This is a genomic window from Nostoc sp. 'Lobaria pulmonaria (5183) cyanobiont', from assembly GCF_002949795.1.
In the GTDB taxonomy this organism is placed as follows: Bacteria; Cyanobacteriota; Cyanobacteriia; order Cyanobacteriales; family Nostocaceae; genus Nostoc.
Genome location: NZ_CP026692.1, coordinates 519044 through 576714, shown reverse-complemented (window position 1 = coordinate 576714; position 57671 = coordinate 519044). Strand labels below are relative to the sequence as shown.

Annotated in this window: 48 protein-coding genes, 1 tRNA gene, 1 pseudogene and 1 other annotated feature (2 of these 51 running past the window's edge); of the genes and pseudogenes, 23 read left to right on the top strand and 27 right to left on the bottom strand. The window is 41.9% G+C overall.

All coding sequences use genetic code 11. The features are described from left to right. Both NLP_RS02400 and NLP_RS02395 read left to right on the top strand, forming a co-directional pair. Positions 1-161 carry the 3' portion of an ABC transporter permease gene (locus NLP_RS02400; RefSeq protein WP_104904992.1) on the top strand. The gene continues 472 nt to the left of window position 1, outside the view, so only the last 161 of its 633 coding nucleotides appear in the window; the start codon falls outside the window, past its left edge; its stop codon occupies positions 159-161. Further along, a complete protein-coding gene (locus tag NLP_RS02395; RefSeq protein WP_104904991.1) occupies positions 161-1063 on the top strand; it encodes a glycine betaine ABC transporter substrate-binding protein in 903 nt (300 codons plus the stop codon). Before NLP_RS02400 ends, NLP_RS02395 begins: the two co-directional genes overlap by 1 nt. A gap of 294 nt (positions 1064-1357) precedes the next feature. Here the strand turns inward: NLP_RS02395 and NLP_RS02390 are convergent, their stop codons facing one another. Next, positions 1358-2089: a phytochelatin synthase family protein gene (locus tag NLP_RS02390; RefSeq protein ID WP_104904990.1), complete on the bottom strand. Its 732-nt coding sequence runs from the start codon at positions 2087-2089 to the stop codon at positions 1358-1360. 100 nt (positions 2090-2189) lie between these two features. Here NLP_RS02390 and ggt point away from each other — a divergent pair, with 100 nt between their 5' ends. Then, entirely contained in the window at positions 2190-3947 is a 1758-nt protein-coding gene (gene ggt / locus NLP_RS02385; protein ID WP_104904989.1) for a gamma-glutamyltransferase, read from the top strand. Positions 3948-4004: 57 nt separating this feature from the next. On the opposite strand, the gene NLP_RS02380 is transcribed toward ggt, so the two are convergent. Further along, positions 4005-4265, bottom strand: coding sequence for a hypothetical protein (locus tag NLP_RS02380; RefSeq protein ID WP_104904988.1), 261 nt, complete (start codon positions 4263-4265; stop codon positions 4005-4007). A 707-nt stretch (positions 4266-4972) separates the two neighbouring features. Here NLP_RS02380 and NLP_RS02375 point away from each other — a divergent pair. Further along, the gene (locus NLP_RS02375) at positions 4973-10726 is read left to right on the top strand and encodes a PAS domain S-box protein (RefSeq protein WP_104904987.1); all 5754 of its coding nucleotides are present in this window, start codon (positions 4973-4975) and stop codon (positions 10724-10726) included. A 302-nt stretch (positions 10727-11028) separates the two neighbouring features. Here the strand turns inward: NLP_RS02375 and NLP_RS02370 are convergent, their stop codons facing one another. The 3 genes from NLP_RS02370 to NLP_RS02360 form a co-directional block, all read right to left on the bottom strand. Continuing rightward, positions 11029-12675, bottom strand: coding sequence for an ABC1 kinase family protein (locus tag NLP_RS02370; protein ID WP_104904986.1), 1647 nt, complete (start codon positions 12673-12675; stop codon positions 11029-11031). Between the two features lie 31 nt (positions 12676-12706). Further along, on the bottom strand, positions 12707-13003 hold the full coding sequence (yidD, locus tag NLP_RS02365; protein ID WP_104904985.1) for a membrane protein insertion efficiency factor YidD: 297 nt from the start codon (positions 13001-13003) through the stop codon (positions 12707-12709). Between the two features lie 78 nt (positions 13004-13081). Then, a complete protein-coding gene (locus NLP_RS02360; RefSeq protein WP_104904984.1) occupies positions 13082-14146 on the bottom strand; it encodes a mannose-1-phosphate guanylyltransferase in 1065 nt (354 codons plus the stop codon). Between the two features lie 115 nt (positions 14147-14261). Between NLP_RS02360 and NLP_RS02355 the strand changes: the two genes are divergently transcribed. The 3 genes from NLP_RS02355 (at position 14262) to NLP_RS34560 (ending at position 17391) form a co-directional block, all read left to right on the top strand. Beyond that, positions 14262-15779 carry an LCP family protein gene (locus NLP_RS02355; protein ID WP_104904983.1) on the top strand — a complete coding sequence of 506 codons (1518 nt, stop codon included), beginning with the start codon at positions 14262-14264 and terminating at the stop codon, positions 15777-15779. A 133-nt stretch (positions 15780-15912) separates the two neighbouring features. Next, on the top strand, positions 15913-16419 hold the full coding sequence (locus tag NLP_RS02350) for a pentapeptide repeat-containing protein (RefSeq protein WP_104904982.1): 507 nt from the start codon (positions 15913-15915) through the stop codon (positions 16417-16419). A gap of 543 nt (positions 16420-16962) precedes the next feature. Next, a complete protein-coding gene (locus NLP_RS34560) occupies positions 16963-17391 on the top strand; it encodes a hypothetical protein (RefSeq protein WP_234017177.1) in 429 nt (142 codons plus the stop codon). On the opposite strand, the gene NLP_RS35455 is transcribed toward NLP_RS34560, so the two are convergent. Further along, a complete protein-coding gene (locus tag NLP_RS35455) occupies positions 17388-17522 on the bottom strand; it encodes a hypothetical protein (RefSeq protein ID WP_267894905.1) in 135 nt (44 codons plus the stop codon). The two genes, NLP_RS34560 and NLP_RS35455, sit on opposite strands and share 4 nt — an antisense overlap. A gap of 165 nt (positions 17523-17687) precedes the next feature. After that, a pseudogene (locus NLP_RS35950) lies at positions 17688-18155 on the bottom strand (ISH3 family transposase); the annotation flags it as partial. Positions 18156-18754: 599 nt separating this feature from the next. Between NLP_RS35950 and murJ the strand changes: the two are divergent. From murJ to NLP_RS02325, 3 genes are all read left to right on the top strand, one after another. Then, the gene (gene murJ / locus NLP_RS02335) at positions 18755-20359 is read left to right on the top strand and encodes a murein biosynthesis integral membrane protein MurJ (RefSeq protein WP_104904980.1); all 1605 of its coding nucleotides are present in this window, start codon (positions 18755-18757) and stop codon (positions 20357-20359) included. A gap of 153 nt (positions 20360-20512) precedes the next feature. Further along, positions 20513-21025, top strand: a complete 513-nt coding sequence (locus NLP_RS02330; RefSeq protein WP_104904979.1) for an outer membrane beta-barrel protein — start codon at positions 20513-20515, stop codon at positions 21023-21025. A 210-nt stretch (positions 21026-21235) separates the two neighbouring features. Next, positions 21236-21526, top strand: coding sequence for a hypothetical protein (locus tag NLP_RS02325; protein WP_104904978.1), 291 nt, complete (start codon positions 21236-21238; stop codon positions 21524-21526). On the opposite strand, the gene NLP_RS02320 is transcribed toward NLP_RS02325, so the two are convergent. The 4 genes from NLP_RS02320 to NLP_RS35450 all read right to left on the bottom strand — a co-directional run bounded on the left by NLP_RS02320 (position 21523) and on the right by NLP_RS35450 (position 26624). Then, entirely contained in the window at positions 21523-24405 is a 2883-nt protein-coding gene (locus NLP_RS02320; RefSeq protein ID WP_104904977.1) for a DUF3769 domain-containing protein, read from the bottom strand. The two genes, NLP_RS02325 and NLP_RS02320, sit on opposite strands and share 4 nt — an antisense overlap. A 197-nt stretch (positions 24406-24602) precedes the next feature. Continuing rightward, complete coding sequence (locus NLP_RS02315; protein WP_041566417.1) at positions 24603-24719, bottom strand: photosystem II reaction center protein I; 117 nt, start codon at positions 24717-24719, stop codon at positions 24603-24605. 440 nt (positions 24720-25159) lie between these two features. Further along, positions 25160-25861, bottom strand: coding sequence for an acyltransferase (locus tag NLP_RS02310; RefSeq protein WP_104904976.1), 702 nt, complete (start codon positions 25859-25861; stop codon positions 25160-25162). Positions 25862-26495: 634 nt separating this feature from the next. Next, complete coding sequence (locus NLP_RS35450; protein ID WP_256091202.1) at positions 26496-26624, bottom strand: hypothetical protein; 129 nt, start codon at positions 26622-26624, stop codon at positions 26496-26498. Positions 26625-27247: 623 nt separating this feature from the next. Between NLP_RS35450 and NLP_RS02305 the strand changes: the two genes are divergently transcribed. Continuing rightward, the gene (locus NLP_RS02305; RefSeq protein ID WP_104904975.1) at positions 27248-27571 is read left to right on the top strand and encodes a hypothetical protein; all 324 of its coding nucleotides are present in this window, start codon (positions 27248-27250) and stop codon (positions 27569-27571) included. 717 nt (positions 27572-28288) lie between these two features. After that, positions 28289-30859 carry an alpha-glucan family phosphorylase gene (glgP, locus tag NLP_RS02300; RefSeq protein ID WP_104904974.1) on the top strand — a complete coding sequence of 857 codons (2571 nt, stop codon included), beginning with the start codon at positions 28289-28291 and terminating at the stop codon, positions 30857-30859. A 186-nt stretch (positions 30860-31045) separates the two neighbouring features. Here glgP and NLP_RS02295 read toward each other — a convergent pair whose 3' ends face one another. Beyond that, positions 31046-31786 carry a DUF429 domain-containing protein gene (locus NLP_RS02295; RefSeq protein WP_104904973.1) on the bottom strand — a complete coding sequence of 247 codons (741 nt, stop codon included), beginning with the start codon at positions 31784-31786 and terminating at the stop codon, positions 31046-31048. Between the two features lie 151 nt (positions 31787-31937). On the opposite strand from NLP_RS02295, the gene NLP_RS02290 reads away from it, so the two are divergent. Both NLP_RS02290 and NLP_RS02285 read left to right on the top strand, forming a co-directional pair. Continuing rightward, positions 31938-33200 carry a glycosyltransferase family 4 protein gene (locus tag NLP_RS02290; protein ID WP_104904972.1) on the top strand — a complete coding sequence of 421 codons (1263 nt, stop codon included), beginning with the start codon at positions 31938-31940 and terminating at the stop codon, positions 33198-33200. A 171-nt stretch (positions 33201-33371) separates the two neighbouring features. Continuing rightward, on the top strand, positions 33372-34238 hold the full coding sequence (locus NLP_RS02285) for a hypothetical protein (protein WP_104904971.1): 867 nt from the start codon (positions 33372-33374) through the stop codon (positions 34236-34238). Positions 34239-34443: 205 nt separating this feature from the next. Here the strand turns inward: NLP_RS02285 and NLP_RS02280 are convergent, their stop codons facing one another. From NLP_RS02280 to NLP_RS02270, 3 genes are all read right to left on the bottom strand, one after another. After that, complete coding sequence (locus tag NLP_RS02280; RefSeq protein ID WP_104904970.1) at positions 34444-35589, bottom strand: PepSY-associated TM helix domain-containing protein; 1146 nt, start codon at positions 35587-35589, stop codon at positions 34444-34446. Between the two features lie 54 nt (positions 35590-35643). After that, positions 35644-38253, bottom strand: a complete 2610-nt coding sequence (locus NLP_RS02275; RefSeq protein WP_104904969.1) for a TonB-dependent siderophore receptor — start codon at positions 38251-38253, stop codon at positions 35644-35646. Positions 38254-38403: 150 nt separating this feature from the next. Continuing rightward, on the bottom strand, positions 38404-39396 hold the full coding sequence (locus NLP_RS02270) for a helix-turn-helix transcriptional regulator (RefSeq protein WP_104904968.1): 993 nt from the start codon (positions 39394-39396) through the stop codon (positions 38404-38406). Positions 39397-39902: 506 nt separating this feature from the next. Here NLP_RS02270 and trpS point away from each other — a divergent pair. From trpS to NLP_RS02255, 3 genes are all read left to right on the top strand, one after another. Beyond that, positions 39903-40913, top strand: coding sequence for a tryptophan--tRNA ligase (gene trpS, locus NLP_RS02265; protein WP_104904967.1), 1011 nt, complete (start codon positions 39903-39905; stop codon positions 40911-40913). Positions 40914-40972: 59 nt separating this feature from the next. Continuing rightward, entirely contained in the window at positions 40973-41902 is a 930-nt protein-coding gene (locus NLP_RS02260) for a methylenetetrahydrofolate reductase (RefSeq protein ID WP_104904966.1), read from the top strand. A 126-nt stretch (positions 41903-42028) separates the two neighbouring features. Next, entirely contained in the window at positions 42029-42856 is an 828-nt protein-coding gene (locus NLP_RS02255) for an Rpn family recombination-promoting nuclease/putative transposase (RefSeq protein ID WP_104904965.1), read from the top strand. Between the two features lie 135 nt (positions 42857-42991). Here the strand turns inward: NLP_RS02255 and NLP_RS02250 are convergent, their stop codons facing one another. The 3 genes from NLP_RS02250 to NLP_RS02240 form a co-directional block, all read right to left on the bottom strand. Then, positions 42992-43237, bottom strand: a complete 246-nt coding sequence (locus NLP_RS02250; protein WP_104904964.1) for a hypothetical protein — start codon at positions 43235-43237, stop codon at positions 42992-42994. 224 nt (positions 43238-43461) lie between these two features. Beyond that, positions 43462-44016 (bottom strand): phosphate-starvation-inducible PsiE family protein, encoded by a 555-nt coding sequence (locus NLP_RS02245; RefSeq protein ID WP_199784742.1) that lies wholly within the window; start codon positions 44014-44016, stop codon positions 43462-43464. Between the two features lie 81 nt (positions 44017-44097). Beyond that, on the bottom strand, positions 44098-45018 hold the full coding sequence (locus tag NLP_RS02240; RefSeq protein ID WP_104904962.1) for a tetratricopeptide repeat protein: 921 nt from the start codon (positions 45016-45018) through the stop codon (positions 44098-44100). Positions 45019-45285: 267 nt separating this feature from the next. On the opposite strand from NLP_RS02240, the gene NLP_RS02235 reads away from it, so the two are divergent. The 3 genes from NLP_RS02235 (at position 45286) to NLP_RS02225 (ending at position 49986) form a co-directional block, all read left to right on the top strand. After that, entirely contained in the window at positions 45286-47334 is a 2049-nt protein-coding gene (locus tag NLP_RS02235) for an elongation factor G (RefSeq protein WP_104904961.1), read from the top strand. A 331-nt stretch (positions 47335-47665) separates the two neighbouring features. After that, entirely contained in the window at positions 47666-49057 is a 1392-nt protein-coding gene (locus tag NLP_RS02230; protein ID WP_104904960.1) for a hypothetical protein, read from the top strand. Between the two features lie 278 nt (positions 49058-49335). After that, positions 49336-49986 carry a Uma2 family endonuclease gene (locus tag NLP_RS02225; protein WP_104904959.1) on the top strand — a complete coding sequence of 217 codons (651 nt, stop codon included), beginning with the start codon at positions 49336-49338 and terminating at the stop codon, positions 49984-49986. 135 nt (positions 49987-50121) lie between these two features. Here the strand turns inward: NLP_RS02225 and rplL are convergent, their stop codons facing one another. The 8 genes from rplL to rplS all read right to left on the bottom strand — a co-directional run bounded on the left by rplL (position 50122) and on the right by rplS (position 54403). Continuing rightward, positions 50122-50511 (bottom strand): 50S ribosomal protein L7/L12, encoded by a 390-nt coding sequence (rplL, locus tag NLP_RS02220; protein WP_104904958.1) that lies wholly within the window; start codon positions 50509-50511, stop codon positions 50122-50124. Positions 50512-50611: 100 nt separating this feature from the next. After that, positions 50612-51226, bottom strand: a complete 615-nt coding sequence (rplJ, locus tag NLP_RS02215) for a 50S ribosomal protein L10 (RefSeq protein WP_104904957.1) — start codon at positions 51224-51226, stop codon at positions 50612-50614. Between the two features lie 62 nt (positions 51227-51288). Next, positions 51289-51459 (bottom strand) — a sequence feature (ribosomal protein L10 leader region). A 56-nt stretch (positions 51460-51515) separates the two neighbouring features. Then, positions 51516-52229 carry a 50S ribosomal protein L1 gene (rplA, locus tag NLP_RS02210; RefSeq protein ID WP_104904956.1) on the bottom strand — a complete coding sequence of 238 codons (714 nt, stop codon included), beginning with the start codon at positions 52227-52229 and terminating at the stop codon, positions 51516-51518. A 112-nt stretch (positions 52230-52341) separates the two neighbouring features. Then, complete coding sequence (rplK, locus tag NLP_RS02205; RefSeq protein ID WP_104904955.1) at positions 52342-52767, bottom strand: 50S ribosomal protein L11; 426 nt, start codon at positions 52765-52767, stop codon at positions 52342-52344. Between the two features lie 6 nt (positions 52768-52773). Then, on the bottom strand, positions 52774-53415 hold the full coding sequence (nusG, locus tag NLP_RS02200) for a transcription termination/antitermination protein NusG (RefSeq protein ID WP_104904954.1): 642 nt from the start codon (positions 53413-53415) through the stop codon (positions 52774-52776). Continuing rightward, on the bottom strand, positions 53415-53636 hold the full coding sequence (gene secE, locus NLP_RS02195; RefSeq protein WP_104904953.1) for a preprotein translocase subunit SecE: 222 nt from the start codon (positions 53634-53636) through the stop codon (positions 53415-53417). The genes nusG and secE overlap by 1 nt, the downstream gene beginning before the upstream one ends. Before the next feature lie 179 nt (positions 53637-53815). After that, positions 53816-53888: transfer RNA gene (locus NLP_RS02190), tRNA-Trp, on the bottom strand. A gap of 152 nt (positions 53889-54040) precedes the next feature. After that, positions 54041-54403, bottom strand: a complete 363-nt coding sequence (rplS, locus tag NLP_RS02185) for a 50S ribosomal protein L19 (protein WP_094348921.1) — start codon at positions 54401-54403, stop codon at positions 54041-54043. Between the two features lie 152 nt (positions 54404-54555). On the opposite strand from rplS, the gene NLP_RS02180 reads away from it, so the two are divergent. The 3 genes from NLP_RS02180 (at position 54556) to NLP_RS32680 (ending at position 56285) form a co-directional block, all read left to right on the top strand. Then, positions 54556-55614: a glycosyltransferase family 2 protein gene (locus tag NLP_RS02180; protein WP_234017176.1), complete on the top strand. Its 1059-nt coding sequence runs from the start codon at positions 54556-54558 to the stop codon at positions 55612-55614. A 68-nt stretch (positions 55615-55682) separates the two neighbouring features. Beyond that, positions 55683-56021 carry a DUF3140 domain-containing protein gene (locus NLP_RS02175; RefSeq protein ID WP_104904952.1) on the top strand — a complete coding sequence of 113 codons (339 nt, stop codon included), beginning with the start codon at positions 55683-55685 and terminating at the stop codon, positions 56019-56021. A 102-nt stretch (positions 56022-56123) separates the two neighbouring features. Beyond that, positions 56124-56285: a hypothetical protein gene (locus tag NLP_RS32680; RefSeq protein ID WP_158680255.1), complete on the top strand. Its 162-nt coding sequence runs from the start codon at positions 56124-56126 to the stop codon at positions 56283-56285. A 204-nt stretch (positions 56286-56489) separates the two neighbouring features. On the opposite strand, the gene NLP_RS02170 is transcribed toward NLP_RS32680, so the two are convergent. Then, positions 56490-57671, bottom strand: partial view of an FUSC family protein gene (locus NLP_RS02170; protein WP_104904951.1) — the 3' portion only. It continues 1107 nt past the right edge of the window; 1182 of the gene's 2289 nt are visible here — the last part of the coding sequence; its start codon lies beyond the right edge, outside the window; the stop codon is at positions 56490-56492.

Below are 57671 nucleotides of genomic sequence, written 5' to 3'. Positions count from 1 at the left end.
CAGCAATTGGGGCTGGTGGTTTGGGAGTGTTTATTTTTCGCGGCATATCAGTAGTGAACGATCAGTTAATTTTAGCTGGTGCAGTTCCGGCGGCGACAATTGCATTATTGGCTGACTTCGCAATTGGCTGGATGGAGAATAAATTAAAAATTAAAAATTAATGAAAAGATTTTTCACGCTTTGCTTGTTAAGTTTTGCTTTGTTATTGTTAATCGCTGGTTGTACGCCGAATTTAAATAGTAATAACGGTGCTGATATTATTGTTGCTTCCAAAGATTTTACCGAACAAGATATTTTAGGTGAACTTTTAGCACAACAAATTGAGGCGACAACTAATTTAAAAGTGGATCGCCGTTTCCGTTTGGGTGGTTCTTTCATCTGTCATAGTGCTATTACTTCGGGAAAAATTGATGCATATATTGAATACACAGGCACATCTTTTACTGGGATTTTAAAGCAAAAAGCAGTTAATGACCCTAAAGAAGTTTATCAGAAGTTAAAACAACTTTATGCCGAGCAATTTAATTTGGAAGTGATGCCAAGCTTGGGTTTTGAAAATACTTTTGCGATGATTATCCGGGGTGAAGATGCCAAGCGTAACAATATTCAAACTCTCTCCCAAGCTTCTCAATATACACCTCAGTGGCGCGGCGGTTTTGGCTATGAATTTTTGGAAAGGGAAGATGGTTTTCCAGGATTAGCTAAAACCTACGGGTTAATTTTTGCTAAATCTCCCCAAATTATGGACTTGGGTTTAGTATATCGTGCTCTGATTCAAAAACAAGTAGATATGGTAGCGGGTAACTCCACTGACGGACAAATTTCTCGCTTGGGTTTAGTTGTACTCAAGGATGATAAACATTATTTTCCACCTTACGAAGCTGCACCAATTGTTCGACAAGAAACTTTAAAAAAATATCCCGAATTAAGAACAGCGATCGCATCACTTGCTGGAAAGATTTCGGCAGATGAAATGCGACAGTTAAATTATTTAGTTGAGGGAGAATTACGTGATGTTAAAGATGTTGTCCAGGAGTTTCGTAAATCGAAGGGATTAAAATAATTCGTAATGACGCTCGAATACTCGCTACCGCTACGCTAACGTAATTCGTAATTCGTAATTTTTAAATAAGGGTTAGCGTCACACACACTACTAGTTTTTCAAGTTTAAATTGATGGGTAAGTAAGTTGATAGTAGGTACTTTAGTGCTTACTATAAACCCTCAAAACTCGCTTAAACATTGTACTACTGCTGTTCGCGCAGCGTCTCGTAGAGAAGCGGCTTGTCGCCAGACATCGCACTACATTGAGGATAAGCGATCGCAGGATTCATAAATTCAATTAACAGATTATTAGATCAAAGGCTTTTGCTTACAAATACAAAGCCACGGCTCTTCTTTGATACGGAATCATTTGTCAGCATTGCTTTCCATAAATCTGTTGTTTTTACCCACACTGGTGGATACTTGTAACGAGAAACATCAAGAATTAAAAATCTATCTGTTTGCTCATTATATGCTGCTACAGGAGAAATATGTCCGCCTTTCTCTTGACCAATTTCTTTACGTAAATAGTTTACTAAAATGAAATTTTGCGGTTGTTTTAAATTTTCTGCTGCTTGTTTGCGGAACTCCTCTAAACTAGTGTCAGCAGCGTGGTAAACATTAACTTTAACGCCATAACTAGCTAATAATTGCCCTAATTCATCTAAAGTCATACCTTGACGAGACACAACTTCAGGAGCTAGAACTTTTTTTGTATTATCATTACTAAAAAAGTTTTCTTGAGTAAATACTCGATATGGCTTGTACTGCTGTGCTTCTGGTGCTGGAATTTGTAAACCATTCAGTACCATAACCATACTAGCAACACCACAATATGCCTGATTATTTTGAGTGATGAATTGCATACTAAGTGGAAAAAAATCTTCTTTTGATTTACTCTCAACTAAGAATTTTTCACCTTCCGGGGTATTAAAACCTACTAAGTTAGAGGAAAGCGGTAATGTTTGAGAGAGAACGCTGCCGCTAGAGATACATAATCCAATAGTTAAAGCTTTGAAAAATGTTTTACTTATTTTTTGTAACATAGCATTTACAAGTGCTGTAAAATTTTCAAATCAGATCGTATTAATAATCTCACACCAAGATGCTAAATAAGTATAAAATTTTCGGAGAAATGGGATAAAAATGTTTACTGTTGCTAAACCCAAGCGAGTTGCGAGCGTAATCTTTTCTTTCAGCATCTTACTTTACAGCCAAGTAGCATCAGCCGCCTTAACTTTACCCTTACACAGCAAGAAGGGAATGGTGGTTTCAGCCCATCCTCTAGCAAGTGAGGCGGGAATTTCGATGTTACGCAAAGGTGGTAATGCAGTGGATGCAGCCGTAGCTACAACCTTTGCACTTTCTGTAGTTGAGCCTTTTTCAGCCGGAATCGGCGGCGGCGGATTTTTATTGATGCACTCTGAGAAAACTGGCGAGATGAAAGCGCTAGATTTCCGCGAACGCGCACCCCTGAAAGCCACCAGAAATATGTATCTAGAGGCAGAAGGAAAGGTGCGTCCGAATGCAAGTATTAATGGTTATTTGGCAGTTGGGACACCAGGAACGGTGGCGGGACTTTATGAGGTGCATCGTCGCTATGGTAAGCTTTCTTGGCAAGAGGTAATCAAACCTGCGATCGCACTCGCTAAAGATGGCTTTATTCTTAGCAATATGGTAACTTGGCGTTCTCTACAAGCAAACGATCCCCGCAAGCAAGTAGTTCTCAACAATCCCGCCGCACGGGAAATTTTTACTCGCAATGGTGAATTTTACCAACCAGGGGAGAAGTTAGTGCAGCGTGATTTGGCACGCACCTTAACAGCAATTGCTGAAAATCCCCAAAGTTTTTACACCGGAAGTATTGCTCGTGCGATCGCTTCTGATATGGTAAAAAATGGTGGTTTAATTACTCTCGAAGACCTGAAAGCTTATAAGCCAATCTGGCGCACTCCCGTTTGTGGAAATTTCCGCAAAGCTAAAATTTGCTCAATGCCACCACCATCATCAGGAGGCGTTCACCTATTGGAGATTTTAAATATTATCGGTGACACCGATCTAAAATCTTTGGGATGGCATCATCCAGACGCGATACATTTAATGGTAGAAGCAATGAAGATTGCTTACAGCGATCGCTCAAAATATTTAGGCGATCCTGATTTTGTCAAAGTCCCTGTACAAGAACTGCTCAGTCCAGCTTACGCTAAAAAACGCCGTCAAGAAATTAATATGCAAATGGCTCGACCCTCCACCGAAGTCAAGCCAGTAGATTTGAATTCAAAATGTCTGCGTTTTCCCTCATCCCCTTGTCTTCCGCATGAATCTCCCCAAACCACTCATTTAAATGTTGTGGATGAACAACACAACGCCGTGAGTCTGACTTTCACGATTAACCTCATTTTTGGTGCTGGTGTGGTGACACCGGGAACTGGAATTGTTCTCAACAATGAGATGGATGATTTTGCAGCTGCGCCAGGAGTGCCTAATGCCTTTGGTTTAGTTGGTAACGATGCCAACAGCATTGCACCCCGCAAAACTCCTCTATCCAGCATGACTCCCACAATTGTCACAGAAAATGGTCATTTTCGGATGGCAGCGGGTGCGCCTGGTGGTAGCACCATCATCACCCAGGTTTTGCAAGTAATCCTGAACGTGCTGGAATACAACATGGATGTTGGTGCGGCTGTTTCTGTTCCACGCATACATCATCAATGGCTTCCAGATGAGTTGCGCGTCGAATCCTGGGGCTTGGATGCTCTAACTTTGCAAGATTTACGCAGACGGGGACACAAAATAAAGGAAACTACTCCTTGGGGTAATGGTAACGCGATTGCTGTTACATCTGATGGAACTTTAGAAGGAGCCGCCGATCCTCGCGGTGAAGGTTCCCCTAGAGGTTTGTAAGCGAGTAACAAACTCAGACCAAAGAATAACTAATGACTAATGACCAATGACCAATGACTATTGGTTTTGGATTGTTGAGTCTGCGTAACTGCTGCCAAATTCGTTTGCCCGTGCGCTAGATACTAGTGTCCAACCTGCTTTCAAAAGTTTTTGATAAGTTGCCCAACCTTTAGAACCACCTGGTATTTGATAATCTGGGACTGCAAAATGTCCAAAAGCTGTGTAGGGACGCCAGGGTTGATTGGGTTCTGTCTGCAAATACAAAATTTTCTCTCCGTCGCCACCAGACTTAGATAACCAGCACATTTGTCGATGCATTGCCAACTCCTTTGCTCTCAGCTAATTATGCATAATAGCGGACTTTTGTCAAGTCAATTATCTCCAAGGGTGATAACTTTTTGCCTAATACTTTAGACAAAATGTAATTAAGTTCTATCCACTGCGAGATAATTGTTTAACAACTCATAGCCTGGAAGACAGCTGCTAACGGGACATAAAGATAAACAGCTTTACCTCACCTTGTTTATCGGGTGAGATTTTTCTCATGTTATCCGCGTTTTTTGCGATCGTGTGTAACAATCACTACTGTTTTGACTGAGGCTTGCAATCAGATTATTTGTTTTTCACTCTAGACAATTGGGGACTATGAAAAATCTCTTTTGGTTAATCAAGTCCTGGAACGTGCAGCACCAAAGGCACTGTACTTTTGCAAGAGGTCTAATGAATGTATTGTCAGGCAAAGATTGGGAACGAGTCAAGCCTCATCAAGCTAGGTTTTTTGGACTTGTGTGTACGCCGTAGCTTTGGCTGTTTGAGATTCTTGGGATTTAATTAAGTAATGAAGCAAACATGACATAAACAGTTATCCAGCTTCTCTGCAACTTTTCCATACACCCGGCGCTGAAGTATGGTTGTAAACGACGATGATTTTATTTACAATCTGGTGACAGAGTTTTGCTTTCTGATTTCATGTTCAGTTTTATTCAAGAAATTCTTCCTGATTTAAAATTAATTTATTAACTGATATGGATGCTCAAAAAATAAAAATTTTATTAGTTGATGACAACTTAGAGAATTTACATTTTTTATCAGACATACTTCAACACCAAGGTTATCAGGTAGAAAGTGTCATTTCTGGGCAATTGGCAATCAATACGGCACTCGCTTCTTCCCCGGATTTGCTTTTGGTAAATGTTCTCATTATAGAGAGGGATGATTATGAAGTATGTCAATATTTGAAAGCTAACGCTCGAACTCAAGAGATTCCGATAATTATTTTCGGAATTTGCGATGATTTTTTTGAAAAAATAAATGTCTTAAATTTAGGTGAGATTGACTATATTACTCAACCATTCCAAACTAAAGAAGTTTTATTACGCGTCCAAAATAAACTCACTCTCCAAAGACTAAAAAAACAGTTAAAAGAAAAAAATTTCCAACTGCAACAAGAGATTAAAGAGCGTCAACGGATTACAGTTGAGTTAAATATTTGCAACAGACAAATAGAAGATATTTTTAAAGAAATTCCCGTTAGCATTAGCAAAGCCTTTTGTAAAGAAGTTTATCAAAGCGAACGCCTTGTAGTCACTGCCCTCAAGAAGAGTGATCAGTATCGGCTCCTATTGGAGACATCCCAGGACACGATCTGGTCGGTGGACATTGATGGACTAATTACCTTTGTCAATCCAGCAGTCAAGCAGATTTATGGCTACGAACCCCAAGAAATGATCGGGCGTGCCTTAATTGATTTCATCTCACCTACACAAGTTGCTCAAGATAAAGTAGCCTTTGAGCGTGTTCTTCAGGGAAAGTCTATCTTTCAGCATGAAACTACCTGTGTCGCTAAAGACGGTACCTTACTTTATTTAATGTTGAATGCGATCGCATTACGCAACGAAGAGGGTCAGGTTATAGGCATGACAGGTACTGCTAGTAATATTACACAGCGTCGAGGAGTAGAAAAATTACTCCAAGAAAGCGCGATTAAGCTCCGCAATCATAATCTAGTGCTAACACAATTGGCACAAAATCAGACGCTTTATCAGGGTGATTTGAAAGCAGCCTTGAGTAAAATCACAGAAACAGCTGTCAAAAATATTGGCATGGAACGAGCTAGTGTCTGGTTGTATGACGAACCAGGCATAAAAATCCAGTGTTTCGATCTATTTGAGGGCAGTTGCAATCAACATAGCGAAGGACTTTTCTTATCACTGGGAGACTATCCACTTTATTTTGCAGCTTTGCAGCAAGACCAACCAATCGCCGCAGATGATGTTCATACCGATCCCAGAACTAAAGAATTTTCTGAGTCTTACTCAAGGTTAAACATTACCTCTATACTCGATACACCCGTTAGGCTGGAGGGAAAGACCGTAGGAGTTTTATGTCTGGAGGCAGTGGGAACTACTCATCATTGGACGTTAGAAGACCAAAATTTCGCTCGCTCTCTGGGTAATTTAGTATCCTTGGTATTGGAGGCAAAAGAACGCCAACGCGCAGAAGCAGCGCGACGGGCTTCTGAAGAAAAGTTAGCGTCAGCTTTCCGATCATCTCCTGACCCAATTGCCTTAATTACTGTTCAGGGCAAACGCTACATCGAAGTAAACGACAGCTTTTGTCGGTTTTTTGGTTATTCTCGCTCTCAAGCGATCAATCGCAGCGATGAAGAATTGAATCTTTGGGTGAATCCAGAAGAATATAATTTTCTCACCCACATTCTGCAACAAGCAAAAGCCATCCGCAACTATGAGATTGATGTCTGCACTTCAACAGGAGAAATTAGGACAACACTATTGAGTGCAGAAATGATCGAGATTGATGGACAATGGTATGTACTGGGCACTGCCAAAGATATTACTGAACGCAAGCAGGCAGAAAATGAAAGCCGTTTGTTGCTGTTGACAACCCAAGCGATCACTCGCGCTAGTGATGTCAACAGTGCCTTAGTAGTGGTGTTGCGCTTAATTTGTCACACGATTGGCTGGGATTTTGGTGAAGCCTGGATACCTAATGAATATGGGACTGTTTTAGAACACAGTCTGGGATGGTACGGAGAGGATAGCAGTTTAGAAGAATTCTGCGACCAAAGCCAAACTGTGAAATTCCCTCTGGGAGTGGGATTACCAGGAAGAGTTTGGCAGAACCAAGAACCAGAATGGATAGAAGATGTTTCTAAAGTTACACGACCAGTTTTTTGGCGATCGCCACAAGCTGCAAAGGTGGGATTAAAAGCTGGGTTTGGTGTTCCCATACTGGCTGGGAACCAAGTATTAGCTGTTTTAGTGTTTTTTAAACGTAGCTCAGTATTGGTAGATCGGCGTTTGCTCTTGTTAGTCAGTGCTGTTGCTGCTCAGTTGGGTGGGTTGATTGAGCGTAAAACCTTAGAACAAGAGCTAGCACTTAGAGAAGCTCGTCTCAATGCCTTTTTTAGCAGTGCCCCCGTCGGTATGAATATTGTAGATAACCAGCTGCGGTTTGTGCAAATCAACCAACTGTTGGCGGAGATTAATGGACTACCCCAGCAAGATCATATTGGTAAGACCATCCATGAAATCTTACCCCACATCGCCCCTTTAGTAGAACCAATTTATCAACAAGTTCTGATAACCGGTCAACCCATTCTCAATCAAGAATTGAGCGGCGCATCAATTAAACGACCAGATATTATCCGCCACTTCTTAGCTTCTTATTTTCCGATTTTTGGTGAAGACGATCGCCCTTCTGGTGTTGGCACAGTTTTAGTAGAAATTAGCGAACTGCAAGCAGCGCTACGCGAACGCAAACACGTCGAACAAGAACTGCTTTTAGCAAACGAACGCCTACAATATCTCCTCACCTCTAGCCCTGTAGTCATTTATAGCAGCAAAACATCAGACGATTTTAGCACTACTTTTATCAGTGAAAACGTTAAAGAAATGGTGGGCTACGAAGCGCGGGAATTTATCGATAACTCCAGTTTTTGGCTTTATCACGTCCATCCCCAAGATATTGAATTCATCTCAGAAAAACTTTCCCACCTTGTTGAGCAGGAGTACATTTCCTACGAATACCGTTGGTTACACGCTGATGGAACTTATCACTGGTTCTACGAAAAGATGAGGTTAATTCGTGACGAAGCTGACTACCCAATCGAATGTGTTGGTTATTGGGCAGATATTAACGATCGCAAATTGGCAGAACTAGCTTTGCAGTCAGGTCAACAACGATATCAACTACTAGCAGAAGCCTCACCAGCTTGTATCTTTCATACTGATGTGGATGGCAATGTTTTATATTTTAATCAACGCTGGAGTGAAATTACTGGATGTAGTTTAGAAGGATCTCTGGGAATAGGTTGGGCAAATGCCGTACATCCAGACGACCGCGAACAGCTATTATTGGCATGGAATCAAGCAACAACCGCTAAGTCAAGCTATAAATACGAACATCGTTTCTTGCATGATGATAGTACAGTCGTTTGGGTAATTTGTCATGCTTTGCCAGAATTTAAAGATAATGGAGAACTTAAAGGCTACATCGGTACAATTACAGATATTACCGAGAGAAAATTGGCAGAAGAAGCCTTGCGTGAGAGTGCAGAGCGAGAAAGAGCGATCGCCCAAGTGATTCAAAGAATGCGCCAAACACTGGATTTAGAGACGATATTTGCGGCTACAACCGAAGAATTACGGCAAGTACTCAACTGCGATCGGGTTGTTGTCTATCGTTTTAATCCCGACTGGAATGGCGAATTTGTTTCTGAATCGGTGGGTAACGATTGGATTTCTCTCATACAAGAACACAATAACGATCCTCATCTCACAGAAGGTGTATTACAAGATGGGCACTGCCTAGCGAAAATTTTGGATGGCGGTAATAACCCCGTGGAATATCCCGATCTGCAAGTAACCCCAGGTGCAAGTTTCATTTGTGTCCCAGACATTTACAACGCTGAGTTTCATCCTGCTTATATCAACCTCTTAGAGCGCTTTCAGGCCAAAGCATATATTATTGTTCCGATTTTACATGGTAGTCAGCTTTGGGGATTACTAGCGAGCTATCAAAATTCCGATCCCCGCCAATGGAAACCAGGAGAAATCAACATCGTAGTTCAAATTGGCAATCAGTTGGGCGTTGCTTTACAGCAGGCACAATTGCTAGCGCAAACTCAAAGGCAGTCACAAGCATTGCAAGAAGCTGTGATCGTTGCTGATGCTGCTAACCGTGCCAAAAGCGAATTCCTGGCCAACATGAGTCACGAACTGCGTACTCCACTTAACGCCATCCTCGGTTTTACCCAAGTCATGAGCCACGATCGTGATTTATCAACTGAACATCAGCAAAATCTAGCAATCATCAATCGTGCTGGCGAACATCTCCTAAATTTAATCAACGACATTTTGGAAATGTCTAAAATTGAAGCCGGCAGAATAACTTTAAATCTCAACAGCTTTGACTTAATTCGCCTCTTGGAAAACCTCGAAGAAATGTTGCGCTTCCGCGCCACCTCCAAAGGATTGGAATTGGTTTTTGAATATACATCTCACCTTCCCCAGTACATCCAAGTTGACGAAAGTAAACTACGTCAAGTCTTGCTTAACCTCTTGGGAAATGCAATCAAATTTACCGATACTGGAAGGGTAACGCTGCGGGTGGGAATGGAGAGTGGGGAGTGGGGAGCAGGGGGAGCAGGGGAGCAGAGGAGACAAGGGGGACAAAGGGGAATTATTGAACAAGTCTCTCCCTTGTCTCCCCCCTCTTCTTCGTCTACCTTGTCTCTTCTCCATGCCCAATGCCCAATGCCCAATGCCCAATCCCTAACCTTCGAGGTACAAGATACTGGCTGCGGTATTGCCCCACAAGAAATTGACTTGCTATTTGAAGCTTTTGGGCAAACTGAAACCGGAAGAAAATCACAACAGGGAACAGGACTAGGTTTAGCAATTAGCCGCAAATATGTGCAACTAATGGGAGGAAATATTAGCGTCACTAGCACTATTGGCGAGGGAAGTAAATTTGCTTTTGATATTCAAATTGGTCTAGCCGCAGCCAGCGAAATCCAGATCAAACAAACTAGACCCCAAGTTATTAGTTTAGCACCGGCTCAAAGTGAATACCGTATTTTAGTGGTTGATGACTCCACAGACAGCCGTTTAGTGCTAATGAAAATTCTGACATCTATCGGTTTTGCAGTCCAGGAAGCAATAAATGGCATTGAAGCGATCGCACTTTGGCAGACATGGCAACCACATCTAATTTTAATGGATATGCGGATGCCAATTATGGATGGCTACGAAGCCACAAAAGTTATTAAAACTAGAGAAGAAACCTCAACCCAAAATACCGAATCCCAAACCCCCAATTGGAAGACAATTATTATTGCCTTAACTGCTCATGCTTTTGAGGAACAACGAGAGGCAATAATCAAAGCGGGTTGCGATGATTATATTAACAAGCCTTTCCGCGAGGAAGTATTACTAGAAAAGTTAAGCGAATATTTGGGAGTTCAATATATTTATCAAGAAGAAAGCTATCAGCTAACAAACCTAAAGCAACAAAGACCAAAATCAATATTGACGCTCACTGATTTAGTAACTCTATTATCTGAAATGTCGCCGGAATGGGTGAAACAGGTATACACTGCCGCAGCTCAATGTAGTGATGACCTGATTTTAGAATTGATTGAGCAAATCCCTTCAAAAAATGCTGTACTGCAAAATTTTATCAAGAATTTAGCTCATGATTTTCAGTTTGAGAAAATTATGGAATTGACGAGTATTGCAAAAGTATTATTCAATTAATAAAAATTGATGGGTAAGCAAGTTCGTAGTAAGGACTGTAGTTTTTAATTTTCTAAGCAATAAAGTGCTTACTACAAACTTTTCATTACTAGCTTAGACATTGTACTACGCTACTTAGTAACGGATTGATAGCTATGCTATTGATGCAAAACCGGAGGCGCTCCGCCTCCGGTGAGGATAAAAACGGCAGGAGTCATTCAATTTTAAATTTATAGACTTTCCTACGGAACGCTACGCGAACGGCGTGAGCGCTCAGTCGAACGCTTTTTCCTTCAATTCAAAGTCCAAAATTCAAAATGGTTTTACCGTAAACGCCCCGATCGCAATGTACTAATAATTAACCACAAACCCAATAAACTAGCGACTGCAAACAGGATGGTGCTTAAAAAAGATAGCTGAGTTGTCTGCGCTCTGGTGGAAATAATTGCCGCACCCATAATCAACGAACCCACTAAAATACTAAAAGATAGTCGGTTAGCCGCATCGTCCATAGTGCGCCGCACGCCATCTAATCCCCGCAGCGAGAGATTCCACTGTAAGGTTTCTGAGGTAACACGGTCTAATAATAGTTCAATTTGGCGGGGAGATTGAAGAGACAGACTTTTAATATCTAAGGCTGTCCTCAGGAGCGATCGCACTGGATTATCCCCTACTAGCTGCCGACGAAACAAGTCTGTAATTAATGGTTTGACTTCATCAAAAAAATTAAGCTCTGGGTTGAATGTCCGCGCTACCCCTTCTAAATTCGCTAGGGTTTTGGCATACAAACCCATATTACTAGGCAACTTAATTTTATTGTTGCGGGCAACTTGTAAAACTTCATAAATTATCTGACTGAAGTTTATTTGCGTGAGGCTGACATTATGATACTTACGTAACATGCGATCGTAATCATTTTCTAACCGCGACAAAATTACTGGCTGACCAGAATCTGATAGCTGTAAAGTTAACTGAGCGCACCGTTGAGCATCTAAATCAACGATCGCTAACAACATTTCTGTTAATATCTGCTGTGTACGGGGATCGAGTCTTCCCACCATGCCACAATCTAAGAGGGCAACACGACCATCTTTGAGATAAAACAAGTTTCCTGGATGGGGATCGGCGTGAAAAAAGCCATCAATATATAGTTGCTGGAAAAATACCCGAAATAATAAAGTAGTTATTTCTTTACGCTTTTCGGCAGGATCTTTAACGTTGGGATCACTATCCAAATCCGCCGCCAGGAACGGCACTCCATCCAGCCATTCCATTACCAGTAATTTTGCTGTGGTCAATTCCCAGTTAATTTCTGCAACCACTATTTGTGTGGGATCGTACCAGCGACTTTTAGATAAGTTGCGCCGCAGTTGGTCTGTAAAACCTGCTTCCCGTGTAAAATCTAACTCGGCTTCTAAGGCTTTGGTAAATTCTTCGGCGGTAGATTTTATTTCGTAGGTTTGCCCAAACTCAGTCCGCGCCACTAAATCGGCAATACCTTGAATTAAAGCAATATCTTGGGCAATAGTAATATCAATTCCCGGACGTTGCACTTTCAGAGCAACTTCTCGACCGTCTATTAATGTAGCTCGATGTGTCTGGGCAATCGATCCGGCTGCGACTGGGATCGGGTTAACTGTGCTGAAGGTTTCTGCTAGTGAAAGTTTTAATTCTTTGCGGAGGATTATTTCTATCTCTGACCAAGGAACTGGTGGTACTTCATCTTGTAGAGTTGACAATTCCTCAATATAGGAGGCGCTCAGTAAGTCGGGGCGGGTAGAGAGTAGCTGACCAAGTTTGACGTAAACTGGCCCCAAGTCTACCAGGATATTTTTTAAAACCGCAGGTGTTGGAAGTTGAGGTTCATCAGCTTTGCCACCAGTAAGTAACCTTCGCATATAGTCCCAGCCATTGCGAAGGAAGACTTCAAGGATTTCTCGTTGACGGGGAACAGTTTGGGTGAGGAACATTTTTGTAAAAAACTGCAAAGAGGCAGAGGAGTTAAAGAGGTAGGCAGCAGGGAATGACAATACAACGGAAATCGGCTCTAGTTTTGATGCTTGTTAAAGTTTTGCTAGCTGCCGCACATTCTTGAAATCTTTTTAAGGATGATTGTACGGCTTCGTGGAGCTTCTGTTCACTCAACATCCGTTTGACGTAATTAGAGCAGGAATCCCCGCCGTGTAATAAGCGATGGGAACAAGAAAATCCTTTGGACGGAGAAATATATTTTTGATAGGCAGTAATAGAATCGATTGCTGTTGTCTTGGCCAGAGGCTCAAAGCTAATAATGTCCATAACTGTCAGATAAAATAACGGACAGTCAAGTTATAATGGGAAAATAGACTTTTTCGCCTCTGCCAAGGGTTCTAACTTTTATAGTAGGTCAGTAAATCGGGAATCGCTTTGGAGAATTTTAAGGATCTGCTTGATTTCCTGGGTACGTTCTTTTTTGACAACGAGGGTGACATTGCGATCGCGCACAATCACCACATCTTCTAAACCAATAGTAACAACTACATCCTCTGGATTTGAGGCGTAAATAATCGCCCCTTGCGTATCTAAACCTACGTGAGTAGCGAGTTCCACGTTTGGAGTCTCTTCTGTCTTCAGTAAGCGTTCGATCGCATTCCAATCTCCTAAATCATCCCAACCAAAATCAACTGGCAAAACGTATGCTAGAGTGGTCTTTTCCATTAACGCATAGTCTATACTCTTCTTAGGCAACTGAGGATAGATATCAGGGCCATGTTGTTCTAAAGGTTCGATAATTTCTGGAGCATGGGTATGTAGTTCCTTGAGAACAACCCCGGCCCGAAAAACGAACATTCCACTATTCCAGCTAAAACGTCCCGTAGATAAAAAAGTCTCTGCCGTTTCCCGGTCGGGCTTTTCAGTAAAGCGGTTCACGTGATAAGCTGGCAACTCATTAAAGTTACCTATTTTTTCACCTTGTTCAATGTAGCCGTAACCTGTTGATGGAAAAGTAGGCTTGATCCCCAGTGTAACGATCGCTGCTGTGCTTGTTGCCAGTTGCGTTGCTGCATTTAATGTGTGTGCAAACGCCTCTTGGTCAGCAATCCAGTGGTCAGCAGGGAAAAAGCCAATAACAGCGTCTTCTCCATAGCGCTGTTTGATTTCTAAACTTGTCCAAGCAACAGCTGCTGCAGTGTCTCTTCCTTCCGATTCAATCAGCAAGTTTTCAAGTGGTAGATCAGGTAATTGTTGTCTTACCCCTTCAGCTATCTGACTAGAAGTGATAACCCACAGGGAATCCCACCCGCCACCGAGTTCAATCAATCGATCGGCGGTTGCTTGTAATAGACTTCTAGAGCTACCATCAAGACTTAAAAATTGCTTGGGTCGGTCTTTGCGGCTTAGGGGCCAAAAACGTTCACCTTTACCACCAGCTAGGATTACGGGGAACAATAAAGTATTCATGTTGTCATACACGCCTACCGAAGAACATTACAAGTTTACAGTGAGCTTTTCCACTGGCAATATTTGTAGCTTGGATTAACATACTTTTAGGGAGTGGTTGAGTGGGGAGATAATTGTGATAAAACAAGTCGAATGGTCGGAAAATCCGGTTACGTCTCAACAAGTAGTATTTGAAAGTGATGTGCGATCGTCGCAACTTCAACGGACAGAAAATCAAGTAACGCCAGCACCAGTAGCCGACTCAGAGGAGGAGGTTGAACTAAACCAGCCAGCGAATCCGAACCACCGTAGCGTCGTCGAATCTGTGGGCGCGATTCCCAATCAGCTTTCTGAGAGACTGGGCTTAACCATGCCTCGATGGCTGTTATGGTTTATGACGGTTGTCATTGGCATCATCTTATCTGGGCTGCTGGTGTCAACGTTAGCGCTGTGGACTCCTTTATGGAGCAATCTAGATCGAACAGATGAAGATTTAGGAACTACTGCTAAAGACGAAGTAAAAATCCCATTACCAGGGGAGTTATGGAGCAAACTTTCCCAGTACAAGCTTTCACGACCGATGAATATTTTAATCATGGGGATTGAACCAGTCAGCGGTACTGTTGATGGCTCACCAGAAAGCTTTGCAGGCAAAAGCGACTCCATGCTACTGGTACGACTGAACCCTAGTGAAAAATCTGTACGGGTGCTTTCCATTCCCAGAGATACAATGATCGCCATCCCCGAAAAGGGAGAAAAGGGATTAACTAAGGTATCTGATGCCAATGCCAAAGGCGGCCCAGTCTTGGCAGCACGGGTAGTTAGCCGTACCTTAAACAACGCCCCAATCGATCGCTACATCCGCATTTCTACTAGCGGCTTACGGCAGTTAGTCGATCAGTTAGGCGGAGTAGAAGTCTTTGTTCCCCAATCAATGGAATATAAAGACTCCAGCAGTCGGCTATCGATTAATTTAGTCAGTGGCTGGCAAACCCTCAACGGCGAACAAGCAGAACAGTTTGCCCGATTCCGTGAACCAGGTTTAGGAGATTTACCGAGAGTACAGCGTCAGCAAGCACTAACAGCAGCCCTGCTGCAACGTTTAAATAGTCCTACCGTCTTACCCAGGTTGCCTCAATTAACTCGCTTAATGCGAAAATATTTTGATACCAACCTGAAGATGGAAGAAATGATGGCGTTGGTCAATTTCGGTCTTAACCTAGATCGAGATAATTTCCAAATGACTGTGTTGCCTGGTACGTTTAGCCGTTTTAGCAAAGACCCTGATAGCTATTGGCTGAATATGACTGGACAACAGAGCCTGTTGAATGATTATGTTGGGGTAAATGTACCTGGTCTAAAGCCAGATATGCGTCAGGTTCCTAACCTCAAAATTGCTATTCAAAATGCTTCAAATCAACCTCAGCTAACTGAAAAAGTTATTGCTTATCTCAAACAGAAAGGCTTTAATAATATTTACAAAGTGCCTGATTGGCCAGATACCCAACGTCAAACTCAGATTATTGTTCAAAAAGGCAACCGACGAGTTGGAGTTGATTTGCAAAAAGTCTTAGGCTTGGGTCAAATTGAGGTAGCGGCGATTGGTGATTTAGAATCCGATCTGACAATTCGCATTGGTAAAGATTGGAAATAGGCAAGAGTCATGAGTCATTAGTCATTAGTCATTGGTTAAATGACAAAGCGCAAAGTCTGATCGGAGGTTTCCTCCGATCAGAACTTTGTAAGAGAGGACTAATGACAAAGGACTACTGACAAATAATAAAGTTATGAAAAAGATTTTACTGCGCTTTTTGGGTTTGATTGTGATTTTACTACTAGCCTTTGGGTGGATAATACTTAATCCCAAACCGGCTTTTGCTCAGATAAACACAATTAATTACAACAATATAAATTTAGAAAATCGTGACTTTTCTCATGCTGATTTGGCAGGGGTAACTTTTGTCGCAGCAGAAATGCGGGGGACAAATTTTCAAGGAGCGAATTTAACTAACGCAATTCTGACTAAAGGAGTTTTATTAAAGGCAAATTTGGAAGATGCGAACTTGAGCGGTGCTTTAGTCGATCGCGTCACAATGGATGGTGCTAACCTGAAAAATGCCATCTTTACTGAAGCAACTTTGACCCGCAGCCGCTTTTTTGATGCCGAAATTACAGGCGCTGATTTTACCGATGCTTTAATTGACCGTTATCAAGTGTCGCTAATGTGTGAAAGGGCTGATGGGATAAATCCAGTTACGGGTATGTCAACGCGAGATAGTTTAGGTTGTAAGTGAATAATCTCAGCGTTGAGCATAAAAACAGAGACATTTTACCGAAAAATGGAAAATCAAAGTTCTTTATGAGGTTATGTATTATTAATTACCAATTTACTTTTGCTTTGGTATTTTCTCAGAGGTAAAAATCTCAAAATTCATGAGCAAACGCAAAATCAACTTAACTTTACTATTCAACCGAAGTGGTTTCTATTTATTGGGTTATTTATTGGACAAGCAGGGATAATTTGCTTATATACTATTTTTACGATTATAAGTTCCACACAACTAAGTTGTGACCGTGTACCCATAAATTTACAAGCTTTCAGTATTGAGCAAAAATCATCAATAATTATATGTGAACTGAGAGAGTTTGATTTTTTTGATCGTCAAAAAAGCCAAAAAACAATTACTGGATTAATTGGAACTCGTTTAGAAAAATAAACTAAAACTGATAAAGAGGGAAAAATATTATATACATATCGAGTTGAGTTATTAACTAATACAGAAAGTATTCCATTTACACGAATTGCTTACAGTGATTATTTTTTAGAAGAAGCAGAGTTGATAATTTTAAAAATTAAGAATTTCTTAGCACAACCTTTAGAGAAAAATTTAGTAGTTAAGCAAGATGATACTTTAAAAGGCTATGCCACAATTGGCGGAACCCTATTTTTGTTTTTGGTAGGTTTACTCATAATAGCCGCAGGTTCATTTATAAACTGTAATTTTGATAAAGAATCAAATACTTTAACTTTCAGCCGCTATCGATGGTTTGGAAAATTGGGAAAAGCAGTTTTTTTGTACTCGTTAAATGAAATTGTTGAGATTAAAGTTGAAAGTTCTGATTCTAGCGAAGGTGGCTTTGTTTATCGAGTAACCTTAATGTTACCATCTGGTGAAACTGTACCTTTGAGTGGATGCTATAGTTCTGGGTTTGAAGAGAAACAAGAAATAGTTAAGATGATCAAAAGTTTTCTAGCTTCAAATTAGTAGCTGTTTATACTAATTGTTAATCCGGCTTGATAAATATCATTAACTATAAAAGCCTGGTTGTTAACGTAACGTCCACCTTGTGTCTGTTGTAAATAAGTATCAGCGTAGGCGTAGCCTGTCGTAGACATCGCAGGCAGAAGACCAATTAACAGTAAACCAAAAAGTTTTTCCCCAAAGAGCGATCGCTAAAATACTAGTAGCTTATAATACTAGTAAATACACAATCCTCTAACCAGCAGACATAGTATATATAATGATTACTTATGATTAGCTGATTGCTAAGAAAGTAAATACTAACCGGATGGAATATAAATGTTTTTAACTACTTGATATTTACGCTGTAGGGCTTGAGATAAAAAAGCTAACATCTGTTTGAGTGCAAAAAGTGTGCTATAAATTAATCGACTGCCTTTCCTTTTACGACTGATTTTGAGCCAAAGTAGATTGACCCAAATATTAACTAAAAGAAAAGATATACCCACGAATAGTAATCTCAAAACTTGATTTTTATTATTCGTTATAATTCGACAAATATTCTTCAGACGATAACTAGTTTCAATCCCAAATCTTTTTCGATAATCTTGATAAATGTAATCTAAATTTGTTCTTACCTTGTGAGTAACATAAACAAAGTATTGAACTCCACGCTGATTACGATTTTCCTTCCTGTATTTACAAATAATCCATAAGTCAAATGTAACTGAATCATCCTTATCTCTTGTTATTGTATAAGTAGTTTTATAACTTTTTTTGCCTGTAGGAACATTCTTTAATAATTTGGCTGTATTTTCAATATTATCTCCATTGCTAGCAGCATGAGTCAGAATCTCGAATAAAGTCTGTTGGTCACATACTCCTTGAGAATCAAAAAGAAAAATTTTCTACTAAACAGTCAATAACCTCTTCAAGGGTTTCTGAGGCGGTTATTGCCAGTTATTCTGATGAAACAGTCAATTTTTTCAGCCAATATGCTACACACTAATTTCATCATTTCATTTTTTGAAATCTTTCAGAGAAATATCAGGATTAAATATGTTTTGGGTAGTATCTAATACTTTAAAACACGTAAGTTAATTAGCGATCGCTCTTTGGGAAAAACTTTTTGGTTTACTGATAACTAAGTTAGTATTGCAGGGACAAATCAGAAAAGCGATCTGACCACTTTTGAATCGCGTTCGCTGTATCATAGCAATCTTAGGAATTTAATTCTGGGCGTAGGCGTAGCCCAATCTAGGCATCGCTTTGCCCTTGGCGTAGGCATTTAAAATTACTAATTTGTCAAAATTTACCTGACAGACTGCGGAATTTCAGGTTAAATGTTTTAAAGTATGCACTCTGCAAGAGTTGTCGGGTATTATTCGTGACACAACAAGATCAAAAACCCTCTCGTTCTTTCGCTGGAATTGCTGGCATAGTTGCCGCAGCCACATTAATTAGTAAAGTCTTCGGTTTAGTGCGGCAGCAAGCGATCGCTGCCGCATTTGGTGTTGGTGCTGCTGCCACCGCCTATAGTTATGCCTATATTATCCCTGGCTTTCTATTGATCTTACTTGGTGGCGTAAATGGGCCATTACACAGTGCGCTTGTCAGCGTTTTAGCCAAGCGTCGGCGAGAAGAAGCGGCTCCCCTAGTGGAAACTGTGACAACGCTGGTAGGTGGAGTACTGTTGCTGGTGACAGTGGCTCAGGTTTTCTTTGCGGATACGATCATTGATTTAGTCGGTCATGGTTTGGAAGAAACAACCAGAGCGATCGCCATTCAACAACTCCGCATTATGGCCCCAATGGCTTTATTTGCCGGTTTAATTGGCATTGGCTTTGGTACTCTCAATACAGCCAATCAATATTGGTTACTCTCTATTAGCCCTTTATTATCCAGTATTACCGTTGTTGGCGGTCTTGCTATCTTGGCGATGCAACTGGGTAAGGACATTATTAAGCCGGAGTACGCTTTAATCGGGGGAATGGTCTTAGCTTGGGGAACCTTGGCAGGAGCAATTCTCCAGTGGGTAGTGCAGTTAATTGTCCAGTGGCGGTTAGGATTGGGCACATTACGGCTGCGGTTTGAATTTAAATCCCCAGGCGTTCAAGAAGTGATCAAAATTATGACTCCGGCAACAGTTTCCTCTGGAATGATGCCAATTAATGTTGCCACTGACCTTTATTTTGCTAGTCCTATCCCTGGCGCGGCGGCAGGATTTAACTATGCCAATCTATTAGTCCAAACTCCCTTGGGGATTATTTCTAATATTATTTTACTGCCTCTATTACCAATATTTGCCAAACTTGCTGGCCCCGAAAATTGGCAGGACTTAAAGTTACGGATTCGCCAAGGACTCTTACTCACTGCTTTTACCATGCTACCGCTAGGGGCGCTGATGGTGGCGCTATCTGTACCCATTGTGCAGGTGGTATATGAGCGTGGTGCTTTCAAGCCAGAAGCCACACAGCTAGTTTCATCCTTGCTAGTGGCTTATGGAATTGGGATGTTTGTCTATTTGGGGCGTGATGTTTTGGTGCGGGTATTCTATGCTTTAGGCGATGGACAGACCCCTTTTCGCATCAGTATTTTTAACATCTTGCTCAACATCTTATTAGATTGGTTTTTCGTTAAACCTTTTGGCGCTCCCGGTTTGGTATTGGCAACAGTGGGTGTAAATTGCAGCTCAATGTTAATGCTGTTATGGTTGCTCGATCGCAAACTCAATGGTTTACCTTGGCGCGAGTGGAGTTTGCCGATTCTGGGTTTGGCTGCTGGTAGCGTAGTTGCTGGGGTAGCAAGCTATGGGACTTTGATTGGTTCTCAGCAGTTGTTAGGTAAAACGGGTTTACTGATTCTGGCGTTGCAATTGTGTGTATCTGGCTTTGTAGGGATTGTGGTGTTTGCGGTGATCGCTTCATGCCTGAAAATACCAGAGGTGAATATTTTTATATCTCGTCTACGTCAGCGTTTTTTGAAGAAATAACTGTTATCTAAATATTTCAGTTGTTACAACCAAGTGGGTGAGAAATAATTCAGCCACTTGGGTGAACCAGGTGCGTGAGGTTACATTTTGTAAAAAAAGAGATTCTAGTACTAGAGAAGATTGATTTTACTTAACTCTAGTGAGAATAATTCTATGAAACTTACAAAATTAGCTGCCTCTTTCCTTGCTGTTGCTTCCATTATCCTCTCAGCCGGCGTTGCATCTGCTCAAACAGCAGGTACTAACGGTAACTACATCGGTGCTGGTGTTGCTGTTGGTGCAACCAGTGGCGGACAAGGAAACGATGAAGCACAAATTGGTGGTAATATTCAAGGACGATATGCCGTTCCCAATGCCCCTGTTTCACTGCGGGGTTCTGTGCTGTATGGTGGTGATGCTGCTGCAATTATGCCCATAGTGACTTATGATGCACCCATCGCCAAAAATACTAACGTTTACTTCGGTGGTGGTTATTCTTTTGTAACTGACGAAGGTCAAAAAACTCCATTGGGCAATCGGAATTCACCTGTAGTCACCCTTGGAATTGAATCAGAAGTTAGGAAAAATGTCATTGCCTACGGCGATACTAAATGGGGTATTGACGCCTACAGAAATAGTGATGCTGATGCTGTCAGCTTCCAAGCCGGATTAGGCTATCGCTTCTAGTAATTACGAGCTAGAAAACGGCCTATTCAGAAGCTAAAGCAATGCTGTTTATCAGCCGTAATAGTAATTCACTCTTTCATACCTGAGTATTCATATTCAGGTATGAATCATTTTTTTTGATGATTTTAATAAAAAATGATATTGGCTAGTATTGATACTTTTTCTTAAAGTGGAATGAGTAATTAGGAATATACGTATAAGATATTACTCATGAAAAAGATTAATCCTATTCCAGAAATAGTTGGTGAAACCACTGACGTAGAATCTTGGCTGATGCGAGCGGGGCTAAGATTTTCCGACTTAGGTGACGATGCCGCAAGTCTTGCAATCCGTAAGCAATGGCGAGAGTACCAAGCCGCAGTTCATAGATGTTGTGTAACCCTACACCAGCTACCATCACGCGTTCAACTAAGCGGCGACTATGCCAGTTTGAGAATACCTGGTGCGGCATCAACCAATTGTGCGATCGCCTGTCGAGTCCGTCCCCAGTCCTTAGACTAATAATCCTGTTGCACGCCGTTCACTACTGGCTTAATTTCCGAAAATGGATCGGTGCCGCCACCCCAATTAAAATCACTAATTCGGATGCTGAAGCCGCCTAACTCCAGCACCGGATTGTAACGTAAGGTAATGCCATAGGTGCGACGGCTATATTCTAAAATGTAGTCGGTGCTAGTTTCTCTACCAGTATCTAAGTTAACAGATGTTTGGAAGCCTAAGCGAAAAGGGCCGTAGATTTGCTGTGATATTCCAGCGGTCAAAACTTTATTGTCAACGGAGCGGTCAAACAAAAAGGGTGATAATCCGTTATTTAAGCCTTGAGAGAAACTGACATTAAAGGCGGTATAGTCTAAAAAAGGTCGAGAAAAATGACCAATTTGCCCTTGTAAGCCAATTGTAGCAATTAGAGTGCTTTGGTTATCACCATTGCTGTAATAACTGGTAGTGCCTGTGAGACCTGCGATCGCTAGCAAGTAAGGAACTACAGGGGTAGCGGTGTATCGTAATCCCTCAGTGGCAGTGGGTGGTAATGGTTTTCCCTGCCACAGCAACAGCCCTCTACTGAGGGTAGCACTGGCTTGTAAACGACCAAGTGAAATGCGATCGTTTTCCCGCACTGGTTCTAGCAAGTCTGGGCGATCGGTATTGGCATCAATATACTGGGCACTTGCCTGGTAATTGAGGTTGATGCCACTTTTTCCTAAAGGAATCACCGGAGAGGTAATAATGCCGCCAAAACTGCTCTGGACAGTTTGAAAACCCAGAGTACCGTTGTAGAGACGAGCGCGGTAGTTATATTGCACATTCAATATGTGGGGAAGAGAAGTGCCTAATGTCTGGCGCAATCCTAAATTCACGCGCAAATTGTCTTCTACATTGTTCAAGTTAAAACTAGTTAACTCCCCAGTTCCCTGAATTATCGACCGTGGACTCAAAACAGAATTTATCTTGGTCTTCACACCAAACAGTGCGCCTAAGTCACCCGTGCCTTCTTGCACACCTCTCTGTAATAATAACTGGGGCGTAATTGTCCAGCGTGTCTGCTCTGTATCGATTACTGGAAAGCCACGCTCAATATACAAACCACCCCGATCTTTTGCATCGTAGCCAGGAGAAACTATTGCAGGTGTAACGTCCCGCTCTCGGCGGTCAATAGTACGCTCATTCAGTGGAATTGGTAAAGAGACTCTTTGATCCAATACCAAACGCTGCTTCTGTGTCCTAATGCGGTCTACCAAGGGTGATTCTCGCGTCAAAGTTACTTTATCTGCGCGTAATTCTAATTCAGGAGGCGAAAAAGGATCGTTGGTGATGCGGACATTACTTGCTTGCCAGCCTTGCGGATAAAAGTCAATTTGTTCAGCTTCAAACCTGAGCCGATTGACTGCACCCCCTGTTTTCGGTGGCGGGATGTTGCTAGCATCTGCCTGACCACCAATTGTCACATCAATTCCTCCAGGGCTACTCACACCGGAAACGGGCTGATTGGCTCTAATGCGATCGCTGGGCGGACGTTTTGAAACTCCACCAGCACTTACAGCCGTGGGTGAAAAAGCAAAATCTGTTTGTGCTGAAGGTACGTAAATTTCTCCTCTACCATTTTCCAATTCCCCACGATCTTGAACAAAGTTATAGGTGAAGCGTTGTCCACGCAGTATTTGATCGCCTCGTGTTAAGGTTATGTTGCCGAACCCCGCAGCGAGCAAGTTGTCCAAATTGACTTGTAAGCGATCGGCATTCACCACCGCTCCATCAAATCGCACAATTACATTACCTACAGCTGTAATAATTCGCTGTTTCTCGTCATACTCTTGCCGATCTGAAGTGACTTCTACAATTCTTTGTCCGGCTGGCGGTGTGGTAGCTGGCGCAGTTGTACCAGATGGTTGAGCTTGTGGCTGAGTGGTATTTACTTGTGGTGTAGGCGTTGGTACTTGGCTTTGTTGCTGGACTTGAGACTGAAATTCTACAGTGATGGGCGCTGAGAGTTGGTTTGTGGGCTTACGAGACTTGAATGTGATAAAATTTTGTACTGATTGAGAACTCGGTGCAAGATCGGCAGCAGATACAGAGATATTGTCTTTTTTTATAGACTCTTGTGTAGTAATATCGCGTTGCTGTTTTTGTTGGGTTAACTTCTCAGCTAGAATTTTTGCTTTGGACTTGACTAACTTGTTGCGGTTTGTAAGAGTTGGGGCAATTTGAAGAGGGCGCGGAGATTGGGCAACAAGGGGACTTGGAGAAACTCTATAGCTAAAGCTAGAAGAGTCCAAAAAGGTTGGTTTTTCTCCACTACTAGAGTTTGGATTTAGCGATCGCTGACTGACTTTTTGAGAAGGTTGATCTTTTGCGTCTTGGTCTAAAACCCCCGCTTCGACTTTTCTTTGCAAGGCAGCGGCTTCTCTTTGCATCTCCCGTTTACGCAGCGCTGACATCAAGATAAGTTCCGAGTGGCGGGGTTCGACGCTCGGACTTGTCTTTGTGTCTTCTTTTATTTGGCGATTAGAGGTTGTAACTTTCTGTGTAGGATAACCAACAACCAGCGGCTGCCCCAAAAGCCCAGCAGTTGCAGAACCGACGATTGGGGAATTTTCTGGTGGAAAGGTTTCTGGTGAATGAGGTGCAGAGGAAGTTTCAGCAACTACCAAGTCATCTTGAGTTGAGTCGGTCGGAGTTGACAATAAAGGATCGCTCTTAGTGTTACCCGAAATTGCCAACTGAGCCAAATTCTTGGGCTGCTTGGATTTGTCTGTCTTTTCGTATATTCCAGTATCTACACCTGAAAGAAACTTTGTATGACTAGCAGATGAGGCGGGATTTACAGGTTGTAAAGATTCAACGATAGGAAGCGGATTGGGTGGCAGAACTGGATGAAGCATAAGTGAGCAAAATCGGGCTAACAAACAGCCAAATGACAAAGGGAAGGATTAAATATACATTTTGCCTTCCGACTGTCGCCTTCTGCTACCTACAGCAAGCTACTTGGAGAAAGAAACTTACTAAATTTTCGCTTAGTAAGTTTCTGTGGCGTTTAGTATTTTCCGCCTTCCAAAGTCGCGGATGATTTATCGCCCTTTTACTCTAAGTCCCGACGGCCGGGGTTACGAGCTGGATCGTTCGACAAAAATCCGAAGATGAAGATAGTTACGAAGAAGGCAACAACAATATAAACAGCGATTTTTAAAGTCAGCATAGAAATATCTCCAACGGGTAAAACAAAGAAAGCTTTTCTTTCAGTATCTGCAATGCAGAAAAGATAGCTACTTTATATTACCCAAATCTCGTCCCTTTTTTAGAAGACTCTGCCGACTCAGGACTAGCAATGTCTACCCTAAGGTTATTGATAATGTACAAGATGTCAGTTGTCTGACTTGTAGATGCCCTTAAGAAATGATAACTCAGAGACGTTTACCCTTGTGACGTTGACTGATGGCAAAGGTTTCCCAAAATAAAGGCAACAGCTTACAGGGGATAGTTACTATTCCCCATACCTTTCAGCAGTGCTGAGTGCTGTACATGGATAGCGGGGCGTTGAGCCAGTGCCGAGTGGGGAATGGGGACTGGGGGCAGGGGAGCAGTAAATCTTTCCCCTCTGCCCCTTTGCACCTCTGCCTCTTCTCCATGCCCAATGCTCTATTTCTCAACTTGAAGCTTTGCTATATCTTTGCTAATTCGGTTTTTGATTACTCGTGCAGGTATGCCGACAGCAACGGAAAAAGGAGGAATATCTCTATTAACAACTGCTCCCGCACCAATAACACTGCCTTTGCCAATAGTAACGCCATCTAATACTGTTACTCCATGTCCTAGCCAACAATCATCCTCAATCACAATTCCCTTGCGAGTAACACCTTGGTATTTAATCAGCTCCATCGGAGCGGCAAAATTATGATTATTGGCATATATCCCTGAATGGGCAGCAATCATGCAGTGTTTACCAATTTTAATGTCTCCCGGCCCCTCAATACACACGTTGGGAGCAATGAAAGTGTCTTCATCAATATGTATATACGTATCTGCCAAAGACCCGATATCAACGTTACGCTCAATTGCCACTCTATCTCCTAGATGAATTCTATTATTTTTGTGTCCTCTTGCATTCATCCGCACACCCTTGAAAATATAGACTCCTGCGCCGATCTCAATACAAGAAGTACCGTTAAATTCAACACCATTTTGAATATACACTGGGCTGCCTATCTGGGCAAAAATACTACGGTATCCTAAATTACGCAACTTTGGGCCGAGAAGAAGTGTCGGAATATCTCCTAACACTGTAGTTACTAAAAGTTCCTGCACGCGCTGCAATTTGGAAAAATATTGCTCGTTCTGCATGGCTATATATCTCTTTAATCAATTGTTGTTGACAGTGTTCAAAGTTGTTTCGGCTGTATCCTAATCTTCTGCCAATACCAATAATCTCTGTGTGTATTAATACATCAGCTAATGTAGCAGGATCACCAAAATTTCCCACAATTTTTAGATGGTTTTTCAAATATTGGAAAAACCAGAGTCTGGCTTTGACTATGCGAGCAATTATTGAGGTTACGTATGTAGAATTACTCAAGTAATATGCACAATTGCGTTAAGTCGCTAGAAGCTTCTTTTTCACAAAATCAATTAACAAAACAATTTCAGTGCTTTGTCAAGTCAAAACTTAGACTTTTAAATTGTCTGATGAAAAATTAGCTGGTTTAGATAGGCTACTGTTTTGGTTTTCTGGCAAATTTGAAAAGCTTGCTACCGCTAACAGCACTCCTAAAGCAACTAGGGATAGTGTTGTTTGTCTTGAGGCTATTTCCTCTCAAGCGGTTTTAGTCTTTTGAAACAACTCAGTTTCACAAGCTATTTTGCAACAAAAAATACATTTAACTAGACTATATTCAAAGTTTAGATAAAATTTTTGCCTAGCATGACAATGTAATTATTGTTGGATTTTTCTGGGTATTTTTGCCCAAATAAAATCCAATTAGGGTGGATTATCTCCCACATCAGCCATCACATTGAAATTAACCATCGGTGCAAACAAGTAAGCGCTTCCGCGACTGCTATGACGGCTTTCTTGCAACGAATTTCTAGAGTATGCTGCTCCAATCATGTTGCACACTGATGATTTACAAACTAGCCAATTCACGTTTGTAATGACATGAATGGTTTTTTATAACAATTGTTTTTAACGATAACACATTTTATTTTTAGTGGAACACTCTCATGAAATAAGTTTATTTCCAGGTTTATTGTTGATGAGAATGGAGGAAATAAGTTAACTTTTTTACTAGAGCGATGCCGAGGTTGGGCAAAGCCTACGCTACTTGCAAATATTTTTATACACTTAGATAAAATCCATTGAGGAGGGAGATTTAAAAAATGCTATCAGCGGTGATTAGCATTTCTTGCTTATCTATATTTATCTCGTTACTAGTGCAAGTAATTTTATGATTGGGCGTTCAACTAAGAATGATATTTACTATACTTGTGACACCCTCTTCAAAAAGCCAAACTAACTCAAAATATTCCTTTTGTCCACATACTTACTATCTAAAATATTCTAAATCACCCATTCGGGTGAGCCAAGAGGGTGATGTGTGCTTGGTACTACTCGTTATAAATTTTATTTAAAGAAAGCTAAAACGTAGCTTAGTTTCGAGGATAAATCTACAAAAAAACATCTAATTTCCCAAATTGAGGTATCGGTTTTAACTCACACACTTGGTTCAAATTATGGCTTTAATTAAAGAAATTGTGCAACAAGCTCTAAATACTGGCTATCTGAGTGTTGTAGCCGAAGATCAACTGCGATCGCAGCTTCAAAGTAATTATGACTCAGAAGACCTAGATGCCTGGATCATTTTACAGCGAGCGATTGCAGCAGGTGATATCAAACAAGAGTCGCGTCGAAAAAAAGCTTCCTCCTCTCCTAAAGCCAAGGATACTTCATCAAGTATCAAACTTGCTTATCAAATGGCAGCGGAACTAGCTTATGCAGCAGCTGTAGCTCTGACAATGACAAAAAATACTAAAGATCAGCCTTCAGTAGGTGCATAAAATAATACCTTGGTAAATAATTTTCCTGATTAGTGCAAATATTTAATACCAAGTAGTTAGCGTCGGCGTAGCCCGCATTTCTCTACGAGACGCTGCGCGTAGCTTGCTTCCCCGCAGGGGTACGACAAAGCTCAGTCACCACCGCAGCCATCACTTTTCTTGATTAATTGCTTGGTAGGGCTTTCATCCGATTCTTTATAGGATTTCCCTTCTGCCTCCTGGCTTGAAAGTACTGTTAGCGGTAGCTAGGGTTGAGCCAGTGCTGAGTAAAAATCCCAGTCTTGAGAAGACTTTTATGCAAGGCTTTTGAAACTCGTTTCATCGGGACTGCCTTCTTTGACAGCGCAATTTTATGAAAAAATAATTAAAAAATTTAACTTTACTGGACACAGCTATGGGGAATTTTTACCCTCAGCCAAGACTCTCGATTGATCCCCGGAAGCAATACTAAAATAAATATAAATTATTTATTCAAAACTAAATTTTTTTTAGTGATACATACCAGTCAGTGATTAAATTTTAATATACCAAGTACATGGCTGAGAGTCAGGCATAGAATTAGAAACACCTTGGTGTAAACTTTAGCAACGAGGTTAAAAATAATTCTCAATGCTTAACAAAGTCATCGCTTTTTCACAAACTACAGTATAAAGAATTGGCAACATTGGTAAAGAGAGTAAACAATAACCATAGCTAAACTTGGAGTTTTGCCAACCTATGCAGCCAATTCGCACATTTAACGTATCCCCTTCACTACCGCCGCGACTCGAACCACTACGGCGCCTGGCATATAACTTGCACTGGGATTGGAACGTTGATACTAAAGATTTATTCCGTCGCTTAGACTCTGACCTGTGGGAGTCTAGTCATCATAACCCAGTGTTAATGTTGGGTACAATCTCTCAATCGCGGCTTCTGGAAGTTGTCGAAGATGAAGGCTTCCTAGCGCAAATGGATCGAGCTGACCGTCAGTTAGACGATTATTTGCAAGAGCGTACCTGGTATCAGAAACAACGCGAGCAGAAACCAAAAGAATCCTACGCCTATTTTTCGGCGGAATTTGGACTTGTAGATTGTTTGCCCGTCTATTCTGGGGGCTTGGGCGTTCTGGCGGGGGATCACCTCAAATCTGCCAGTGACTTGGGTCTACCGCTTGTAGGTGTAGGTTTACTGTATCAGCAAGGCTACTTTGCCCAGTATCTCAATGCCGATGGCTGGCAACAGGAACGCTATTTGAGCAACGATTTCTATAATATGCCCTTGCATCTGGAGCGTAATGCCGATGGTTCAGAACTGCGGATTGCGGTAGATTATCCAGGACGCAAGGTATATGCTAGAGTTTGGCGCGTACAGGTAGGAACGGTTCCCTTGTATCTGCTGGACACCAACATTGAACCGAACAACACTTACGACCACGACATCACAGATCAGCTGTATGGTGGCGACATAGATATGCGTATCCACCAGGAAATTATGCTGGGGATCGGTGGCGTGCAAATGCTCAAAGCTTTGGGGCTGAAAGTTACCGCTTACCACATGAATGAAGGCCACGCTGCCTTCTCTGCCTTAGAACGCATCCGTTTGCTGATTCAGGAAGAGGGACTGAATTATGCCCAAGCTAAACAAGTGGTGGCTTCGAGCAATATCTTTACCACCCACACACCAGTACCAGCAGGGATTGACTTGTTCGCTCCCGAAAAAATGTTGCACTACCTGGGATATTATGCAGAGATATTTGGGTTGCCCAAAGAGCAATTTTTAGGACTGGGGCGTGAAAATACAGGTGATTTATCTGGGCCTTTCAGTATGGCGGTGCTGGCGCTGAAAATGGCAACATTTTCTAACGGTGTCGCACAACTCCACGGTGTAGTGTCGCGGCAAATGTTCCAAGGCTTGTGGAAGAATGTACCAGTAGAAGAAGTGCCAATCGCCGCAATTACTAACGGTGTCCATGCTCGGAGTTGTGTGGCGAAATCGACTCAAGAATTGTACGATCGCTACCTTGGGCCAAATTGGTCATCAGCACCACCAGATAGCCCATTGTGGGAGCGGATGGACGCCATACCCGATGAAGAATTGTGGCGCAATCACGAACGCTGCCGCTTGGATATGATTTTGTATGTGCGGGAGCATTTAGTTAAGCATTTGACCGATCGCGGCGCTTCTGCTTCCGAGATTATTCAAGCTCAAGAAGTTTTAGATCCTTACGCTTTCACCATTGGCTTTGCCCGTCGCTTTGCCACCTACAAACGCGCTACCCTCTGGATGCGCGATTTGGATCGCATTAAGCGGCTTTTACTAGCTAACAAAGACCGGAAAGTGCAATTCGTGATTGCTGGTAAGGCGCATCCCAAGGATATCCCCGGTAAAGAACTCATCCGCGAGATCAATCACTTTATCCGCGAACAACATTTAGAAAAACAGGTAGTGTTTGTTCCGAATTACGACATTCACATCTCCCGGTTAATGGTTGCGGGTTGCGATATCTGGTTAAATACACCGCGTCGTCCACGGGAAGCCTCTGGTACTAGTGGGATGAAAGCCGCTATGAATGGATTGCCAAATTTAAGTGTGCTAGATGGCTGGTGGGATGAAGCTGATTACGTCCGCACGGGCTGGGCGATTGGACATGGAGAAAATTACGACGATCCTAACTACCAAGATGAAGTAGAAGCAAATGCTCTCTACGAGTTGTTAGAGAAGGAAGTTGTACCGCTATTTTATGAACATCGGGATAGTGATGGCTTACCACGTCCGTGGGTTGCCAAAATGAAGGATGCAATTCGGTTGAATTGTCCCTTCTTTAATACAGCGCGGATGGTAGGAGAATATGCACAAAGAGCTTATTTCCCGGCTAGCGATCGCTATCATACCCTGACTGTTGATAACTATGCCCCAGCCAAAGAACTAGCCGCTTGGAAGGAAAAACTGGGCGAACACTGGTTTAACATCAAAATCAAAGATATTGACGTATCGGCAGCTTCAGACATTGAGGTTAATCAAACCGTTGCTGTCAAAGCCAAGGTTGACTTGGCAACTTTGACCAATAATGATGTGCAGGTGGAGTTATATCAAGGTGCGATCGATGCCAATGGTGAGATTGTCAACGCTGTGCCAGTGGTGATGAATTACCAAGGGGAAGATGCAGAGCAATTGAGTACTTACACGGGTAATATCACTTATACCGCTTCTGGTTTGCAAGGTTTGTCTTTGCGTGTATTGCCGAAAAATAAAAATCTGGCTAATCCTTATGAACCAAGGTTAATTGCTTGGGCAGAATCAGAGTAGTGAGTAGTTATTGAATACTCAAGATTAGGCGTTGCTAATTTAAATTTAGCAACGCCTTTTATAAGACAATTGGAAAAGTATGATACCAATTTGAAAAATGATAGCATAGCAAAAACTTATCTCAAACTCCTTCTGTGCGTCCTCTGCGCCTCTGCGTGAAATAAAATCCTACCTTCAACGCTCATTTTAGGCTAAAATTCTTTGGGGGATGACAATGTAGCCAGTGGTGCGATCGCCTAATACCAAATTACGTTGTTCTCCCCAATACCACCAATAAGCAGCAACATAAGCGCAAATTAAGCTATCTAGTTTATCTTCAACTGCTTTGAGGGTTAGGCCTGTGGTGGGAATTTCGCAAGGGAAAGAACCGCAGAGGTGCAGAGGATGCAGAGCAGGAGAAAGAGAGGGGAGAATATTAAGAAGATAATTTTGGAGTTTAATTAGTTCTAGACGGCGCTCATTTAAGCGTCCTTTTTTGTATTTGAGGATGCGTTCTAAGTTGAATAAATTAACGATTGCTGGGTGGGGAAAGACTTCTATTTGATATTTGCTGAGTTTTTGCGGTTCAATGGTGGGTGCGTGTGCAAAACCCCGTGATTCCAATTCTAAACCAAAGTTGATGGTGCGTTCTGCGAAGGGTAAGTTTTGATTAGCTGGGTAGCACCCCGCATGATATTTACCAAAGTATTTGTGGCTGAGTTTATCGGGGAGGCGACTCCCGTTAGCGTTGGGTATAAGGGTAGGTGCATCTACGGCAATAATGGCTGGTTCGTCTGCTTGTACGCTTTGATCGATCCAGATAAGGATGTCTGCAATGGCATCTTTGCGGTCTAGATCGAGTAATTGTAGTTGTCCATCTATCCATTCTAAACAGCACAATCCACTTGGTTGCGATCGCCAGCCTAAATCAATGCCAATAAATTTCATGGTTATAACACAAATTTGCGATTATTTTCGCATTTTCAGGCAACCATTTACCTAAATTTACTTGCTAAAAATCGTGATAAATAATCTTATAATCTTAAGCAGCTTGTCTTAATTTATCTTATCTGGCAATAAGTTAATCAAGATTATTCCAATGAAAATTTTATTTTTACATCCCAATTTTCCCTCACAATTTCGCAATTTAGCGACAGTTTTAGGGAAAGATCCTAATTGCCAAGTCGTCTTTGGGACAAATCGTCGGGAAGGGGAAATGCCTGGCGTTTATAAAGCTATTTATACTCCTTCTCGTGAAGCGGCACCTCAAACTCACCACTACGTTCGCAACCTGGAAAATGCTGTTCTCACGGCACAGGCTGTCTATCGCGTGGCAGAAAAATTAAAGGCTGAGGGTTTCTTTCCAGATATAGTTTATGGTCATTCTGGTTGGGGGCCGACTTTATTTATGAAAGATGTTTTCCCCAAAGCAGAATTATTGTGTTATTTCGAGTGGTTTTACCATGCTCACGGTTCCGATGCAGATTTCGATCCCAACGATCCACTGAATGTTGATGATGAATGCCGTATCCGCGTGAAAAATGCACCGATTTTAACTGATTTATATAGCTGCGATCGCGGTCTTTCTCCGACCAATTGGCAGCGGCAGCAGTTTCCCAAAGAATATCATAGCAAACTCACTGTAATTCATGATGGTGTTGATACCAATTATTTTGTTCCCAAACCAGGCGCAAAGCTAGTTTTACCAAGAATAAATCTGGATCTTTCCCATGTGGAAGAGTTGGTAACTTATGTAGGACGAGGAATGGAACCTTATAGAGGTTTTCCGCAGTTTATGGAAACGGTAGCGCTAATTCAACAGCGACGACCTAAGTGCCATGTGGTAGTTGTAGGAGAAGATCGGGTTGCTTATGGTAAAAATCTCCCTGATGGTCAGACTTATAAACAATTAATGCTAGAAAAATTATCTTCTTTGGATTTATCCAGACTGCACTTTACAGATAGACTACCTTACAATGAGTACCTCCAGGTTTTACAAGCTTCTTCTGCCCATGTTTATTTAACCCGTCCTTTTGTATTATCCTGGTCAATGTTAGAAGTAATGGCAGCAGGATGTTTATTAATAGCTTCTAAGACTTCGCCAGTCTTGGAGGTCGTACAGGATGGGGTGAATGGACTGCTAGTAGATTTCTTTTCTCCCCATAATATTGCTAATAGGATTGAAGAGGCACTGAATAATCCTCAAGAGATGAAAGCAATTCGTGCGAATGCGCGAGAGACTATTTTGAAGCGTTATGATTTGGCAAAACTATTACCACAGCATTTGCAATGGATGTTTGCTGGGAAAAATTCTAATAGTTTGAAAAAGCGTCCAAGTTCTAAAGGATTTGGCAGAAATTAGTAGATAATATTCGTCATTGGTCATTAGCCTCATGCATAAATATTTTTTGCCTCAAGCAAAGGTGCAAATAAAAGCCTGAAAAGAAATACTTTTGCAATAAATATATTAATCATTAGTTATTGTTCAAGAACAAAGGACAATTGACAAATAAATACAAAAGCGATATTTAAAATGCGAATTATTTTTACTATTGCTCATTTTTTTAAACCTAGTAATGAAGGTCGTCATGCTTCCCAACGCAAAGACCCGCAACCCCGCTTGGAGGCGTTAACTAAAAGTATTACCGCTTTACACCAATTATTTGGCAAATCTCAAAGTATTATCAACATTGCTCAACGACTAGCTTTTCCTGTTAATCAGCCGCAGTCTCACGAACTAGATATTGTTATTTGTACAACTAAAGATAATCATCTTCTGAATCAGCTTCCTTTACCATCCCATTTATATAGGCATCATTCTAGCAATGCAGAACCTCTAATTTTGGGGTTTGAGTGCCAAGCTGTTCTACAAAGTTGTCTCGGTCAGTATGATTATTACTGCTTTCTTGAAGATGACTTAATTATTCATGACCCTTGGTTTTTTATAAAATTAAACTGGTTTACTCAACAAGCGGGTGATTTAAATTTGCTCCAACCAAATCGTTATGAAGTTTCTGCCATAGCTTTGGTTCACAAAGCTTATATTGATGGGGATTTGGCTTTGCGAGTAACTGCTCCTTTTCAAAATGTGCAGGAGCAACAGGAACTCAATGGTGCAATTATGAATGTACCAATAACCTTTCGTCGTGCCCTCAATCCTCACGCAGGTTGCTATTTTCTAAATGAAAATCAAATGGCTCACTGGGCTAATCAAACCTATTTTATTGACCGAGATATTAGTTTTGTTGGCCCTCTAGAAAGTGCTGCCACTTTAGGAATTATGAAAACATTTAAAATTTACAAAACCTCGCCAGAGCAAGCAAGCTTTTTGGAGATTCAGCATTTTGGAACTGGATTTTTGGGGCTAATTGGCGGACAAGTGGGTTTGGCTCAAAGGTAAATCAAATTTAAGAGTTTGCCTGAATGAGTTTGGAGTAGAGACAGAATTAGTTACGTCTCTACTATCCAAAATTAACTAACAGGTGACAATTGATAATTTACTTTTTCTGCTTTTTGTGTTTGCTGCTGTTGTTTCAATGCTTCTAATTGTGTCTCTAGTTGTAGCTTCACTTCATGACGGAAGTACTAGCAATCTCAGTTGTCAGTTAATTGCGGCGTAAATCTGACAGTTCTATTGAGCGATCGCTTTTCCTAGTTTTAGCTTGATAACGATACCGCCACATCACAAAGCCAGTGATAAATAAAATTAACGGTGCCAGCCCGACAAATACATAGAGGATACGGGATGGAAGTCCCCAAAAGGTACCATAGTGGAGAGGAACAAAGGAGTTGAGGACGCGATCGCCTAGTGATAACTTCAAACCGTTATCAACACGCAAAACCTTACCACTGTATTGATCGAGATAAACATTACTATTACCATACTCTATATTTTCCTGCGGTAACTTCATGCGAATTTGTAAAGCATCTTCTGGTTTACTAGGGAAGTAAATGCTTTTGGTAACAGCACCAGGTAAGGCAGCATCGGCAATTTTTAGTTGTTGGGTTAGATTTAAGGTTGATTTACCAGGAATAGGCTTGGATACTGGCTCGGATGGTTTTGAGGTGAATGTAACAGCGTAAATAATCGGCTCAGTTAAATCATAGAAGTTCCAGCAGAAACCAGTGAACCCAGTAAAGAATAAAAAAACCACAGTAATAATGCCAGCTACTTTGTGAATATCAAAGTTCGCACGTTTAGGATGAGCATCAAGTTTGATTTTGAAGCCTGCAATTAGCTTATGCCAACCTGGCCAAAGAACTAAACCTGTAATGGTAAGGATACACATTAGAAAGGCAGTAATGCCAACAAACATAGTTCCGGTTTGACCTGCCATTAGGCTGTAGTGCAGATTAAGCATGACACCAATTAAAGTTTTATCCGATATCCGTTCACCAATAATTTTGCCTGTATAAGGGTTGATAAAAACCTCTGTCCTTTCCACATCAATTGATGACAACTGCCCCACGTAGGGAGAAGAAAAAGTATCTGGCAAATAAATCCGAAAAAGATGGAAATCACCTTGCGCGGGATACTTCGCCTCAATTCTCTTCACCACAGACTCTGGAGATACCTGCACCTGTTGGGGAGTAATCTGTCCATACTGTTGAGCGATCATAAAGTGGTCAAAATCTTGCTCGAACACCAACAAGCTACCTGTCAAGCCAACAATAACCATTACCAGTCCTACTGTTAAACCAAGGTAGCGGTGCAGAGTAAATGCTAAATCGCGTATTTTTTTAGAGTTCATGGTAGAAGCTCCGTGATACCATACAAGACTTAATGAGTTAACAAATTGCAGGAATCAAAACTGCACAGAAAACGTCCCCAGCACAGTTAAAGGCGCACCAGGAAGCAGATAGTAGCCTTGAGAATCGTAATAACGAGTGTCAAAAAGATTCTTAAAGTTCAGCCCAACCCTCCAGTTATCGCGTTTGTAAAAAATGGTGGCATCAGCACGCACATAGGAGGGGATTTTAAATGTGTTGGGGAGTTCAGCTTCGCGATCGCCAGTATAAAATAGTCCTCCACCAAACCCAAATCCTTTCCAATTACCGTTTTGAATTTCATAGCTTGTCCACAGACTAGCCCCACTACCGGCAGCATTTACCAGGGAGTCGCCTACTGGCAGGCTGTTATCTTTACTTACAAAAGCATCGTTGATAAAAGCAGAAGCAATCACATTCCAGCCTGGTAGAATTTGCCCAGAAACGTCAAATTCTAAACCACGACTTTTGACTTCTCCAGCCGCAATAGAAAAGTCAGAGTTACCTGGAGTGGGATCGGTTGTAGCGACATTTTCTTTGGTGATATCATAAGCGGCAAAGGTAGCAGATAGCCTGTCTTTAATTAGTTCCGCTTTGAGTCCTACTTCATACTGAGTGCCGCGCTCCGGTGGTAGTTGAGTTCCATCTACTGTCCGCGAGTCGCTGGGATTAAACGAGCGGCTGTAGCTGGCGTAAATTGAAATCGGTTCAATCGGCTGATAAACAATGCCAACGCGAGGTGAAAAGGCCTCATTATACAACCGATCAACGGTGGCATCATCAATTGGATCTCTACCCAAAGAATCCAGCAGTTGCACGCGATTTTTGCGGTGAATAAAGTCATACCTACCGCCGACTAATAGCTTCAGATTTGGCAGCAATGTTACTTGATCTTGCAGATAAAGAGCGATCGTATTGCGGTCAAAACGATCGCGTTCTGCTGCTTCATCAAACTCTGGTGGGCGGGAAGCACCATACACAGGATTGAATAAATCAATACTAGGAGTCAGTGAAGCAGTACTTCGCAGATAATCGTAGCCACGGATATTTTTATTCCACTCCAACCCCAGAAGAACTTGATGTTGGATGGAACCTGTATTGAAATTACTGATTAAATCGTTTTGCAGAGAGTAGTTTTGGTAATAAGCCGGACCCGCACCAAATCTTCGCAATACGGTATGACCATCTACATCAATGATATCCGGTTGAAACGCTGATTCTTCAGAATTATTAACCGTAACGGAAAAGCCACTGCGGAACTGGATGTTTTTACTAAAGCGATGATTGACGTTAAGAAATACAGAGTTTGTCTCTTTGGAGAAATAATCGTCTGGCTCCCCTAAGAAACGATTGAGCGGAGCTTGGAAAACGATTGGATCGGGAGTAAGACCACGATAAAAGGTGCGATCGACTTTGAGGTATTCATACTCCAGTGTCAATGTTGTCGCATCACCAATTTTGTAGGTTAATGCTGGTGCGATCGCGAATGTTTCCTGATGATTAAAATCGAGAAAACTACCAAAGTTCTCGTATGCAGCATTCAGACGGTACAGCAATGTTTTGTCTGAGTTTAGCGGCCCAGAAATATCAATGGAGGGACGATATGTGCTAAAATTTCCCGCTGTAAATTCAGCGGAGTAGTAAGGCTCACTGAGCGGTTGTTTGGTAATGTAATTCACCACACCTCCCGGCTCAAACTGTCCATATAGGACTGAAGCCGGGCCCTTGAGAACTTCGATCCGCTCAATGTTAGTCGGATTCACAAGGTCGTCTGGAACAGCAAAACCGTTTCTCAAGTTGTCATAGGTTGTAAATCCCCGAATATTGTAATTATCTGTTGAACCACCATAGCCCCCTTGCTGAGTTACGCCACTAACATTGCGTGTTGCATCACCAATCCGCGTAATTTGCTGATCCTTAATGACTTGTTGAGGAATGACTTGAATTGACTGGGGAATATCACGTTGAGGAGTATCAGTTCTTGTCGCAGTTGTGCTATCTGTTACGCGATATCCATCTTGCTCACCCGTCACCACTAGTTCAATCGGTTCATCACCTTGTGTTGATGGTTCTGGCTGTGTTTGACTTTCAGGCGGCTGTTGTTCGGGAGTTGGTTGGGTTTGAGGTTGTTGTGCTGTGGATGCAGCAGTTGCCACACTAAAAATTAAACCCTCATCTGGACTGTCAAATAACTCGACAGTTGGTATACCTACCTCACCGATCGCACTCACCCGGATAGTATTGGCATCAAAATTAGTCACTGTTATCTGTGTAACACCCGCTATTGGCTTTTCTGAGCGGAATGTGAATGCTTTGCCCGATGGTAGGCGCAATTGAGCATTAGGAATATCAGTGATGAAATTGCTACCAGTACTGCGATTTACTAATTGCAACTGTTGTCCTTTCGAGGTTTGTAAAATTACCTCCACACCTTTATTGGTGGGATTTGCTTTGACTCCAGTCACTTGCACAACTTCTAGTTGTGGCGTTTGTTGTTGTTCTATCTGAGCCAGCCATTCTTTTACTGTTCTGGCAAAGTGATTTGGCTCTTGGATAGGAGAAATTTTAGTTACTTCTTTTGCTTGCCCAGGTTTGACAATGACAGCAACCAGAAAACAGGAAATAAAAAACGATCGCGACAGTTTCATAACCCCACACACCCAACCGGATTTCTAGAAGCAGAGCTTGCTACTTGCAAGTTACTCTTAATTAACTCTATTCAGGAGAATACGAAAAATTGAGCGATCGCATATATCTGAAACCGGATTTTTTTTATCGGAATCGGGATCTACCTTTTGCTATAAGCCTTTGTGGTGGCGATAATCTCTAGGAGTCATGCCAAATTGCCGTTTAAAGAGGTAGCCAAAATGACTTGTGCTTTCATAACCCACTTGAGAAGCAATTTCTGCAATCGTTAAATTAGTGCCGAGCAATAACTGTTGTGCTTGTTCTAGCCGTAAGGATTGCACATATCCACACACCGTAGTGCCAAAAATTTCTCGAAATCCTCGCTTGAGCTTAAAGTCATTAAGTCCGATTTGTCTGGCTAAATTTAGTAAAGAAGGTGGATGCTGAAGCTTTTGATTAAGGATGGCTTTAGCATGATGTAAACGTTCAATTTCATCGGGACGAAAAAATAGCGATCGCTCCAATAAGAGATTATTTTCCCCCCACTGAGCAATTTGAAGCGTCAGTAGTTCCAAAACTTTTGCTTCTAAATACATTTGTCTGAGTGTTTCTCGGAACGGACACTGCAATATTTGCCTAAGCACTAACCGCATTGCAGGTGTGATGGCTCCTAATGGCTGATGGAAACGCTCCTTTGTCGGATTTTCGATCAACTGCACCAGCAGAGTTGGTAATTCCTTAAAGCAACCCTGGAAACTAGAAAGTAAATCAGGATACCAATAAATACTGATACACTGTTTGTGTTGGTTGGCAGTAAAATGCTCAAACTCCCGAATATCAGGCAAGTAAAATAAATAGTTATAGCCTGCAACTTCTTCATAATCGTCGCTGACTCCAGGCACATTTGGTGTAGTGGTTCTCATACCACCAGACAGCAAAAATTTAGATGTTAAAAAAGGCGAATCATCGTGTTCGCCCTCAACAATTACTGTTTCAGAAAAATCGCTTTCTTGAATTACTAGCTCAAGGTGATGCCGCAGCATAGTCCAGTGACTGCTAACTTGACCAAACCAGGTAAAAAATTTTACTTTTCCCTCATAGTGATTAAGCTGCACATCGTCACATAATTCATTAAAGTTTGTCTCAGTCAAACGAATAGTCATGATAATACTCTCAACAAGCAGTTGAAAATAGTATCTATTAAGAGGCGAAGCGATGTCTAGGACAAGCCGCTAAGAGCGTCTACGCAACTGAAAATATTGTGTAGTGGGTTATAGTCGCGGCTAAAATTTTATTTGAGTACTAAGTAGTTAATTGCATCTAGCAATACAGATTACTGGGGAGCATCCCATTTTTGCAGAAATACTGATTCATGAGTGTAGTATGGGGAGAACACAATACTCACTTAAACTATAGCCATGACCCCTTTGAGGTGAGCAGGACGCGTTTCAAGAAAAAACTTTGCGATCTACTAAAATTCAAATCAAATCTGGTGTCATTACTAAATCTGTAATTCTGCAACGGCAAGTTGACCTGGAAAATGTCAAAATTAAATGAGTTTTGCACTAGGCGCGTTTGGGTTGATGCAACTTCTTGTAGAGAAGAGAAGCTCTCTTGTCACCAAACGCCATTTGATTAGCGCAGATTTGAGATAACTAAGTTGGAATTTATGGGCAAGCAACGTGTTCTTTCTGGAGTTCAACCAACGGGCAATTACCATCTAGGTAACTACTTGGGAGCCATTCGCAACTGGGTAGAAGGTCAGAGCGAATACGAAAATTACCTTTTTGTGGCTGATTTGCACGCGATTACAGTGCCACACGACCCAAAACAGTTGGCAGCTGATACCTACACTCTTGCTGCTCTTTATTTAGCTTGTGGTCTTGATTTAAATCACTCTACTATCTTTGTACAATCTCACGTTTCAGCCCACAGTGAACTCACCTGGTTGCTCAACTGCATTACACCTTTAAACTGGCTGCAAGATATGATCCAGTTTAAGGAAAAGGCTGTCAAACAGGGAGAAAATGTGAGTGCAGGCTTGTTGGATTACCCTGTGCTGATGGCATCTGATATTTTGCTTTACCAAGCGGATAAAGTGCCAGTGGGTGAAGACCAAAAGCAACACTTGGAATTGACACGGGATATTGCAGCTCGGTTAAATCACCAATTTGGTAAACCAGAACAGCCAGTTTTGAAGTTACCAGACCCTTTGATTCGCAAGGAAGGAGCAAGGGTAATGAGTTTGGCGGACGGTACACGCAAAATGTCGAAGTCCGATCCTTCTGAGTTAAGCCGGATCAGTTTGCTAGATTCAGCGGAACAGATTCAATACAAGATTAAGCGTTGTAAAACCGATCCGATTCGTGGGCTGGCTTTTGACGATCCAGCGCGTCCAGAGTGTAATAATTTGTTAACATTGTATACATTGCTTTCTGGAAAGAAAAAGGAAGATGTTGCAGTTGAGTGTCAAGATATGGGTTGGGGACAATTTAAGCCATTATTGACAGACACAATTATTGAGTCTTTGAAACCAATTCAAGAAAAATATCAGGCAGTAACAGACGATAAAGGTTATTTGGAGTCTGTGTTACGGGATGGAGGAGAAAAAGCTAGAGCGATCGCAAATCAAACTTTATCACAAGTAAAAACGGCTTTAGGCTACTCTCTTCCTCTATAAGTTTTCACGTTTAGGTGTGATTTGTTATACCATTTAAGAAATTGAAACCTTAATAGTTTATGCATCACACCCACAGCCCCACAGCCTTTAATGACTTTCGCAGAGCTGTACAAGCAGGTGAATTTCTAGTTACCGCCGAAGTAGCACCGCCGAAAGGGGGAGATCCAGCGCACATGATTCAAATGGCGGCGACTCTTAAGGGGAGAGTTCATGCCGTCAACGTTACTGATGGTAGCCGCGCCGTGTTACGGATGTCTTCGTTAATGGCATCGGTGATTTTGTCACAGAATGGTATAGAGCCAATTTGTCAAATTGCTTGCCGCGATCGCAACCGCATCGGTTTACAAGCTGACTTGATGGGCGCTCATGCTTTAGGTATCCGTAATATTTTAGCTTTGACTGGCGACCCAGTAAAAGTAGGCGATCATGCAGATGCCAAAGCAGTGTTTGACTTGGAAGCTGTGCGATTGCTGCAATTGATTCGGAAGATGAATCAAGGTGTTGATTGCAATGAAAAACCCTTGACTGATGGAGCCTTAGATTTATTCGTGGGTGCAGCAGTAGATCCGCAATGTAAAAGTTGGTCGGGTTTGCAAAGTCGATTTGAACGCAAAATCGAAGCTGGAGCGCAGTTTTTTCAAAGTCAGTTGATTACCGATTTTGAGCGGCTAGAAAAGTTTATGGATACCATTGCTGCTGGTTATAAAAAACCAATTTTGGCAGGAATATTTCTGTTAAAATCAGCCAAAAATGCCCAGTTTATTAATAGATGTGTTCCGGGTGTAGATATTCCCCAACATATTATTGATAGATTGGCAAAAGCCAAAGACCCTTTTGAGGAAGGAATAAAAATTGCTGCCGAGCAAGTGCAGATAGCGCGGCAATTATGTCAAGGTGTCCACATGATGGCGGTGAAGCGTGAAGATGCGATCGCGTCAATTTTAGATTTGGCTGGGATTGCTCCAGTTAATCAGTTGGTATCCAAGTAAAGGAGATAACGAATCTTTTATTAAAGCAGATGGTTATTCCTATCTGCTTTTTTGATGCTGAAACAGACGCATTTACACTATTTTTGATAGACTTTTAATATCCAATGTTCACTTGACTAAATTTAGGTGCAAACTGACAAAATATTTTATAGCTTATTTCAAGCTTTTCCTAGCATATTTTTTGCCATAATTGGCGACATAACTGTCAATGTCAACGCATATCAATTTGTTTCAATCGAGCTAAAAGAAACTGCTTTTAGGATTGATGGTGTATTCATCCCCACAAGTGAAACTACAAACCAACCACTTTACTTTGTTGAAGTTCAGTTTCAATTAGACTCAAATTTTTATAGACGCTTCTTTGCCGAAATCTTCCTTTACTTGCGTCAAAACGAATCAGTCAATTTTTGGCGTGCTGTTGCCATCTATCCGCAACGAAGTTTAGATCCAAACGATCGACTACCATATCAATTGCTGCTAGACAGTTCACAAGTGCAACGCATTTATCTAGATGAATTAGATTCGACAGAGAACTCACTTCAAGTTGCGATCGTTAAATTAATTATCGAAAGAGAAGAGACAGCCGTTGACAAAGGTAGAGAATTGATTTTACAAGCAAGGCAACAACTGGCAGATGAATCTACCACTAAGCAAATTGTAGAATTGATCGAGACTATTCTGTTGTACAAATTTACCCGGTTAAGTCGAGAGGAGTTAGCAGAAATGTTGGGTATAGACGACGAATTCAAAAAAACACGGATGTATCAATCAATCAAGGAAGACGGCTTAGAAGAAGGTCGCCAGGAAGGTCGCCAGGAAGGTCGCCAGGAAGCTAAGTTAGAAGCTATTCCCCGATTGTTGGCATTGGGATTGAGCGTAGAGCAAGTAGCGGTGGCTCTCGATTTAACGGTGGCGCAAGTAGAACAAGCAGCCCAGAATCAGTCTATCGAATAGTGGGCGGTGCTTGCGTCTAATTTAATCAGCAAGTGCAACGCAAAATAGTCTGTCGTAGACATCGCCTCTTTTTGTTTTAGCTAAACCAGAAGCGATATTTACGACAGGCTTACGTCTACACACTTAAAACCTGCATTACATCTTACCGTGTTGCAGCACTTGTTGTAGATGTTGGCGAATCTCTTGTGCGTGTTCAATATCAGATTGCCGCAATTTTTGGAATAACTCTACACAAGGTTGAGAACCTACTTTTTCTGCATCTTTGATGTAGGTATCGTAAGCTTTAACGGCTTCAGCCTTGTTCTGCAAAACGGTGACAAAATCATACTCCAAGTCGCTAATCGCTGTTTTAGATTGTCCGTTACCTGTATTTGTAGCCATTGCTTGAACCTCTTTTAGGATTTCTAATTAACGTTATACTCACCCTTCAAGAGCGATTCATCTTCCAAAAAGAGTATATTTCAATACGTCGGAAGTACCTTGCAAAAATTATTTCTTGATACAGTCTCACACAAAAGAGTGGGGAGTGGGGAAAAAGTATTTCCCCACTCCCCAGTACAGATGCGATTAATCGCGTCTCTCCCACTCCCCATTTTCATAACAATTTATCCAAGCGGTTGATTCTCATCACATTGACGTGAATACTGTAATTCCAACTCGTTTTGCCGTTCCCTATCTCCTCTATAGACAATCGGACAAAACTTAGTGTTAGCGCTCATACAATCCATGTGTGGCGTTTTAGCACATACCACAAGTAGTCCACCCAGAACAAACAATAAACCACAAATTGCAAGCGTATTAACCCAATAAATTTCCAGCGCTCCGTGAACTACTACCTCTCGCAGTAGAGATACAATTGTGACTTCAACTGCTACTCCTACAGAGATACTATGTTCTTGCAAATAGACCATTAATAGTCGAAATAACTCGACTAAAATCAACACAAATAGTATTTTTGCAGTCACATGTTTATAGTCTAGTGGCTGCGTGAGGGCGATAGCTATCCCCCACAATTGGATTAGCATGACGGCGAACAAACCCAAACACAAAACAATCACAATTAAGTCTTGAAAGGCTTCCATATTGCGAACAATTGAGTGCCGATCAAGCCAGCGATCGCTAAATAAAAATCGACTTTTCTGGCGCTTTTGCATGTACATTTTTCCAATCGGGACAAGTTCAGACAACACCAGCGAGCCAACCCAATAGTTTTATGTTATGCAATATTAAATTTTTTTGCCTCAGCGAGGTTGGTAATTTAAATTTTGTGCTTGTTGCAACAATTGCTCGGCGTTTTTCGCCCACTGAGGATTTTTTTGAGTATTGTATAAATCTCTAGCAAATTGCAATACTTGTACTGCATCGCCATATTGCTGTAACTGGATAAAAACTAACCCAGCACCATAATAAGCGTTGGGATAGTTAGAGTTAGCTTCGGCTGATTTTCTAAAAGCTTCTAATGCTTCTTGTAATTTACTTTGTTGAACAAAAATTGAGCCGAGATTGTAGTAAGCTTCTGGATACTTGGGATTAATTTTTAATGCCTGATAAAATGCACTTCTGGCTTGATCTAGTTTCCCTTGTTGGAGATAACACATCCCTATATGGTAAAGAGGTTCTGGTGCATTTTTGCTATATTCTCCAGCTTTTTTAAAAGAGGCGATCGCTTGTTCGCAATTTCGTTGCTGTTCTCGCACTAATCCCAAGTTATAGTGGGCAAATCCGAGTTTGGGATCGAGTTCTAAAGCGCGTTGTAAATAATCGTTAGCTAACTTTAAATTATTGCCTTCTAATAACGCTCCGCCTAAATTAGCAAAAGCTGGAGCAAATTTGGGATCGGCTTGCGTCGCTCGATAAAATGCATCCGCAGAGGGTTGTAATTGTCCCGTTTGTCGAAGTGCTAGCCCTAGATTATAGTGTGCTGGTGCTAATGTCGGATCTAATTTAGCTGCTTGTTTAAAGGCAGCGATCGCATCTTGTACCTTTCCCGCCTGAATTGCTTGTAAGCCTTGGTTTAACCAGTCTACGGCAGTTTTAGGATTAGATTGTTCCAACTTTGAGGCCACAGGAGGAGATAGAGCAAGAGAGGGAGAGGAAATACTCATAACCAGCATCAAACTTACTAACCCTGCTATGCGATATTTAAAGAATGATAATCTCATTGATTTTCTGACTCGCAACACTTTCAGTTAAATTTACTTCACAAAAAGTTTTTTACAAAAGTTTTTGATTCGGGATAAAAATTTGTGAGCCTTAACTTTTCTTAAGCTAAATCTTACGACACGCTACAATTTTTTTAACTTCCGATTAAAGGGAGGATAATAACGAATTAAAGAAGGGGTAATTTTGACTCCAGAGAACCATTTTTTTATCCCTTGATATATACAGAATCATGCGGTTATGAATTAATTACCGCAAGGGAGGTTTTTATGAACGAAAAAGTAAAATCGGGTTCGCGGAACGTTGCAATTGTCGGGCCTTATTTAAGTGGAAAAACCACTTTACTAGAAAGCTTGTTATTTGTCACAGGGGCAATTTCCCGCAAAGGCAATATTAAGGACAGCAATACAGTCGGAGATAGTGCAGCCGAGTCGCGCGATCGCCAGATGAGTGTAGAAGTCAGCGCCGCTAGCACTGAGTATAACGGCATTCGCTTCACTTTTATTGACTGTCCGGGAAGTATAGAATTTGCCCAAGAAACGTACAATGCTTTAATCGGAGTCGATGCAGCAATTGTAGTTTGCGAACCCATCCGCGAACGAGTCCTCACCCTTGCCCCTTTATTTAAATTCCTGGACGATTGGGAAATTCCTCATTTCGTCTTCGTCAACAAAATGGATCGGGCAAATATTCACGTTTTGGAAACGTTACACGCCCTGAAAGCAGTATCTAGCCGTCCTTTGGTAGCGCATCAATATCCGATCATGAACGGGGAACAACTTACTGGCTTTATTGATATGGTGAGCGAACAGGCATATCAATATCATCCAGGCGCACCTGCTGACCCCATTCCCTTCCCCGAAAGTTTGAAAGAAGAAGAACATACAGCACGGGCAGAAATGCTCGAAGCCTTAGCAAATTTTGACGACCATTTACTCGAAGAACTTTTAGAAGACATCGAACCATCTCAAGAAGAAATCCTTAAAGATTTAAAAATGGAATTAGGGGCAGATTTGGTAGTGCCCGTTTTCTTTGGTGTGGCAGAACAAGATTTTGGTGTTAGACCTCTATTAGAAGCCTTGTTACGAGAAGCTCCTGAACCAGAAACCACAGCAGAACGTCGTTTAAAAAACTTAAAAGGTGATAAACCTCTAGCGCAGGTATTAAAAACTTACTACACTCCCCAAGGTGGCAAACTTTCTCTGGTGCGTGTTTGGCGGGGCAAATTAACTGATGGTATTGTCCTCAATGGCATTCGCACTGGTGGAATTTACCGCCTCATGGGACAACAACAGCAGTTCGTTAATGAAGTTGGTGCTGGTGAAGTTGTCGCATTGAGCCGTTTAGAAGGAATCAAGACAGGCGATACAATCTCCACAGAACAGCAATCGGCGATGGAATTACCCAAAGCTGTACAGTTGGAACCTGTGTATGCCCTCGCCATTACACCAGAAAAGCGCAACGATGAAGTGAAACTCAGCAGTGCTATTACCAAGTTATTAGAAGAAGACTGCTCACTTGCTTGGGAACAACACGGCGATACCCACGAAGTTATTCTTTGGGGTCAAGGCGAGATTCATTTGCAAGTTACCCTAGACAGACTGCGCCGCAAATATAACTTGCCAATGACAACCCACTTACCGCAAGTGCCTTATAAAGAAACCATCCGTAAAACGGTGGCTTCAGTTCATGGACGCTACAAACATCAAAGCGGTGGTCACGGACAGTTTGGTGATGTTTTTCTCGAAATCAAGCCCCTACCACGCGGTACAGGTTTTAACTTTAATGAAACTATTGTCGGTGGCGTGGTTCCTAAACAGTACATTCCCGGCGTGGAAATGGGCGTGCGGGAATTTTTGACACACGGGCCTTTGGGCTTCCCAATAGTTGATGTAGCGGTAACTCTGACTAATGGTTCGTATCACAACGTTGACAGTTCCGAACAAGCCTTTAAGCAAGCTGCCCGATTGGCAATGCAAACGGGGATACCCCAAGCAGAACCTACCCTATTAGAACCGATTTTGCGGCTGGAAGTGACAACACCAAGTGAATTTACCTCCAAAGTGCTGCAACTATTGAGTGGTAGACGGGGGCAAATTTTAGGCTATGAGGGGAGAAATGATTGGCAAGGCTGGGATAATGTCTCTGCATACTTACCACAAGCAGAGATGCAGAATTTTATTGTAGAGCTGCGATCGCTCACTCTCGGCGTTGGTTCCTTCCACTGGGAATATAACCATCTCCAGGAAGTACCGGAAAAGCTTGCTGAACGTGTCATTCACAGCAATGGGAATGGTGCTAACGGTAACGGCAAGTAATCTTGGATTTATCTAGAATCCATGTTGATTTTCTATATAGGGACACTCATAAAGGGTGTTCCTAATTTTATAGATCGTCCTCAATTTTAGCGATTAGGTACGACTTGGTTCTACCTAACACTTCAAAACATAATTTTATTTTTAGTTTCCTAATGTAAACTAAATTGCTACAACTAGACATAAAGAATCTGTGTTTTGTAGTTTATGTAATACAAAATACGAAAAATTGTGTAAGATGTTTGTAATCACTTTAGGTTAAGTATTTATATTTATGATGTGAAGTCGTAGGTAAGCACTACCATTAAGCACGCACTTAAGGAGAAAAACGTTAGTGTCTGAAGCAAAAGTAAATTGTGATCTAAATAGTGGTGAAGAACGTTTAGAAAAGAAAATTCTTGTGCTTGGTTCAGCACCTCATACAAGACAGATAAGCGCTTACACTTGGGATAGATTGCCGAAATTCCTTAATGTTGCTGATTATGATGTAGTTATTCTTAACCTAAAACCCTTTTTGGATCAGAATTTTGCTGATAACATAAATATAGAGACATTACCCTCTTGGCAGCAATTTGCCCGACTTGTATTTAGCCAAGCAAGCGAACTGATTATTATTGGAGAGCCTACAATCTACACTGGAAAAAATTCTCATATTGATATTTCCATGTGGCTACCACCATTACTTCCACAGTTGGTATTTGATTTGGGTGAAGAAATTCGCAATATTGACCCTGAGTTTAGCTATTACTTCAAGTATGTGCGTCGATGGTTCTCTCATAGAACCTCTAATTATATTCCTAACGAATACATTCAGACTTATTACTTAAATTTAGTTCATCCTCAAGCTGATCATTTAGAAATTCAATGTCATTCACTTGCACAAACCCGATTTCAAGAAGATATTGCTTTCCGAATGAAGTTTCAAGTATTGGGTGTAGGTGGAGGAAACTTTATTGATTCACAGAAACCTATAGCAGTTCTTAGAATATCAGGTGATGTCATTTGTCTTCCCATACCAACAGAAATTTCTGCCCAGGAAGCAGTTGATCTAATTTTACAAGAAAGATATGAGTTACAATTTGAGTCAACTCCACCAGCATGGGTAGAAGCATACAAACTTCCTCACGAGTTGCCCATTGAAGCTGAGATAGATCGGTGTAAAGATGCAATTAAACAATTGGAAAAGGAACTTACAGCAGCTACAATCCGATTGGGAGAAGAGTCACGATTTCGTAAATTACTTTACGAACAAGGTGAAGCTGCATTAGAACCAGTTGTGCGTGATGTGCTAAGAGAATTAGGCGCTCAGGTTGATGAACCAAAACAGCCAGGTAAAGAAGATGGACGATTAATTGATTCTAAGCAGCGGAGAGGAATGCTAGAAATCAAAGGCTTAACACACCAATTAAAGCTACGCGAGGTGCGTCAACTTGATCAGTGGGTACGCGATGCGCTTATTGATGAAGATTGGGAAAGTAAAGGAATATTAATTGTAAATGCATTCCGTAATGAACCTTTAGGGAATCGAGGTGAGCCTTTCCCGCTTAACTGTATTCAAGCTGCAAAAAAGTCTGATCAATGTCTAATTACAACAATGCAGCTTTTTAACGCCCTTTGTGCCTTGCAAAGAGGTGAACTGAACCTAGAAATATTTTGGGACACTATATTTAGCACAAGTGGTGTTTTTTCTTTACCTGGGCTAGATTTATTATGTACTAATAGCTAATGCTCGTAGATTGATTCGAGTAGAGCGACACTCAGCATCTGAAAACTCGTTTTTTGAATTTCCTAAGTAGAGCATTTCATTAATTCGTAGTAAATTAAATTTGGTAATACTTTGCATCCCTTTGCGCTTACTTTGCGTTCCTCTGCGTTTAAAAACGCTAAAATTTTACGCAAAGCTGTACTAAGTCCACCCAATCTATAACTAGTGTGAACTTTCTGCTCTACGATAACTTAATATTGGCTTTTGCAAGCTTCAACATGAAATTTCAATGGTAAGTAATGGTAACACTTCAATTGCGACAATTAAGTGTTCCGCCGGGACATAGAGTAATAGTCCACGATGTTAGCTGGCAAGAATTTGAGGCAATTTTAGAAGAACTTGGCGACCATCGAGCCACTCGGTTGGCTTACAGTCAGGGAACTTTGGAGATGAGAATGCCATTACCAAAGCATGAAAAAGCCAAAGTCATCATTGGGGATTTGGTGAAAATTCTCTTGGAAGAGTTAGAGATTGACTGTGAAACATTTGGCTCAACCACTTTCAAACGTGAAGATATGGCTTTTGGTGTAGAGCCTGATGACTCTTTCTACATTCAAAATCATGCTCAAACGATTGGTAAAGAGCGAATAGACTTGAGGGTTGACCCGCCACCTGATTTAGCAATTGAAGTTGATGTGACTTCCAAAACTCAACTTGATGCTTATGAAGCATTGCGAGTTCCTGAACTGTGGCGATATGAAAATGACAAGCTACAAATTAATATTCTTCAGGATGGCAAATATATTGAGTCTGAAATTAGTTCTACTTTTTCTAACTTGCCCATTGTTGAAGCAATTCCCCAGTTTGTCGAACAAAGCCAAACTTTAGGTAGAAGTTCAACACTTAGAGCATTTCGTCAATGGGTAAGAAAGCAAATCAACTCAACTTAATATAAACCTTGCCCTTTTAATAACAAATGAGCGTTGTAATACTTAATAGTATTTTTCTATCCAACAGAAGACTCCACGATAAAAAAAGGAGCCTAACTTAGGCTCCTTAATAAAAAACTGATAATAGAATTGTGACTACTTAACAGTCACCTTACCGCCAGCTTCTTCGATGCGCTTCTTAGCATCTTCAGCAGCATCCTTAGCAATACCTTCTTTAACTGCCTTGGGCGCAGCTTCCACCAAGTCTTTAGCTTCTTTCAGGCCCAAACCGGTCAATTCTCGGACAATCTTCAGCACGGCAATCTTCTTATCAGCTGGGACTGATTCGAGAATCACTTCAAACTCGGTTTGCTCAACAGCTTCTTCAGCAGGAGCAGCAGTAGCACCAGGGCCTGCAAACGCTACGCCAACAGGTGCAGCAGCACTCACACCAAAAGCTTCTTCAATTTGCTTGACTAACTCAGAAGCTTCGATTAAAGACAGGGTTTTTAGTTGTTCTAAAATTTGATCGGTTGCAGCAGACATTGATATAACTCCTGTAATTTTGATTATTTATTTGTCATCGGTCATTAGTCATTAGTCATTAGTCATTAGCTTTTGACTTTTGACTGATGAACTACGAAGTCTATTCAGCAGCAGTTTCAGTGCTGCTATCAGCTTCAGCAGAGGTTTCGGCACTGCTATCTTGAACAGCAGCAGTTTCGGTACTACCACCACTTTGCTCTTGGTCGGCCACAGCCTGCAAAGCACGAGCCAGTGAACCAGGAACTTCGTTGATACCCACAGCAATCTTGGTAGCCAAGGCGTTGATAGCCCCAGCGATTTGGGCGATGAGTTGTTCCTTAGATGGCAAGTCTCCTAGTACCTTGACATCAGGTTCTTTGAGTAGGCGACCTTCCAGTACACCACCACGAAGTTCTGTCTTCTTGGTAACTTTCTGGAATTCTTGGTATGCCTTAATTGCCGATGAAAAATCTTCTTTTACCAGCAAAAAGGCAGAAGCACCATTGAGTAATTCCGACAAAGGCTGCCATTTTTCATCGTCTTTAATGGCAATGCCCATTAAAGTGTTCTTCGTCACCTTACAAACAGTGCCACTGGGACGCAGCCGCCGCCGTAAATCTGTGATTTCCGAAACTGTTAGCCCCTGATAGTCAATTACCAGTGCCAGAGTTGACTCACTCAAAGTTTCTTTGAGGTCAGCTACTATTTCTTTTTTATTTTCTAGTGTTCTACCCATTCCAATCTCACCTCCTTAAAACAATCGGTGATTGCCCTACTTGTACATTTCTTCTAAACCTGAACCCAAACAACAAACCCCGACTAATTTAGCCGGGGTTGAGTATTAAGACTCCCGATGTCATAATTTATTACACCTTTAGGGGTAATAAATTATGACAATTAGAGTTTTAACCTCGGCAGGGTATTTAAGCTATTCGCACCTGCTGTCTCCGGCTTTGCCTATTGAATTTGATCATTAGTCATTTGTCCTTTGCCTTTACAAATGACTAATGACTAATGACTAAAAATTAACCAGCTTCGCTCAGTTTTAAATCTCGTAGGGCGGTGACATCAATTTTAATTGATGGCCCCATTGTGGCTGACACATAAAATGTGCGCCAATAACGACCTTTAGCTCCTGAAGGACGGTTACGATCAATCGTCTCCTGCAATGCCTTCAGGTTGACTAACAAATCTTCAGGCGAGAAGGTTGTCTTACCAAACATAACATGGACAATACCAGTTCGGTCAGCTCGGAATTCTAATTTACCTGCTTTGAATTCTGCGATCGCACCTGCTAAGTCAAATGTTACGGTTCCACCCTTGGGCGATGGCATCAAACCACGCGGTCCAAGCAACTTACCCAACTTTGCCACCTGTGGCATCACATCGGGTGTAGCAATTAGCTTGTCAAAATCCATTCTACCTTTCTGGATTTCGTCAATCAGTTCTTCTGACCCAACTATATCAGCACCAGCACTGCTGGCTTCGTTTACCTTTTCGCCTCTGGCTATCACCGCCACCCGGACGATTTGTCCTGTACCTTTGGGCAGTGCTACCGTTGTCCGCAACTGTTGGTCTGTATACTTGGGGTCAATTCCCAACCGGATATGGGCTTCAGCAGCTTCAGTAAATTTAGCTGTTGCTGTGTCTTTGAGAAGGGCTAAAGCCTCTAGGGGATGATAATCTTTCTCTTCTACTTTTGCTTGCAGACCCTGCAAACGACGCGATATTTTTGGCATTTGTTCTCCTGGGGTAATTCCGAAGCCTCGCCTCTCCCCCGATAATTTTTAGTTATTTGTCCTTTGTCATTTGTCATTTGTTGATTTTTTACTAATAACCAATGACCAATGACTAATCCGTAACTGTTACACCCATATTTTTAGCCGTTCCTGCCACAATCTTCATTGCCGCGTCGATATCGTTGGCATTGAGGTCGGGGAGTTTCGTTTGGGCTATTTCTTGCAATTGTGCTTTGGTAATTGACCCAACCTTCTTTTTGTTGGGTTCATTCGAGCCTTTTTCAACTTTCGCCGCCTTCCGAATCAGCACTGATGCGGGTGGCGTTTTTAGTACGAATGTAAAACTCCGGTCTTCAAAAACCGAAATTTCTACAGGTATCACCGTTCCAGCTTGGTCTGCTGTTTTGGCGTTGTACTCTTTACAAAACATCATGATGTTGACACCATGTTGACCCAAGGCGGGCCCAACTGGCGGTGCTGGGTTGGCTTTTCCAGCATTCAGGGCCAGTTTAATGACCGCCACTATTTTCTTCGCCATTTGTATTTAACTTTGTTTCTCTACCTGATTAAATTCCAATTCTACTGGTGTATCCCTGCCGAAAATTGAGAGCAAGGCTTTAAGTTTACTCCGCTCTGGAGAGACTTCAATCACCTCGCCTTCAAAGTCTTTAAATGGACCAGAAAGCACCATTATCTTATCACCAGTAGCCATGTCAATTTTGACAACAGCTTCTTGTTCGCTGGTTTGTTTGAATATACGCTCAACTTCTGAAGAACTCAGTGGTATGGGGTTGACATGACCGCGACCCTTGCTGCTACCACGTTTTTGTTCTGAACCGACAAAGTTAATTACATGAGAGGTGTTGCGTACCACCTGCCACGTATCATCATCCATCATCATCCGCACCAGCACATAGCCAGGGAAAACTTTTTCTTCTGTATGCTGGCGACTGCCATCTTTGCGGATTTTCACCGCTGGCGTCTGCGGAATTTCTACCTGGATAATTTTGTCAGCTACATCAAAAGTTTGAATGCGTTGCTCTAAGTTAGTCTTTACACGCTTTTCACAGCCTGAAGCTACTTGCACTGCATACCAGCGTGATTCTTTTGACGCTGCTTCTGCTGCTTCTGCTGCTTCGTCTGACTGCAACATTGAGTTGCGTGGTTCATCTGTTGCAAAAGTCATCAGAACACCTGTTGTGCTGCCCAACGAAACAATCCATCGACCAAGTATATCAAAGATGCGGAGAGTGCAACCATTAACAACACAGCTGCGGATTCGCTCACTATCTGTTTACGACTGGGCCAAACTACTTTTTCAAGTTCTTCTTTGGTTCCCTGTATGAAGTTGTTAAAGCTAAACCCATTTGTAGTTTCTGGCAATTCTGCTTCACTTTTTTTGGCCACGACCCTTAATTCTCCCGTTTGTCACTCAATTTTGGTCATCCAGGTTTGCAGTTTCGACTCTATTTCACTTACTGTGAGCAAAACAACTGCAAATACAATAAGTTTACCCGAAATTATTAACGCTGACTGCTATATTAGCAGCTGCGTAATTATTTCGGGCTTTGTTTTTTGCTCATGAGCGCGCCCTGGAGGACTTGAACCCCCGACATCAGGTTTTGGAGACCTGCGTTCTACCAACTGAACTAAGAGCGCACAAGCTGTTTTTGATTCAGTGATTGCGCTGAACTAAATTTCAGTTTAACGCAATATGCGATTTACATCATACCTGAATTTTGTTGGGAAAACAAGTCAGCGGCAGATGCCGCTTGCAGCTTGAGATTTCTCCCAATATTTTGAAGGACGAATCACAAAGGGCGGTCAAACCGTTGCTTGATTCGGGTTGCCTTACCTACGCGATCGCGGAGATAATATAATTTAGCACGGCGTACTTTACCGCGACGTAACACCTTAATGCTGTCAATCCGGGGAGAATGCAACAGAAATACCCGCTCAACGCCCACGCCTTGAAAAACCTTACGAACTGTAATAGTTTCGTTGATGCCGCCATTGCGCTTGGCAATCACAACTCCCTCGTAGGGTTGCACGCGGTATTTTTCGCCTTCTTTGATTTTTACTCCCACTTTTACAGTGTCGCCCACATAAATGTCGGGCAGATTCGATTTTATCTGTTCCGCTTCAATGGAGCGGATAATCTCTTGAGCGTTCATAGTCTTTCTGTCTGCTTAAAAAAACTCACGATCATCAATGATAAATCGATAATCCTATTTCAGTCTACTTGTTAGGATTGATAATTGTACTGATACAACAGCCTGCATATCAAAGCTATATTGCAAAATGCCGTACTACAAAGGAAAAATTTATGAAATTTAGCATCGTCATCAGTACCTATAATCGCTTGAATTTACTGCAAAGAGCAATTGATTCGGCTCGTAACCAAACAGTCGAGTGCGAGGTAGTTGTAGCTGACGATTGTTCTGATGATGACACCCAAACCTATCTCAAAAGCTTAGAGGACAAGGTTGTTTACCATCGTAACGAAGTAAACCTTGGTCATGCAGCAACAGTAAATGCTGGAGTTGCCAAAGCTAACGGCGACTGGATTAAGTTCTTAGATGATGATGACTATTTAGCGCCTAACTGCATAGAAGAGATGGCAAAGGCGATCGCACTTCGTCCCGAAGCTGTAATCTGCTCTTGTGTGGCGGCTCAGGTGGATGGCAATGAAGTTGAACTATCTCGCACCCCCCAAGTTGGCCCTGGTTTAGCTTTTTATATCCCCCAAGCCGATATTCACTACGGGATGCTTTTAGAGCTTGTACCCTTTGGCACACCTGTACAAGTAGCTTGTCGACGTGATGCTTTCCTGCAAAGTGGTGGTTGGGACTCCACACTTGATGCTAACTGTGATGACATCGATTCCTGGATTCGGATTGCTCAGTTTGGCGATGCTATTTTCTTCAACCAGTGTCTTGCTTACCGCACTATCTGGCCGGGTGCGTATAATCAAAAGTTTTCTTTGTCTCGGCGGTTGGCGACAAATATTTTGATGAAGGAGAAAATTTACGCCTTGGTAAATGAGCAACATCGCTCAAAGATTCCTGTCTTTCAGGATATAAAAAATTACCTAAAACTCCATTGGATTTTAGTTGCACTGAAGCAAAAAAATCTCAACAGTTTTCTTTCAATCATAGATCCATCTATACTTTCTCCTCGGTCTTGGAAGTTTTTGCTAACTGCTGTTTCATCACGCCGCTCTCAGGGAAACAATTCTCAAATTCGTAAACTTGTATTGATTGAGTTGCATTATGATGTCTGGCAAAATACCCAGAATAAAAGCGCCAGTCTTCAGAACTTAGAATTAGATTCTGTGCCACTGGTGGACTTGCCCGTGAGCGCCCAGTCAACCTCTGAGCGCTAGACGAAGACGTTACTACCAACTACTAGATTTGTCGCAGTGAAATTATTCAAAGTTGCCACGGTGTCATCATGATAATAACCCCCAGTGTAATTGTTAAAGGGGTGATTGACGAGTTTCATCAAGTTGTCAATATGACACCTAAAGACCTAGAGTCTTGGTTAGATACGGATGAGTCACAAACTGTTGGGCAAAAGGATGGCGACGATGAGTCAATTGGTCATAAATCTGGACGGCGTATCATCCAGCTATTGCAGAGAAACGATGATTATACCAACGACGATCTTTCGCACATGAAGAAAGTTATTAGTTACGTCCACCGTCATCTTGCACAGCAGCCATCGGGTGATTTGGAACACACACGCTGGTGCTATTCTTTGAAGAATTGGGGACACGACCCGCTGAAGTAAAGTACCTTCCTTATAGTCCGCCATTTAGGTTGGCAAATTCCCGCGATCGCCCTAGATACAGTTTTGCGTAAAAGCATAGCATTTTTAATGTAGGGGGATGCATTGGCATTGCAAGGGGAAGCATTGGCATTGCAGAGGGGCGCATTGGCATTGCAGGGGGATGCATTGGCATTGCAGGGGGATGCATTGGCATTGCAAGGGGATGCATTGGCATTGCAGGGGGACGCATTAAGATTGTATTGGGATGCATTGCCATTTCTTTAATTCGCTACGAATTAATGAAATGCTGTACTAAGTGTTTACGTCGCAGAAACCACACAAAAACAGGTTTTTACAGCCGGATTTTAACTCCATATTGCAAAACCAGCCGATCCTGCCAAACTGGTAGCTGCGATCGTAGACTCACAAAAAATCAAGAGGTTAACACCCGCGTGATGCGCAAAGCGCAGCGCCAGGGGGAAAAGAAAATTATTCTTGCAGACGAGCAATTACACAGTGCATAACTTTAATTTCATTAACAATTCGATCGAGTTCTGTGGAGAGCAGAGTTTGTTCTCGAACGGCTTGTAATGTGGGAGTTAAAGTGTTGGAATTGGTAGCAATCTCTGATAACCGAGCAGTATGTAGCTGTTGGATTTGGTTGTGAATTGCTTCGAGATAGCTATCCAGCGCTGGTAATGGTTGAGGTGGCTGTCCCTGCCCAAGGGCATCTGCTAAGTTTTGCAAAACTTGCACAATGGTATCGGCAAGTCGCTTGAGTTCAGTAAACTGGTACTCGCCGCTAAATTCCCGCAGATGTTCTGTCAAAGTTGTTACCGAACTGAAAAAGCCACGAATATATGTCATCAGCGTCATTACAGGTTCGATTTCTCCCTGAATGTGACGAGGTTCGCTGAACAATCGTTGAGCTGCGGCGTTGGCGTTGACATTTTCTAGCGCTGCTTGGTGGCGTAGCATGTTGATAGAATCAGCAAACGCATTATGTTCTGTATGGAGATAGTTAGCAATTACCTGTTGAAAGTAAGCAAGATTAGCTCGAATTGTCTTTTCCAGTTGTGCAGGAAGTTGCTGTCGTTCCCAACGCGGGAAAAGCAAATAGCTACCAAGCAGTGCTAAGGCACCCCCAGCAAAGCTATCGAAGATCCGCAATACTCCAACCTTCCAGCCACCTGCACTAATAATGTTGAGTAGCAATATGATGGCGGGAGTGAGTAGTATGGTGAATATACTGTAGCTTAACGGTCGCACCGACATCGCCACAAACACAAGCACCAGGAAACAAACTGCGATCGCTAATTGATTCTTAACTAGTAAAACCAGAGCAATACCGATAATTCCACCTAAAATAGTACCGATAACTCTTTGGACTGTTGTCTGTGACGTTCCCCCAAAGTTGGGTTTAAGTGCAACTAAAGCTGTGAGCGTTATCCAGTAGCCTCTAGGTAGTTGGAATAGCGAGGCAAGTAATTCCGCAAGCGTTGTGATTAGTGCCAGACGCAACGCATGACGAAAGAGGACTGAATCAAAAGTGAAGTTATTTCGCAGCGTATCAATAATTGTAGAACGCTCTGGTTGGGCTGGGGGGGAAATATCTCGCTGGGCAATGCTGTTGCGTTGTTTTCCTTGGCTTAAATCTGTAACAATCTCTGC

What these genes read in the sequence shown, in the direction of transcription:
- rplK (WP_104904955.1), bottom strand. Translation starts at nt 52,767, where the DNA reads ATGGCGAAGAAAATAGTGGCGGTCATTAAACTGGCCCTGAATGCTGGA.
- ggt (WP_104904989.1), top strand. Translation starts at nt 2,190, where the DNA reads ATGTTTACTGTTGCTAAACCCAAGCGAGTTGCGAGCGTAATCTTTTCT.
- NLP_RS02280 (WP_104904970.1), bottom strand. Translation starts at nt 35,589, where the DNA reads ATGAACTCTAAAAAAATACGCGATTTAGCATTTACTCTGCACCGCTAC.
- NLP_RS02330 (WP_104904979.1), top strand. Translation starts at nt 20,513, where the DNA reads ATGAAACTTACAAAATTAGCTGCCTCTTTCCTTGCTGTTGCTTCCATT.
- NLP_RS02285 (WP_104904971.1), top strand. Translation starts at nt 33,372, where the DNA reads ATGCGAATTATTTTTACTATTGCTCATTTTTTTAAACCTAGTAATGAA.
- NLP_RS02270 (WP_104904968.1), bottom strand. Translation starts at nt 39,396, where the DNA reads ATGACTATTCGTTTGACTGAGACAAACTTTAATGAATTATGTGACGAT.
- rplA (WP_104904956.1), bottom strand. Translation starts at nt 52,229, where the DNA reads ATGCCAAAAATATCGCGTCGTTTGCAGGGTCTGCAAGCAAAAGTAGAA.
- NLP_RS02275 (WP_104904969.1), bottom strand. Translation starts at nt 38,253, where the DNA reads ATGAAACTGTCGCGATCGTTTTTTATTTCCTGTTTTCTGGTTGCTGTC.
- NLP_RS02225 (WP_104904959.1), top strand. Translation starts at nt 49,336, where the DNA reads ATGGTAACACTTCAATTGCGACAATTAAGTGTTCCGCCGGGACATAGA.
- NLP_RS02245 (WP_199784742.1), bottom strand. Translation starts at nt 44,016, where the DNA reads ATGTACATGCAAAAGCGCCAGAAAAGTCGATTTTTATTTAGCGATCGC.
- rplJ (WP_104904957.1), bottom strand. Translation starts at nt 51,226, where the DNA reads ATGGGTAGAACACTAGAAAATAAAAAAGAAATAGTAGCTGACCTCAAA.
- NLP_RS02310 (WP_104904976.1), bottom strand. Translation starts at nt 25,861, where the DNA reads ATGCAGAACGAGCAATATTTTTCCAAATTGCAGCGCGTGCAGGAACTT.
- nusG (WP_104904954.1), bottom strand. Translation starts at nt 53,415, where the DNA reads ATGACTTTTGCAACAGATGAACCACGCAACTCAATGTTGCAGTCAGAC.
- NLP_RS02240 (WP_104904962.1), bottom strand. Translation starts at nt 45,018, where the DNA reads ATGAGATTATCATTCTTTAAATATCGCATAGCAGGGTTAGTAAGTTTG.
- NLP_RS02290 (WP_104904972.1), top strand. Translation starts at nt 31,938, where the DNA reads ATGAAAATTTTATTTTTACATCCCAATTTTCCCTCACAATTTCGCAAT.
- NLP_RS02250 (WP_104904964.1), bottom strand. Translation starts at nt 43,237, where the DNA reads ATGGCTACAAATACAGGTAACGGACAATCTAAAACAGCGATTAGCGAC.
- NLP_RS02305 (WP_104904975.1), top strand. Translation starts at nt 27,248, where the DNA reads ATGGCTTTAATTAAAGAAATTGTGCAACAAGCTCTAAATACTGGCTAT.
- NLP_RS02380 (WP_104904988.1), bottom strand. Translation starts at nt 4,265, where the DNA reads ATGCATCGACAAATGTGCTGGTTATCTAAGTCTGGTGGCGACGGAGAG.
- NLP_RS35450 (WP_256091202.1), bottom strand. Translation starts at nt 26,624, where the DNA reads ATGATTGGAGCAGCATACTCTAGAAATTCGTTGCAAGAAAGCCGTCAT.
- NLP_RS02325 (WP_104904978.1), top strand. Translation starts at nt 21,236, where the DNA reads ATGAAAAAGATTAATCCTATTCCAGAAATAGTTGGTGAAACCACTGAC.
- NLP_RS02360 (WP_104904984.1), bottom strand. Translation starts at nt 14,146, where the DNA reads ATGAATACTTTATTGTTCCCCGTAATCCTAGCTGGTGGTAAAGGTGAA.
- NLP_RS02180 (WP_234017176.1), top strand. Translation starts at nt 54,556, where the DNA reads ATGAAATTTAGCATCGTCATCAGTACCTATAATCGCTTGAATTTACTG.
- yidD (WP_104904985.1), bottom strand. Translation starts at nt 13,003, where the DNA reads ATGGACATTATTAGCTTTGAGCCTCTGGCCAAGACAACAGCAATCGAT.
- NLP_RS02315 (WP_041566417.1), bottom strand. Translation starts at nt 24,719, where the DNA reads ATGCTGACTTTAAAAATCGCTGTTTATATTGTTGTTGCCTTCTTCGTA.
- glgP (WP_104904974.1), top strand. Translation starts at nt 28,289, where the DNA reads ATGCAGCCAATTCGCACATTTAACGTATCCCCTTCACTACCGCCGCGA.
- rplS (WP_094348921.1), bottom strand. Translation starts at nt 54,403, where the DNA reads ATGAACGCTCAAGAGATTATCCGCTCCATTGAAGCGGAACAGATAAAA.
- NLP_RS02390 (WP_104904990.1), bottom strand. Translation starts at nt 2,089, where the DNA reads ATGTTACAAAAAATAAGTAAAACATTTTTCAAAGCTTTAACTATTGGA.
- NLP_RS02295 (WP_104904973.1), bottom strand. Translation starts at nt 31,786, where the DNA reads ATGAAATTTATTGGCATTGATTTAGGCTGGCGATCGCAACCAAGTGGA.
- NLP_RS02370 (WP_104904986.1), bottom strand. Translation starts at nt 12,675, where the DNA reads ATGTTCCTCACCCAAACTGTTCCCCGTCAACGAGAAATCCTTGAAGTC.
- NLP_RS35455 (WP_267894905.1), bottom strand. Translation starts at nt 17,522, where the DNA reads ATGTCTACGACAGGCTACGCCTACGCTGATACTTATTTACAACAGACA.
- NLP_RS02350 (WP_104904982.1), top strand. Translation starts at nt 15,913, where the DNA reads ATGAAAAAGATTTTACTGCGCTTTTTGGGTTTGATTGTGATTTTACTA.
- rplL (WP_104904958.1), bottom strand. Translation starts at nt 50,511, where the DNA reads ATGTCTGCTGCAACCGATCAAATTTTAGAACAACTAAAAACCCTGTCT.
- NLP_RS02375 (WP_104904987.1), top strand. Translation starts at nt 4,973, where the DNA reads ATGGATGCTCAAAAAATAAAAATTTTATTAGTTGATGACAACTTAGAG.
- NLP_RS02260 (WP_104904966.1), top strand. Translation starts at nt 40,973, where the DNA reads ATGCATCACACCCACAGCCCCACAGCCTTTAATGACTTTCGCAGAGCT.
- trpS (WP_104904967.1), top strand. Translation starts at nt 39,903, where the DNA reads ATGGGCAAGCAACGTGTTCTTTCTGGAGTTCAACCAACGGGCAATTAC.
- NLP_RS02235 (WP_104904961.1), top strand. Translation starts at nt 45,286, where the DNA reads ATGAACGAAAAAGTAAAATCGGGTTCGCGGAACGTTGCAATTGTCGGG.
- NLP_RS02175 (WP_104904952.1), top strand. Translation starts at nt 55,683, where the DNA reads ATGATAATAACCCCCAGTGTAATTGTTAAAGGGGTGATTGACGAGTTT.
- NLP_RS02320 (WP_104904977.1), bottom strand. Translation starts at nt 24,405, where the DNA reads ATGCTTCATCCAGTTCTGCCACCCAATCCGCTTCCTATCGTTGAATCT.
- NLP_RS02395 (WP_104904991.1), top strand. Translation starts at nt 161, where the DNA reads ATGAAAAGATTTTTCACGCTTTGCTTGTTAAGTTTTGCTTTGTTATTG.